We start from the raw sequence: 56784 nt of genomic DNA on the forward strand, positions 1-56784 counted from the left end.
GCTTGCCGGCCGCCGGCCGGCGAGCACCGCGCCGCCAGCCGGCGGCAGGCAGCGGCAAGCAGCGCACCGCCGCGAATTTCGACGCCGGCGCGACGCGCCTTATACTGGCCGCTCGATCCGCGTGCCGGCCCCCGCCGCGCGAAGCATCGCATGGCGTGCGCCGCGCCTGGTCCGGCGCGTCAGGAATCGCATCATGAAGCACTATCCCACCGCTTCCCGTCATCTCTCGGACGACCGCGTCGCCGACGTCCGGCACGTATCGGTCGGCGGCTATCGCACCGAGCCGCACGCGCACGACGAGGAATACATGTTCCTGCTGCCGCGCGCCGGCCAGTTGATCCTCAATGTCGAATCGAACGCGGCGCCGCTGCGCGTCGCGCCGAAATCCTTCGTGGTGGTCCCGCCGCATCGCCTGCACGACACCCACGGCTACCGGCCCCAGCAGGAACACGTGGCGGTCTACGTGGCCCGCGATTTCGTGGCCCATTGCGAGCGCAAGGCGCGGCGCGCGCTGTCCTGCGCGCGGATCTCGGTCTGGTCCGCGCCGCTGCCGCTGCTCGACGCCGTGCGCGTGGCAGCCGGCACCGGCCAGGCCGGCGGCGGCGAGCTGGCCGCCTATCGCGCCGAGCTGGCCGCCCAGATGGCGGCGGCCGCCTGCGTGGAAGCCGGCCTCGCCTCGGCGCCGCTGCCGCCCGGCAGCGCCGACGCGCATCGCGAGCTGGTGCGCGACATCCTTGCCTTCCTCGACGCGACGCTCGACCAGCCGGTCGGGCTCGACCGCATCGCCTACGAGTTCGGACTGTCGCGCCGCACGCTCACGCGCATCTTCCGCGACGCGACCGGCGAATCGGTGGTCGACTACCAGTCGCGCCGACGCGTCGAGCAGGCGCGGGCGCTGCTGCGCGCGCCGAACATGACGGTGGTGGCCGCGGCCGCCGCGGTCGGGCTGGAGTCGCCCTCCTACCTGGCCCGGCTGTTCCGGAAACATGGCTACGCGCCGCCGCGCCGCATCAAGGGCTGAACGCCCGCTTTCCGCTTCCCCGCTTTCCCGCCGCCCTCCCCGTTTCCTTCAGACGAAATCGCCGTCCGGCGCGGCATCCGTCGCCATTAGCCACGTTTATCGATTCGATAATCAGCAGATAGTTTTCATTATGACGACCGCCCTTTAGACTCCGTGAAAACCCTGATCCGCGCGCCGTTCGATCCGGCGCGCTTCGTTTGGACGTGTCCCGCGGTTTCGGCGCGACGCCTCGGCATACCGATGGCAAAGCAGGCCGCGCGAACCGTCACCTGACCGAGAGGCAAGAGCATGACCGCTTTGTTTACCCCGTTCCGCCTGAAGGACGTCGAGCTGCGCAACCGCATCGCGGTGCCGCCGATGTGCCAGTACAGCGCCGTCGACGGCTTCGTCAACGACTGGCACCTGGCGCACTACACGAGTCTGGCGCGCGGCGGCGCCGGCCTGGTGATCGTCGAGGCCACCGCGGTGTCGCCGGAAGGCCGCATCACGCCGGGCTGCACGGGCCTCTGGGACGACGCGCAGATCACCGGGCTGGCGCGCATCGCCGCCGCGATCAAGGCGGCCGGCGCGGTGCCGGGCATCCAGATCGCGCATGCGGGCCGCAAGGCGAGCGCGAACCGTCCCTGGGAAGGCGACGACCATATCGCCAACGACGCGCCGGGCGGCTGGCAGACCATTTCGCCGTCGGCCTCGGCCTTCGGCAAGCACCTGCCGAAGGTGCCGCAGGCCATGACGCACGAGGACATCGCGCGCGTGCGCGGCGATTTCGCGGCCGCGGCGCGCCGGGCTCGCGAGGCGGGTTTCGAATGGCTGGAGCTGCACTTCGCGCACGGCTACCTGGCGCAGAGCTTCTTCTCGCCGCATGCGAACCAGCGCAGCGACGAATACGGCGGCGACTGGACGCGACGCAGCCGCTTCCTGCTGGAAACGCTGGCCGACGTGCGCGCGGCATGGCCGGAGAACCTGCCGCTGACGGCACGCTTCGGCGTGATCGAATACGACGGCGACGATGCGGCCACGCTCGATGCATCGATTCGCCTGGCGGGCGACCTGAAGCGCGGCGGGCTCGACATGCTGAGCGTCAGCGTGGGCTTCTCGACACCCGACGCGCAGATTCCCTGGGGCCCGGGCTTCCTCGCGCCGATCGCGGCACAGGTCAAGCAGGCAACCGGGTTGCCGGTCGCCTCGGCCTGGGGCATCGACGATCCGAAGGTGGCCAATCGCACCGTCGAACAAGGCCAGCTCGACCTGGTGATGGTCGGGCGCGCGCACCTGGCCGATCCGCACTGGCCGTATTTCGCGGCCAAGAAGCTGGGCGTGGAGCGGCCCTCGTGGGTGCTGCCGGCGCCGTATGCGCATTGGCTGGAGCGTTACGCGGTGGCGACGGGGGATTGAGCGGGCGCCTTCGGCCGGCATGAGCAGCACCGGCATTGCCGCGACGCGATCGTGGCAATGCCGCCCGCGCCGGGCTCAATGGGACGGCGCGTCGTCCTCGAAACGAATATCGCCTCGCATATGCACGGTCTGCCCGTTCGCATGCACGATGTTCGTATAGACCACATGCCTTTCGTAGTCCTCGACATGCACGACGTTGTCGCCGGTGTGCAGCTCGTGCCAATACACCAGGTAGACGTTCGGCCGTATCTCCGCGGCATGGTAGTCGACCGTATCCGTCACGCCCTTGTAGGGCCCGGTGAGGCCGACGAAGCTCATTTGCGCGGACGTCGTGAAATCGAGGCGGAACGTGTTGTCGCCGAAACGCACCAGCACCTTCCGGCCGACGGCCACGAAGCCGCCGTCGGCGGGCGCCACCGGGTTCGCGACGGGAATGCCGGAATCCGGCGCCTTGCCCGCGGCGGCGCCCGGCATGGCGAAGGCCACCACGAACCCCAGCGCGCCCATGCATTGCACAAGCCTGCGCATTCCGTTTTTCATGAGCTCTCTCGTAGTCGAAGGGGGGAGACAAGGTGCGTCGGCAACGATGCCTTCAGTGCGGCAGGCGTGTCCTGTAGACACCGTAGGGAAGCGTAGCCCGGCTGACGCCGTTGTTCCACTGCGCGCCGCGATTGAGTTGCGAGCTCGAGACATACAGGTAGCCATTCGTGCCGATGCCGAGCGAATCCGGCCAGATCAGGCGTGAATCCGTCACCAGCGTGTGGACGGTGAAATCGGGCGACAGGTACTTGATCGAATAATCGAGCGAGCTCGTCAGGATGATGTTGCCCGAGCTGTCCGCCTCCAGGCCGTGGGTAATGCCGACCTCCTTCACGAATTGCACCTTGGACAGCAGCGTGCCGGCATCGAGATTCGGATCGGCGAGATACTGCGTCTCGATCCGATAGAGATTGACGTTGGTGACCGGCTTGAAATACAGGAAGCGGTTATCGCGAGTCAGGGCGATCCCGTTGACGTTGGAGGCATAGGGCTTGCCCGTCGCGTCGCGCATCTCCACCCCGCCGTAGGACAGGACGATGTCCGGATCGGCCAGCGTGGGCGTGGTATTGGCCAGCACGACCCGCGACTTCCCATTGGATAGGTCGAGCACCACGATTGCCGCCAGCCCGGGATCGGACAGATAGGCGAGATTGCGCTGGGTGTCGACGCGCACGTCGTTCAGCGCGGAACGATGCTTGTCGAGATCGTCGAAATGATAGATCCGCAGCGCGCGGCCGGTGGCGATATCGAATTTGACCAGCTTGAAATAGCCTTCGGTGCTGCTGCCGTCCGGGTTTTGCGTGGCCGGCTGGGAGTCGAGCACCCAGAGGAAGTCGTCGGCATCGACATAGAGGTCCTGCACGCTGGCGAAATGGTGGTCGTCGCGGGCCGTCGCGGCGTTCCAGCTCGCATCGGGATAGGGAAGCTCGCTGCCGCCGACCACCTCGGTGAGCCCGTAGCGATACGGGCCGCCCAGCTTGGGGAACGAGACGAACAGGCGGTTGGTGGAGGACACGCCCACGCCGATCGCCTGGTACGGGCCGGACGAGGCGGCCAGGCCCAGGCGCTGCTGGCTCGGCGCGACGGCGGGCGTGTCCTCGAGCACGACCACCTCGGCCTGGGCGGCAGCGGCGAAGGCCGAGCCTCCCAGTGCGATAAACAGGCTGATTGCCAGCGCGGACTGTTTCATGATGACCTCGTTGCAGGTTGCTCACCAAGGACCCGCGGCCGCCGATCGGCCCCGGGGAGTCGCCTGTCTCGACGAAGGCCGGATCAGGACGTGCGAAGCTCGCGGTCGCAGGCCGCGTTCGGCGGCGCATCGATCGAACGCTCGGGATGGATCCTCAGCGTCATCAACGCGCCCATCACGAGAAACAGCAGCGAGCCCGCGAAAGGCAGGTTCCAGTTTCCCGTCCTGTCGATCACCGCACCGAACACCACCGGCGAGACGATGGTGGCGAGCGCCGCGCCGGTATTCAGCATGCCGCTCGCCGTGCCCGCATAGCGCGGCGCGACGTCCATCGGCACCGCCCAGATCGGCCCGATCGTCAGTTCCAGCATGAAGAACGCGCCGGACAACGCCGTCGTGACGATCGTCAGGTCGCGACTCAGCATCACCGGAACCATGCAGGCCGCGGCACCGAGCAGGCTGAACGCGATCACGCCCTGGCGCGCCAGGCGCAGGCTGCCGGTCCAGGCCAGCACGCGATCGCTCAGCACGCCGCCCAGGATGTCGCCGACCACGCCGGCCAGGAACACGCCGGATGAAAAGATCGCGGAGGCCTTCAGGTCCAGCCCGTAGCCGTGCAGGAAATAAAGCGGTACCCAGCTGAAGAACAAGGTGTTGCTCCATACCTGGCAGAAGTACACGAAGATCGACGGCGACATCCGCCCGGCAATGCGTCGCCACGGCGTCGGCGGTCTCGCGTGGGCGCCGGTGCCGCCGCGCAACGGCAATTGCGCGAGTTCCGCCTGGTTCACGCGCGGATGAGCGCGCGGATCGTCCCGGTAATACCAGACCCAGACCACGATCCACAGCGCCGTCAGCACGCCCACCGCGACGAAGGAGAGGCGCCATGAATACATCGTCGCGAGCAAGGCGACCAGCATCGGGGCGATCGCGTTGCCCAGGCGCGACGAGGAATGCGTGATGCCCTGCACGAAGCCGCGCTCCTTCGCGTGGAACCAGTTGGCGATCGCCCTCGACTGCGCCGGCAAGGCCGCCCCTTCACCGACGCCGAGCAGCAGGCGCGCCGCGCACAGCGATGCCAAGCCGCCGACCATGCCCGTCGCGATCGTCGCCACCACCCAGATGGCGCCGCAGATGAACAGGGTGCGACGCGCCTCGATGCGATCCGCCAGCCAGCCGCCGATGATCTGGAAGATCGCGTACGTATAGCCGAAGGCGGAAAAGGCGAGGCCCAAAGTCGTGTTGGACAGGCCGAGTTCCGCCTTGATCGGGCCCGCGGCGGCGGCCAGGTTGACCCGATCGAGATACAGGATGAACGACATCGCGCACAGCAGCGCGAGGACCGCCCGTTGGACGTGTGTACGCCCGGATTGCCGCAACTGCGAATTCATGTCTCCTCCGACTGCGAGGTCCGCGGCGTCACGCGAGTGCGCCGTCGGCCCCTGTTCGATCTGGATACGGGACGATCGCCGCCGCCCGTTCACGCCACCGGGATCGTCCTCGTGCTCGCCATGCGGCAGGCCAGGTCGAAGGCATGCGCCATCGCCGTGGCGCTGGCGCGCCCCTGCCCGACGATGTCGTAGGCGGTGCCGTGCGCGGGCGTCGTGACCGGAATCGGCAGGCCGCCCTCGACCGTCACGCCGATCTCGAAACCGAGCAGCTTGGTGGCGATCTGCCCTTGGTCGTGGTACATCGTCACGATGCCGTCGAGCTGGCCCGCGCGAGCGCGCAGGAAGATCGTGTCGGCCGGATAGGGGCCGCTCGCCTCGAAACCCCGGGTCGCGGCGAGCGCCATGCCGGGCTCGATCACGTCGCGCTCCTCGCTGCCGTAGTTGCCGTGATCGCCGTTGTGCGGATTGAGGCCGCACACGCCGATGCGCGGCGCGGCGACGCCGGAGGCACGCAAGGCGACGCTCAGCATGCCGATCGCATCCGCGACCGCCTCGGGCGACAGATGCGCGGACACCTCCCTGAGCGGAATGTGCGAGGTAACGCGAGCCGTCCACAAGGATCCCAGCACGTTCAGCTCGCCGCATACGCCGCGATGCCCGAGCTGGCTGGCGAACCAGCGCATCTCGTCCTCCTCGCGCATGCCGCCCAGGCGCAGCGCGCCTTTATTGAGCGGTCCGAAACATACGGCATCCGCCGATCCTTCCTGCACATGCCGCACCGCCAGGCGCAGCGAATCCAGCATGAAACGCCCGCTCGCCTCGCTGACCACGCCGGCTTCGAACACGGCGTCGCTGCCCGCCCAATGCGGTATCTCGAGCCATCGCGCGGCCTGGGGAAGCGGCACGCCAGCGGCGGCCGCGCCGCGCGCGAGCGCCTCGCGATTGCCGATCAGGAGGATCTCGGCTTTCCTTGCGGTATCGGGATCGGCCAGCAGCCTGGCGATGATTTCCGCGCCGATGCCGGCAGGGTCGCCGATGCTGAGCGCGATTCGAATGGGTGATGGGGACATGGGGTTCCGGCGGCGAGGGTGGTGGGTGCCGCCATGCGGGGTCAGGCGGCTCGATCCCAAGATAATGACGATCGGGCCGCCACGCCATCGCTGATTGGGCTAGGCAGGTTTCGCATCTCGCGAAACCGGCCGGGCCAGGATGTCGAGCACGGCCAGCGTGGAGGACGACAGGCTGTCGACCGGGCGATGGCAGAGCAGGAACTGGCGCGCGGCCCACTCGCCCTCGACCGGCAGGATTCGAAACCGCGGGCCGGCGGCCAGCACCCGCGCCACGCCTTCCGGCATCACGCCGATGCCGACGCGCGCGGCGATCATGGCCGTCATGCTGTCGAAGCTGCCGACGCGGATCCGCATGCGCAGGGCGCGATCCGCGGCATCCGCGAGCCGCGCCAGCGAGATGGAGATGGCCGAGCCTTCGGTCAGCCCGATCACGTCGCAGCCGAGGATGTCGTCGAGCGAGACGCGCTCGCGCTCGGCCAGCGCATGATCCGCGGTGGTCACGACCACCAGCCGGTCCTCGCGGTATTCGCGCGTCGGGAAGTCGAGCCGCCCGAGCGAGGCCTCGTAGATGCCGAGGTCGACCACGCCGCGCGAGAGCGCCTGCATCACGCCGTGGCTGTTGAGTTCCTGGAGATCGATGTCGATACCGGCATGCAGGTCGTGGCAGCGCTGGACGTCCTCGGCGAGAAACTGCAGGACGGCCGAGGTGCAGGCCGCGATCTTGACGATGCCTCGGCCGCCCTGCCGAAAGGCCGAGGCGTCGTCGGCCATGCGCGCCGCCGAATGCAGCATGCTGCGCGCGTGGGCCAGCAAGGCACGGCCCGCATCGGTCAGCGCCATGCCGTGAGGCCGTCGCTCGAACAGCGCGACGCCGAACTGCGCCTCCAGGTCGGCGATGCGCCGCGAGGCGGCCGCGGGCGCCAGCGCGAGACGCTCGGCGGCCTTGGTGACCGCACCCGATTCGGCGGTCGCCTCGAACAGCCGCAATGTCGTCAGATCGAAATGGACACGGTTGGCGCGACGAATCATGGCGACGGGAATTGGCGTGGACGATGCGCCGGATTGTATCCGCCCGCCCGGGCCGGCAGGGGCGCGCCCCGCGCCGGCCGCGAGCGCGCCCGGCCGACTAGGAGCCCACCACCACCGGCGCCGGCAACTGATCGACCGCCGGCGCCTCGATGTCGCGCGCGTGGATCAGCTCGCTATCCTGCTCGGTGATCGCCGGATAGGCCTTGCGCGAGTGGAACAGCTCGACGCGTCGCGGATGGCGCTGCAGATCGAGGTTCAGCGAGAAGGTGTCGAGCTGCGTCGTGCCGGTGATTTCCTTGTCGGGAATCAGCGCATAGTCGACCGAACCATCGGCATAGCTGATCTTCACGAAATAGCGCGCGTCGGCATAAAGCGCCGGCAGGCCGCTGCCGAACGGGCTCGGCAGCGCGAACACATTGCCGCTCTTCGCGAACAGCGGCGGATAGACCTGCGAGGTGCCGTCGGTCGAGCTGGCCGTCAGCGTACCGATCAGCGTCGCCACCGGCGTGTCGATCTTCACCGGCGCGAGCGCGCCGTCGGCCACGCTCGTCGCGTCGTAGCGCAGCGTCGTGCCGTTCCAGCGATACACGCCCGGCGTGGCGGTCTGGTCAGCGAGCGTCGGCGTCGTGTCGAGCCAGTTCTGCATCTTCATCGCCTGGTAGGCCGTGAACTGTGGATAGCAGGCGACGGCATTGCCGTCCTCGCCGCCATTCATCGGATCGTGCTTGCCGACCGATTGCCCGGTCGCCTTGTCGATCACCGGCCCATCCGCGTTGACGCGATACCAGGTGCGGAACTGGTTGTGCACGGTATCGAACCCCCAGGGATTGTTCGGCCCGTTGATGCCGTCGTTCGGATATTCGTCCGCGATTCCCCACTGCTTCGCGGTCCCCTCCGTGAAATGCGACAACCCCAGGGAATGCCCGAGCTCATGGGCGAAAAGGTTGCCGCATTGTCCGCTCGCGTAGTTCCAGGTGGCGGCCCAACCGGTCCAGCCGCCCGAGTAGCCGAAGGTATTGGCATCCTGGTACTTGCCCTTCGCCGCGTCGTAGTACCAGCCGATCCCGATATACGAGCCGAAGCTGTAGGGCGAGGAATCGCCATAGACCGTCGCGCCCTTCGCGTCGCGAATCAGCAGGCCGCGCCCGGTATTGGCCAGGCTGGCGCGAATCGCGAACGGCTTGAGCAATTTGCCATAGAGATCATTGGCGCCATCGGCCGTGACGTCGGCGAATCGGGTGTATTTGCGCGGAGCATGATTACCGCCCTGAAGCACCGCATAATCGAGCTTGAGTGTCGTGTAATCGAAATAATTCAGGGTGCTGACCGGAATCGAGCCGTAATAGTCGCGCGCCAGTTTCGAAATCGGCACTTCCGAGGTAGTGGGATCCTGTGCCGTCGGCCACAGCACCAGCGACAGCCTGCCGATCGTGAAGCGAGCCGGTCGCGCCCACTTGACGGGCGTCGCATCGAGGCTCGCGCCGTTGCCATAGCGGATGCCGAGCGAATACTGCGGCACCACGTCCGCGGCCGGCACCACGGCGCTCCACGCCGCCGTGCTGTAGGGCTGCAGCTTCGCCTGCGTCAGCCCGCTTTCCAGGATGCCGGGCAGGCCGGCTGGCGGCGTCAGGGGCACGCTGTATAAGGTCGTCGCGCCCTGCCTGACATCCAGATAAGGCTGCACGCCAGCCGGGACCGGCGTATCCGGGGTGAACAACAACAGGGCCTGGCGATGGATGATCGGCACGGGCGCCAATCGCGTGCCGCCGCTGCGCGGCACGACGTGAGTCTGCGCGAATTCGATTTTCCCGCTCGGTGCCGACTGGGCAAAGGCGTCGTGTTCCTGTGCAAGCACCAACAGGCCAGCCAATGCCAGCAGGCGTGTCAATTCGGACGATCGATTCATTGGAAAATCCTCTCAGAATATTCGGTTATTAATTTCCCATCACTGTCTCCTGAAAGCGGGTAATTATTTTTTTATCTTCACGATTGCCGAATATTACATCATCGATTTTTCACCAAACAGCATTTCGGATAATAGAAACGCCCATTAATCAAATGGGTCGACAAAGGAAGCCAATTCTTCCCGGCAGGAAACGACACCCCTCGAAACACGCCGGCGCCACCCCGCCCCGCCACCCGCCCCATTCCCCCCGGGAATGACTCCTATCACCGCCACCCGTCTTCTTCGCCCACCCCCGCGCTCGCATCATTCGCTCACCAACCCACCCAACAGGAGCGAACCATGAGCCACTTCCCCGCCTACACCATCGACACCGCCCCGGCCGCATCCAGGGCCACGCTCGAAGCCACGAAAAAGGCCTTCGGCTTCCTGCCGAACCTGCAGGCGCACATGGCCGAATCCCCCGAACTGCTGGCCGGCTATTCCGCGCTCTGGGACCTGTTCTCGAAGAGCACGCTGACGCCGCAGGAGCAGCAGGTGGTCTACCTCAGCGCGAACTTCGAGAACGACTGCCACTACTGCATGGCGGGCCACAGCACGCTGGCGAAGATGGTCGGCATGACGCCCGAATCGATCGCCGCGCTGCGTGCCGGCACCGCCCTGCCCGAGGCGAAGCTGGAGGCGCTGCACCGCTTCGCCACGCTGGTGGTGCGCGAGCGCGGCTTCGTGCCCGAGGCCGACATCGAAGCCTTCCTGGCCGCCGGCTACACGCGCCAGAACGTGCTCGAGGTGATCCTCGGCGTGGCCACCAAGGTGATGAGCAACTACACCAACCACGTGGTGCACACCGAATACGACGCCTTCATGAAGGGCAACGAGTGGACCAAGCCCGCCCAAGCCGTCGCCGCCTGAGCCGCGAAAAACCATGCAGCAGCCGGCGCACGCAACAGGCAGGCCGCGCCGGCCGACGCTCTCTTTCGATCATTCCCCAGGAGTCCATCATGTCCCTGCAACAGAAACTCGACGCCTTCAAGGCAGACTTCCGAGCCGGCAAGCCGCCCTACAATGCGCCCGCGGAAATCCACCCGATCATGGAGCGCGCCACCGCCGAGCTGATCGCCAGCGGCCAGGCCGGCCGCGCGGTCCAGGCCGGCGATCGCGCGCCGCAATTCACGCTGAGCGACCAGGACGGCAAGCTGGTGTCCTCGGCCGACCTGCTGGCCCAGGGCCCGCTGGTCATCACCTTCTATCGCGGCGTCTGGTGCCCTTACTGCAACCTCGAGCTGCAGGCGCTCGACGCGGCGCTGCCGCAACTGCGCGAATACGGCGCGCGGCTGGTCGCGATCTCGCCGCAGACGCCGGTCAACAGCCGCAAGTCGGTACGCGACAACCAGCTCGATTTCCCGGTGCTGAGCGATGCGAAGGGCGAGGTCGGCGCCGCCTTCGGCCTGCGCTTCGCGCTGCCCGACTATCTCGTCGAGCTCTACAGGAAGCTGAAGAACGACCTGCCGGTGACCAACGACGATCCGTCGTGGACGCTGCCGATGCCGGCGCGCTACGTGATCGGCCAGGACGGCGTGGTGCTCTACTCGGAGGTCAATCCCGACTACACGCGTCGCCCCGAGCCGGAAGACCTGTTCCCGGTGCTGGAACGCGCCCGCGTCGCGCGCTGAGCGCCTCGCCTGCCTTCTCTCTCGCCACTGGAGCCGATTCATGTCACAACGCAGCTTCCTCGTCACCGGCGCCTCGAAGGGCATCGGCCTCGCGCTGAGCCGGCGCCTCGCGCGGGCCGGCCATCGCGTGGTCGGGCTGGCGCGCGGCCAGGCGGCCGATTTCCCCGGCGAACTGGTCAGCGTCGATCTCGGCGACGCCGGCGCGACCGATGCCGCGCTGCGCGCGCTGCTCGCGCGCCAGGCCTTCGACGGCGTGGTCAACAACGTCGGGCTGGTGAAGCCGCAGCGGCTCGGCGCGGTCGAGCTCGCGACGCTCGACGAGGTGTTCTCGGTCAACCTGCACCCCGCCGTGCAGACGGTGCAGGCGCTGCTGCCGGGCATGCGCGAGCGCGGCTGGGGGCGGGTGGTCAACGTGTCGAGCCTGACGATCCTCGGCATCGCCGAACGCACCGCCTACGCGGCGGCCAAGGCGGCCCTGGTCAGCTTCGCGCGCTCCTGGGCGCTCGAATTGGCCGATACCGGCATCACCGTGAACGCGGTGGCGCCGGGGCCGACCGAGACGGAACTGTTCCGCGCCAACAACCCGCCCGGCAGCGAGGGCGAGCGCCGCTACCTGTCGGGCGTGCCGATGGGCCGATTCGGCCAAGCCGACGAGATCGCGGCGGCGATCGCCTTCCTGCTGTCCGAGGATGCCGGCTTCATCACCGGCCAGACGCTGTTCGTCGACGGCGGCGCCTCGATCGGCCGGCGCGCGTTCTAGGCGGCGCAGCGGGCGGTGCGACGGGTGGTGCGGCCGGCCGCGCCGCCGTTCAGCGCGGCGCGACCGGCTCGCCGGCCAGCACTTCCTCGACGAAGGCCACGAAGGCCCGCGCCTTCGAGGTCACCAGCCGGCCCGAGGGAAACACCGCCCAGAGGTCCACCGGCGGCAGCGACCAATCCGTCAGCACCGCGCGCACGGTGCCGTTCGCCAGTTCGGGCCCGAACATCCATTCCGACGCCACCGCCAGCCCCATGTCGGCGAGCACGGCGGTGCGCATGCCCTCGGCCGCGCTGACCCGCACGCGCCCCGACACGGCCACCGTCACCTCGGTGCCGTCGCGCCGGAACGACCAGGATTCGCCGCCGCCGCGCTGCGAGTAGATGATCGCCTGGTGACGGCTCAGCTCGGCCGGCGTGAGCGGCGTGCCGGCCTCGGCCAGGTACTCGGGCGTGGCCACCACCAGCCGCCGGCTGCTGGCGATCGGATGCGCCGTCATCGAGGAATCGTCGAGCCGCCCCATGCGCAGCGCCACGTCCACGCCTTCTTCCAGCAGGTCGATCGCGCGGTCGTCGAGGATAATGTCGAGCTGCAGGTCGGGATGGCGGTCGACGAAGGTCTTGAGCGCGGGCAGCACATGCAGCCGCGCGAAGGTCACGGCGGCGCCCACCCGCAGCCGGCCCGACAGCCCCGCCGACGATTCGCGCACCGCCTGCTCGGCCTGGTCGGCCTCCTCGATGGCGAGCCGCGCATGTTCGTAGAAACGCTGGCCGGCGTCGGTCGGCGTCAGGCCGCGCGTCGAGCGCAGCAACAGCCTCGCGCCCAGATGGGCCTCGAGCTGGGCGACGGACTTCGAGACGGCGGGCTGCCCGAGCTTCAGGCGCCGCGCGGCGGCCGAGAACGAGCCCGCCTCGACCACCGCCACAAAGGTTTCCATCGCTGCCATGCGGTCCATCGTCCCCTCCCCCAGTGATTCGAGCCGGTGCATCGGCGCCGGGCAGCAGTCTAGCGCGCATGGCACGGTGGAAGATATCGGCCGCCTCCCGGCCCACGCGATCGCATGCCGTCGCGCCCCGGCATTGCCGAGCGCGCGGCGGCCGGCTTATGCCGATTTCGTCAGCGAGACAGTTCCAGCCAGGACGATGCCGCGCCGCATGGATCAATCATCACAACGCACCGTCCAATTCATTTCATCATCCGTTGAATTAAAGGAAAATCACCTATGCAATTGGAATCAAAATCAAATAAATCGAAGGAAAGTCCATCCGCTTAAATCGCGCGCACGCCCGCCGGGCGCGCTCGCGCGGATTGCCGGCAAGCCGCGGCGAAGGCCGCCGGGCCGGGAACGGTTCCTGAGCCAGACTCATTCCAGCCCCTTTTCAACCTGCTATTCCTGACAGTGCCGGGACAGCGGGATACCCGACTGATCTCATCAAGTCAGCTATCAAATTGATGTAGATACTGCAATTGGTGTTTATAATCCCGGAATAATTTTTCATTTAGTTGAGCAATTGCCGGAATTGCACCGAGATTTATTCATACAACGTCAACAAAGCGGCCGTTAGACTCGTCTGCGCATGTCGAGCGACATGCATGCATGAGGCGCAGTCATCCCGCAGGCGAGTCTTCGGATCCGAAGCCGCCGCGCGATTTTCGAACCAACGGCCGCGTTTGCTGACTTAAATGTATGGACGGATGGCGTTCGCGCCGCGGGCTTCGGCGGGGTTCCGAAGCCGGGCCGGGCGGCGTCGGCGGGTCGGGAGAGCGGCTCGCGAGGCGCCAGGCAGGATGCCCGGGCCGGATTCGGCCCGGCGGCGGCCGTGACGAAACCGGTGCATCATCGTTGTCAGATTAGTAAGCCGGCGGCCCGAGCGCGCCGGCACGAGGCGAGAGCAATCAACTTACGTCAGAGTCAGAGCCACATGTCGAGCCCGAACAAATACTCCGCGCTGCCGTCCTTGCGGGCCCTACGCTACTTCGTGAGCGTGGGCCGGCACCGCAGCATCAAGACGGCCGCCGAGGAAATCCACGTCACGCCCTCGGCGATCAGCCAGCAGATCGTCAAGCTCGAGGAAGAACTGGGCGTCAGCCTGCTGCAACGTTCGCCGCGCGGCATCGACATCACCCCGCACGGCATCCGCTACCTGCAGGAGCTGCAGCAGGTGTTCGACCTGATCCTGCGCGCCACGGACCGCCTGCGCAGCAATGCCAACCATACCGATATCGTCACGGTCAGCTGCGCGCACAGCTTCGCGATGCAATGGCTGGTGCCGCGCCTGTCGGAGCTCTCGCGCGTGGCGCCCGGCGTCGACCTGCGCATCAGCACCACCAACCGCTACGCGGCCTTCGTCGACGACCAGATCGATTTCGCGGTGCGCCACGGCGCGGGCCGCTACCAGGGGCTCAAGTCCGAGCTGCTGCTCGACGATCCGCTCTACCCGATCTGCAACCCGCGCCTGATCGAGCAGGCCGGGCCGTTCCAGTCCTTCCAGGACCTCGGCCGCGTCACCCTGCTGCACGACGAGCGGCACAAGGAATGGCTCGCCTGGCTCGACCGCTACCAGGTGGGCGGCGTGCGCGGCGATCGCGGCACCATGTTCATCGACTCGAACGGCGTGATCCACGCGGCGCTGGCCTGCCACGGCGTGGCGCTGGCCCGCAAGTCGATCATCGCCTCGGAGCTGGCCGACGGGCGCCTGACGATCCTGTTCGACGCGCCGATCACCCCCGAATACGCCTACTACCTGGTCTACCCGGAGCAGACGCTCGACAACCCGAGCGCGCGCGTGTTCCGCCAATGGCTAATGGAAGCGGTGAAGAATCCGCGCCCCGCCGAGCAGCCGGTGGTCCAGCTCAGCGCTGCGGCCGACTGAGGCCGCCGGCAGCCGGCCTCGCCGGGACGCCGTGCCAGGCCGGACATCGGGCCGGACCTCAGACCGAACACCAGGCCGCACATCAAGCCGAGCGCTTGCCGGTCAGCACCGACAGCTTGAGCACGCCGCTCGCCAGCATGGTGCCGAGGATCACCACCGCGCAGCCGAGGAACATGGTGGGCGTGATCGCCTCGCCGAGGAACAGCGAGCCCCACACCAGGCCGAAGATCGGCACCAGGAAGGTGACCGAGACCGCGCGCGCCGGGCCGGCGGTCGAGATCAGGTAGAAGTAGATGATGTAGGCGATGCCGGTGCAGGCCACGCCGAGCGCGATCACCGAGCCCCAGGCCAGCGCCGAGACGGGATGGGCGGGCCAGTACAGGAACATGAAGGGCAGCAGCACGATGGCCGCGCCGATCATGCTGCCGGTGGCGATCGCCAGCGAATCGACGCCGACCAGGAATTTCTTGGTGGCGTTGGCCGAGATGCCGTACAACAGGGTCGCGCCGAGCACGGCGAGCGGCGCGATCGCGCCGGCGCCGAACGAGCCGCCGCCCGTCAGGTCCTTCCAGACCAGGATCAGCACTCCCGCGAAACCGATGAACAGGCCCGCCACGCGCAGCCCGCTCAGGCGGTCGCCGATCCACAGGAAGGCGACGATGGCGGCCCACAGCGGCGTGGTCGCGTTGATCACCGAGGTGATCCCGGCCGGCAGCGTCAGCTCGGCGTAGGCGAACAGGCAGAACGGCAGCGCCTGGTTCAGCACCCCGATCACGAACAGCGGCAGCAGCTTGCCGGACATGCGGTGGAAACCGCGCCGGGAAGCCAGCACGATCGCGAGGAACACCGCCGCGATCAGGATCCGCACCGCCATCAGCGGCACCGGCCCGAACTCGGGCGCGCCGACGCGAATGAACAGGAAGGAGGCGCCCCAGAGGGCGGCGAGCGTCAACAGCAGCGTGAAATTACGGGCGTTCATGTCTTGGCTTGGGGAGGGTGGCCGGCAAACGTTTGTGTAGGAAGGGAAATCAGGGCCGTGCCTCGGCGGGTTCGCCGCGAACCCTGGCGGGATCGGTGTTCGCGCCGCAGACGATGACGGCGACGCGCTCGTCGCGCGCCGGCACGTAGCGTCCCGACAGCAACGCGGCGAAGGCGGTCGCGCCGCCCGGCTCAGCCACCAGCCGCAGCTCGCGCCAGAAGGCGCGCTGCGCGGCGACGATCTCGGCATCCTCGACCGTCAGCATGCGCGCCACGCGCGGCGCGATCACATTGAAGGTATGGCGACCGGCGCGGCGCGCGCCGAGCGAATCGGCGGCCACGCCGCCGACCGTCACGTCCACCGGCTCGCCCGCCTCGAGCGCGGCACCCACCGCACGCGCCGTGACCGGCTCGACGCCGATCACGCGGGTGGCCGTGCCGGCATACCAGGCGCATACGCCGGCCAGCAGGCTGCCGCCGCCCGCGGCGACCAGCACCGTGTCGGGCGCGCCGGCCTGCTGGTCGAGTTCGAGCGCGACCGTGCCCTGCCCCTCGATCAGCTCGGGTTCGTCGAAGGCGTGGATGGCCAGCGCGCCGGTCTCGCGCGCATGCCGCTCGCTGGCGGCCAGCGCCTCGCCGTAGTTGGCACCGCTCACCATCACCTCGCCGCCGAGCTCGCGGATCTGCCGCAGCTTTTCCGGCGGCGTCAGCGTCGGCACGAACACCTGGGCGGCAAAGCCGAGCGTGCTGGCCGCATGCGCGACCGCGATGCCGTGGTTGCCGCCCGAGGCCGCCACCACGGTGCGCGCGCCGTTCACGTCGCCGCGCGCGAGCAGGCGGTTGAACACGCCGCGCGGCTTGTAGGAGCCGGTGTGCTGGCAGGTCTCGAGCTTCAGCGCGAGGTCGAAATCGAAGCCGAAGCTGCCGGCGGCCAACTGCAGCACCGGCGTGCGCCGCACGCGCGCGGCGATGCGCGCATGGGCGGCCACGATGCGCGCGCGCCAGTCGTCGAGCGCTGCCTGCGCCGCCGGATCGTAGAGGGCGAGACCTTGGTCCCGCCCGGCGCCACGCTTCATGTCCATCGCCTGCTTCTCCTTGCCCTCAGGCACTTTCGTCGGCCAGCACGCGGCCGGTCACGCCGGCCAGCGCCGCGCGCAGCACGCGCAGGCCGCCGCTCAGCACGGACTCGCGCCAATCGTCGCGCGGCACGTCGAAGAATGCGCGCAGGGCCGCACGCGCCCGCGCGGCGGCCGGCGAATCGCCATAGGGATCGTTGCGCCAGGCCACCGCCTCGGCGCGCAGCGCGGCCACCGCGTCCGGCACCGGGTGGGTGCCGAACTCGAGCGCGATCGAGGTCAGCGAGCGGCCGAACAGCCAGCGCCGCCAGGCATCGTAGAGCGTGCCGTCGAGGTCGTTCGAGACCGCGCCGCCGGCGCGCGGCGCGCCGAGCGCCGGCCCGAACCAGGCCTGGGCGCGCGCCAGCGCGGCCGAGCCCGGCAGGTCGAACGATACCGGCTGCCCCTCGCCGTAAGGCCCGAGCCCGGTGTGCAGGTCGACCAGCGCGATATCGGCGGCATGGCCGAGGTTCTCGCGCACCAGCTCGCCGATCAGCCGCGCGCTCCAGGTCGTCTCGTTGCCGCCGTAGAACAGCCCGTCCGGATGTCGATACTGGCCGCGCGAGAGCGCTTCCTGGAACGCGGCGATGCCGTGGCGCCCGGTGAAGTCGCGCAGCGACGCGTCGGCGCGCACGCGCGCCACCGGATCGTCGTCGCCGGTCAGCAGGGCGTCGTGCAGCGCGTCGTAGCCGTCGTTGCTTGGGCGCGCCGTGTTCCAGTCGATGAAGTTGCGGTTCAGGTCGACGTTGTCCTCGTTGACGCGCCGATGCCAGGCGAAGCCGAACGGATTGAGCGCATGCACCAGCATCACCGCCGCGTCGCAAGGCAGCTCGCCCGCGTCCTCGCCGGCCAGCCAGGCGCACTGGATCGCCGAACCCGCGTAACCCTCCACGCCATGCGTGCCCGATACCACCACCAGCACGCGCGAGGCGGCGGCCGGCCCGAGCCAGGCCACGTCGGTGGTCAGCGTGACACCGTCCGGACCGCGCGCGGGGTTGCGCACCTGGGCGAGCCGCGCGCCACGCCGCGCCGCCGCCTCGCGAAAGCGCGCGCGCGCCGCCTCGTAGCTGTCGGAGAACATCTCGCCGGCCTTCATCACGCCGCCAGTTCGATGCCCGTGGCGCGATGCCAGTCGACCGTCAGGCCGAGCGAGCTCATCTCGCTGTCGAAGCGCGCCACCGCGCGCTCGCGGAAGTCGGGATAGAGCACGCCGTGACGGATGCCGGTGTCGAGCAGCCCGGAGATGTCGCGCCAGAGGTAGGGGTGGATATGGTCGCGATACCAGTCGCAATGGACCTGGGCGCGCACGCGCTCCTCCGGGTTCTCCTCGAACATGCGCTCCAGCACCTTCTTGCCGAAGGCGAGATGGGTCGCTTCCTCGCGCGCGATCTGGCGGAACGAGGGGAAGATGTCGGGACGCGTCTCGCTCATCTCGGCCAGTTCCTCCATCGCGAGCACGCCCTCGGCATACACGTTCAGGCCGATCAGCACCTCGAGCTCGTCATCGCTCTCGAACAGCTTGTCGAAGCGGTTGTCGATGTCCTTCAGGCGATAGCGCTCGATCAGCGCGTCGTCCCATTGCAGGCCCAGGTGGCGCACGCCTTCCTTGAAGAAGTTCGAGTGGGAGACCTCGTCGTGCGCGTGATGCACCAGGTAGAACTTCTCGCGCAGGTCGTCGCGGCGCGGAATCCACTTCGCGCACAGATCGATGATCTCGAGCTCGGAGAAGTAGAAGTTGACGTTGACCGTCAGGATCAGGTCGAGCAGTTCCTGGCCGCCCTGGTCGAGAATCTTCTTGTAGAGTTCCATGCGTCAATCTCCTTGGCCGCGCTTGAGCAGGTAGCGGGCGAAGCGTGACTTGTCGGCACGCAGCGCCTGGGTGGTGATGTCGAGCAGCGAGCAGAGCAGCGCCACGCTGGGCGTCTCGCTGGCAAGTTCGCTGTCGTGAAACGATGCGCCGAGCCGCTGGGCGCCCATCTGCAGGAAGGCGTGCAGGGGGCTTTCGCGGCTGTCGGAAAAGGCGTCGATGACCAGCGTGGTGTTGAAGCCGCCGACCAGGTAGCGCTTGACCACGGCCTTGAACAACAGTCCCGACAGGCCATACGGCGCGCTGTCGAAACGACGCCGGCGCCAGGCGGGATCGACGATCAGCCGCTGCGGCTCGACCAGTTGCGTATAGCGCTTGAGCGGGCCGAGCGGGAAGAACCGCTCGATCGGCAGGCCGACGCGCGAATCGCCCACCACGCGCACCGTCGCGATCATGATTTCCGCCGCGCCGGCGTGCGGCCGGACGAACACCGCCAGATAGTCGCCGCTGGCGTGATAGTCGTCCTCCACGGCATGCACTTCGTCCTCGACCTCGAGCAAGCCGCGCTCGGCGCCGTAGACGCGTTGCCACAAACCACCCACTTCGCGCATCGACTGCGGATCGTCGCGATCCAGCGTGCGTACCGTGAACTGCGGGAAGGCATCGGATGGCGCCAGCCCGGGGGGAGCCCAGGCTGGCGCAAGCGCTTCCACGACGGTCGATTCATCTTCCGGCATAGGCAGTACTCTCGTTTTCCGAGGGCTGGCGCCGCTCGGGTTCTCTCAGGTTCGGAGGCTGGTGCCCCTCGCTCTTGCCGCGGGTTTTGCCCGTCGGCGCTCTCTCAGGTTCAGGGGCTTTTCGCCCTCTCGGGGGCTTTTCGCCCCTCGTTGCTGTCGCGTCGGGATCGTGATCCCTCGGCTTCCTCGGAATGCGGGAGTCATGGCTCCCTGGCTGTTATTCGGTACCACGCAATGGATGCACGGCGATCGCATGTGCTCGCGCTGGGGCCGGCGGCACGTGCCGGCCCGGGTGCCGCGCCGCGATCAGCGGTATTCGACGTAGTGGAGCGAGTCGTCCCACATGCGCTTGTAGAAGGTTCCCGCCACGTAGGAGGCATGTGCCATCCAGCGCACCTCCTCCTCGTTGAGCGGCGAACGATCGATGATGTCCCACAGCTCGACCACGTGTTCCTTGTCGGTCTCGCCGTGCGAGAAGAAGAAGCTCAGGTTCTCGTGCTTGAGCGGCGTCTTTTCCAGCACCAGCTTGCCGAACCAGGCGCCGTAGCGCTGGCCGATCCCTTCCAGCACGATCGAGCTGGCCAGGCGCGTGCCCGGCATATGCAGCGCGTTGTGCACGTTGAAGGCCACGTAGGCCATCGCCGAGGGTTGCGGCAGCAGCGTCTTCGGATCCGGGCCCTGGTAGCCGGTGGAATAGAGATCGTCGAGGATCCACTTGTAATGCGGGATTTCCTCGTGCGCATGCGCCACCAGGTATTCGCGCAGCTCGGTCAGGCGCGTCGGGCAATTGGCGGCGGCCGCCGCGAACGACATCGAGCCCTGGTAGATCTGGTAGAACAGCGTCAGCAGCAGGTGCTGGTAATCGGTCACGCTCCACTTGCCCGCGTCGAGCGCGCTGAACACACGGTTGCCGGCGAATTCCTCGATCGCCTGGTTCGCCGCCTGGCGAACCGCCTTGTAATCGACTGACACCAATCGCGACTCCGCTTGCTTGAAGGTTCATCCACCGGCGGGCTGGGGCCCGCGCCGGGCGGCTTTCATTTCGTCTCGATTGTCAATCGTCTCGCGAATCGAAAAGAATCGGAAGGTCGATTAATAAATCGATATAAATCTGACGTCGGAGGGCAGATTACCAATGCGAAACAAAGGGAACAAGCTAGATTTTTTTCGGCAGCTTTAGATTGGCTAAAGCTCGATTGCCGCGTGCCGGCGCGGCGCCGGGCCGGCACGATACGCCGGAGATGTCCGCCTGGCGGGGCGCGGCGGCCGGCGCACCGGTCAATGGCACCGGTACCGGCGATGGATGCGAAGAATCGGCCTCGAATCCGATTTAATCAATGAATAAGCCGCTTGTTTCAATTTTGAAAGCTGCGATCACAGAGAAAGACAAGCGCTGGAATTGGTTTCAAGCCCGATATCATTAAAATGTTTTCCGGCATTATGCAAAGAATCGCTTTGATGGCGCAAGTGGCGATCCGCGATTGCCGCGCGGCGAGCATCGACGCCGGCCGGCGTTCAATACTTCGAACTGCTGACCAAGCATGCGGGCCGCTTGGCAGCGCTCGATATCGAGGATCGCGGGATGCCGGGCCGGCACGATCGACACCGATCGATCGGCAAGCGCTCGCGAACGAGACGGCGGGCGGGTGGGAAAAATCCGCGCGGGCAGGACGAGGACGACCCGGCAGCCTCGCCTCGTCCATCGCCCCGCCGCTACCGCGATCGGCGTGATCCGTGCCGCAACCGGCAGGCGCCAGCCCCGAACGTAATCGTCCGTAATCTGATTCTTTGCTTTTCTCGCGAAAAATTACAGGCTCGATTTGATTCGCGCCCTGACCCAAAAAACTTTCAATAATCGCACGTCAATCATTAACAACAGCTTTCCATTTCGACATCTTTCCTCATACTTCACGCCGCGCTCGATCGCCCTGCCCGGCGCCCGTCGAAGCGATCGTCGCGCGCGACGGTCCCCGGCAATCCGACAAAAACCCTGAAAATTCAGCATCACCGATGCGTTTCCCGCGCCCACCACGGTCCCCGCAGCCGCCTTCCTCGATACCGGAAGCCTCATCGCCACAATGGAAAGCACTTCGTAATAAGTCGCATCTTCACATCATTTCAAACCTTACGATCCACATGATCGTTTTATTTCTTTTTTATTAAAAAATGACCGAATAGTCAGAATTCCCCGGCGATCCCTGTCACGAAAACGTAAATAGCCCGCTCCAATAATTCGCCCCGACAAAAAGTTCACGGATCGGCTTTCGTGAGAACGCAAGAAGAACTCATCAACCCACAGGGACCCCAAAATGTCGGTTAGTTCAAAGCTACGCATTCCCCTCCTGCTGACCTCGATCGCGGCAGCCAGCATGCTGGTTGCCTGCGGCGGCGACGATGATTCGTCCTCCGCATCGAACGGCAACGGCGGCACCACCACCTCGACCAAGACGCTCACCGGCACCGTGGCCGCCTCGGCCCTCGTGCCGGGCGGCACCAACGGCGACCCGGTCATCAAGGCCGGCTACTACGCCGGCGCGACGGTGTGCCTCGACGTCAACGGCAACGGCAAGTGCGATGGCAGCGACCCGGTCGCCACCACCGACGCCAAGGGCCAGTTCACGCTGAAGGTGGCCTCGAACGCCACCGGCCAACTGCTCGCCGACATCAGCACCAAGGCCACCAACACGGCCGCCGGCAGCGCCGTGGCCAGCCACCTGGTGCTGCGCGCCTCCGCCGCCCAGGTCGCCGACCAGGGCGCGAACATCGTGATCAGCCCGATGTCGAGCGAAGTGCAGCGCCTGGTCGAAGCGAACAACAGCAGCTACGCCACCGAGAAGGCCAATCTCGCCACGCGCCTGAGCGGCGCCGGCGTGGCCAACGCGGCCTCGTCCGTCACGGTCCCGGCCGGCGACGTGCTCGCCGATGCCGGCAAGCTCTCGGGCGCCGAGCAGGCCGCGATCCTCTACGAGGACAACGCGCTGAGCAACCGCTACACCTACGCGACCACCAAGCTCGATCGCGGCGACCTGTACCCGGACAACCTCGCGGTCACCGGCGGCGATCCCTCGCTGGCGAAGCTGCAGGGCATCAGCAGCAACACGATGGTGACGCCGACCCAGACGCAGGCGCCGATCACCTTCGCGCAGGCCCAGCAAGCCGCCTTCAACGTGGAAGGCATCCCGCGCTACGACGCGGTGTTCATCCTGATGCTCGAGAACCGCTCGATCGGGACCACCACGGGCGGCACGATCGGTATCGAAGGCTCGGGCGACGCGCCGTACATCGCCGGCAACCTCGACTTCACCACCGGCAAGTGGAACCAGGCGACCACCTACTACTCGACCGGCAACCCGTCGGAGCCGAACTACACGGCACTGGGCGGCGCGGACGACTGGGGCATCACCGACGACAACTGGTGGGGCTGCAACGTCGATGCCTCGTCGCTGACGGACGCCGCGTTCAAGGGCGGCACGGCATCGGACGGCCAGCCGCTGGTCTCGACGTCGGCCGTTCCGGCCAACGCCAACGGCGACCTGTCCGGCTTCGGCAACTGCCCGACCGGCTCGAACGCCGCGCATAACATCACCGCGCCGAACCTGTTCACCCTGCTGACGAACTCGGGCCTGAACTGGCGTACCTACAGCGAGTCGATGAACCCGGGCCAGGACGTGCGTACCGACAGCATCGCCGACGCGGCGGTGGTGGCCGGCTACAACGGCGCGGCAGGCACCACGACGGCCGGCATCACCAGCCCGGCGATCGCGATGCCGAGCGCGCTGTACAAGACCAAGCACCACCCGGGCATGGCCTACCAGACCGCGCGTTCGCTGCCGGACTTCTTCGCCAGCAACCGCACGATCTTCGGCACGCAGTACGCCGACGCGATCAAGAGCACCTCGGTGTACCCGGTCCCGCAGAACTACAACTTCGACCAGTTCAGCACCGACCTGGCGAACGGCGACGTGGGCGCGATCAACTTCGTGGTGCCGGACCAGTGTGACGACATGCACGGCACGGGCAACGATCCGACCTGCAAGAACGACAACCTGGTCAAGCGCGGCGACTCGTACGTCCAGCAGGTGGTGAGCAAGATCCAGGCATCGCCGATCTGGAACAACCCGAAGCGCCACGTGGCGATCGTCGTGATGTTCGACGAAGGCGAAGGCAGCTCGACCTCGTGCTGCGGCTGGAACCCGTCGCAGACCAGCAAGGCCGAGCCGCTCACGTTCGCCAACGGCACGTACACGCCGACGGTGACCACGGTCTACAACCACGGCAACCACGGCCACGGCAACTCGATCTTCGGCGTGATCACCAACCATGGTCCGCAGGGTATCCAGGATAGCGACGCGTACAGCCACTTCTCGCTGGTCCGCACGATGCAGGACATGTTCCAGCTCGCCGACCCGGCACCGGGCCAGGAGTTCACCTACCTCGCCCGCGCGAAGTACACGGAGAGCTTCATCTCGCAGAACATCCTGAACCTGCCGGAACTGGCAAGCAGCGCCGATACGCACTTCGACTCGGTCCGTCCGATGAACCATGCGTACATCACGCCTGCCGGCTACACGCAGAAGCTCAATCCTGCCGACATCATCAACACGCAGGAAGCGAATCGCCAGCCGGGTCCGGACAAGACCCAGACCAACATCTGGGCGATCCAGTAAGTCCCGCGTCCGCGGGGAGGCGCCAGCCCGGACGGGCCGGCCCCTCCCCGCTCCGAACGCTTGCGTAGTGAAGCCGGGCAGGCCCTTGAGCACGCCCGGCGATTTCGTTGATGACCCTGTCCGGCCACCCGGCACCGCGCCTCGCGCGACCGGCCGCGCCGAACGACAAACCGAATGCCTGACCAGAAGAAGATAACCGCCATGCGCACGCTATCTCTTGCATTGATCTGTGTACTTACCGCGCTGCTGGCTGCCTGCGGCGACGACTCGTCCGGCGGCGGCGCCTCCGGCTCGTCGGGCGCCTCCGCGCCGGCCGGCGGCAGCAGCACCGCGGCCTCGACGCTGAGCCCCAAGGCGCAGCTCGGCGAGAAGATCTTCTTCGACAAGACCCTGTCGGGCAACAAGAACATGGCCTGCGCGAGCTGCCACGACCCGGCCTATGCCTACGGGCCGCCGAACAGCCTGTCGGTGCAGCTCGGCTCCGATCCGTCGCAGGCCGGCGTGCGCGCGGTGCCCTCGCTGCGCTACAAGTCGATGACGCCGCCCTACAACGACAACGCCGACAACCCCGACGGCGTCACGCAGAACGCGCCCGGCGGCGGCTTCATGTGGGACGGCCGCGCCACCTCGCTGGCGACCCAGCCGGCCCTGCCCCTGCTGAACCCGATCGAGATGAACAACAGCTCGCCGGACGCGGTGGTGAAGGCCGTGCAGAACGGCGCCTATGCCGCGCTGTTCCAGCAGGTCTACGGCAACGCGGTGTTCGGCAACACCACCAGCGCCTTCAACGCGATCGGCGACGCGCTGCAGCAGTACCAGAACGAGGACGAATCCTTCGCGCCCTACTCGAGCAAGTTCGACCTCTACATCGGCAACAAGATCGGCGGCACGCTGACCGCCGCCGAGACGCACGGCCTGCAACTGTTCAACGACACCAGCAAGGGCGCCGGCTGCGCGGCCTGCCACTACGTGGGCGCGAACTTCAACGGCTCGACCGGCCTGATGACGGACTTCACCTACCAGGCGATCGGCGCGCCGCGCAACGACACCTCGATCCCCGGCAACCCGAACCCGATCCCGGCCGACGCGGACGCGAGCTTCTTCGACATGGGCCTGTGCGGCCCCTACGCGACGCTGCACGTGCCCGGCACGGCATCGAGCGGCGCCGGCCCCGATTCGTTCACCGGCGTGAACGTGCCGGACCCGTATTGCGGCCGCTTCAAGGTGCCGACGCTGCGCAACGTGGCCACCCGCAACGCGTTCTTCCACAACGGCGTGTTCCACTCGCTGGTGCAGGTGGTGAACTTCTACAACACGCGCGATACCAACCCCGAGTACTGGTACCCGGCCACCGGCGGCACCGGCGCGCCCACCAGCAACCCGAGCTTCGCGCTGCAGCCGACCTACCTCGCCGGCGCCACCGTCAACCGCTTCAACGACCTGCCGGCCGACTATCGCGGCAACATCGACGAGGAGCTGCCGATGGGCCAGGGCCAGACCGACGCGGGCGGCACCACCGCCGCCGACGGCGCCCAGGCGCGTAGCTTCCACTCGGCGCCGCAGCTCTCGCAGAAGGACATCGCCGACCTGGTCTGCTTCATGAAGACGCTCAGCGACGGCTACCAGGCGCCGGCCACCGCGCCGAGCTCCGGCGACTGCGTGAACTGAGCACCTCCTGTCGCCCGGCCCGCCCGCTCGATGCGCGGCGGGCCGGGCCGTTTTTCCCGACTTTCCGAACCGCTTGCCACTCATGATCCAACGTCTTTCCGCCGCCCTGCTCGCCGTGATGCTGTCCACCGCCGTCCACGCCAGCCCCAGCCCCCAGGACGCCAGCCGCGAGAACTTCACGGCCGCCGTCAACGACTTCCTCGCCAAGCGCGGCCACCTCTGCCTGGGCAAGTACGACTGGCCGATCTACGTGACCGACGAGGACAAGGCCGGCCACAGCGCCGATTCGCTGCAGTTGCCGGTGCTCGAGAAGCTCGGCATCGTGACGGGCAAGGACATGCTGGTGGACGGCCACGACCAGGGCAAGAAGCTGGTCGCGCATGCACGCCAGTACCAGTTGACGGCCGAAGGCCAGAAGTACTACCTGCACATTCCGGAAGTGACCGCGACCGCGATGACGCGCGTCACGCACCCGGCCGATTTCTGCGTGGCCACGCTCACGCTCGACAAGGTGGTGGGTTGGGAGAAGCCGGTGCAGCGCAACGGCGAGACCATGACCTCGGTGCTCTACACCTACAGGATCGATCCGGCGCCGTTCGCGAAGAACCCGGATTTCCTGCGCGTCTACCCGATGGTGCAGCGCGTGATCGAGGGCCAGGGCACGCAGCAGTTGCGTGAAGGCATGCATCTCACGCCGAAGGGCTGGGTCGCCGACGAGATCTTCCAGCGCTGAAGCCGGCCCGGCGGCGGCAAGGCGGGCCGGCGCGCCCGCCTCCCGCTCCTGCCCGCGCGGCCCGAGCCGGCCGCGCGAGGCTGGCGGCGCAGGCGCTGCCTTACTTCATGCCCGGCTCGGCCGCGTCGATGCGCGGCACGAAGCGCTGAGTGCGGATCCACTTGGTGGCCACCCACTTGTCGCCCGAGCCGATCGGCGCACTCGCATGCAGCGAGGCCGGGTCGGAACGCCCGCTGCCGTTGCCGTACTCGAAATAGAAGGCCTGGCCGCGCCGCGGCACCACCGAGCAGCCGACCTGCGGAAACAGCGTCTCGCCGCCGCTCTCGACATCGTTCAGGTACATCAGCAGGGTGCCGACGCGCTGCCCGCTGCGCGCGATCGATTCGGCATTGGCCGGGTTGCCCGGCACGAGGTAGTCGACGTGCGGCGTCGATTCGGCGCCGGCCTCGTAATGCAGCATCTGCAGGCCCTCGCCGTTCTCGACCGGGAAGCCGGTCAGCGCGGCGATGCGCTGCTCGATGCGCGAGATCAGCGGGGTTTCGCCGAGGCGGAAGAACATGCCGTCGCTGCTGCGATGGCCGGCCACGATGTTGCGGCCGGTGACCGGATCGACCACCGTCGAGCGGTTCAGGCGCGGGCGCGCCAGCTCGATCAACTGCCTGCATTCGCCGGCGCTGAGGAAACCGTCGAGCAGCACCGCGGCGGGCCGTTGCAGGCGCAGCAGCACGCGTGTCTCGTGCTGGCCGAGCCGGATCAGCGGCCCGGCCGGCACCCGCAGCGCGGCGGGCTCGTAGCCGGCCCGCGCGCCGCCCACCTCCAGCTTGTCCGCGGGCAGCGGCGTGCCGTACATCAGCGCGGCGGTGACCGCCTCGACCATCGCCGCCGCCACCTCGGGCGCGCTCTGGTGCCCGACCAGCTCCTTGACGAGCGCCTGCGCGTCGACACCGCGCGTCAGGTTCTGCAGGATCCAGTCGCGCACCGGCGCGGGAAAATCAACCGTGATCGACATCGTCGGAAGGGGCGAGGGCTCGCCCGTAAAAAGTGTCGAGATTACGACAGCTTGTTGTCACGACGATGACGGCGGCACGGCCCGGGCCGCTCAGGCGAAGCGCTTCACTTCCTCGCGCCATTGATGCTGCTGGCGCCAGCCCAGCAGGCGCTTGAGCTTGTCGTTGCTCAGCAGCGTCTGGAACTCGCCGATCGGCTTGTTGACCGGCACGCCCGGGTAATAGCGCTCCAGCAGCACGCGGCTCGGCAGGTCCGAGGACACGTCGTCGGCCGCCACGTTCATGATCTCGAAGCCGAGCCCGTCGGTCTCGATCGCGAGCCGGCAGGCCTCGGCCAGGTCGCGCCCGTCGATATAGCTCCAGGCGATGCGCTTGCGCAGGGCCGGGTCCTTCAGCCAGCCCGGGAATTTCGCGTAGTCCTCGGGGTCGAGCACGTTGCCGATCCGAAAGCAGTAGATGTCGGCGCCGGTGCGTGCCTGGAAGGCCTTGGCGGTCACCTCGTTGACCACCTTCGAGGTCGCGTAGCTGTCCATCGGATCGACGGGGTAGTCCTCGTCCAGCGGGAAATAGGCCGGATCGCGGTGGCGATGGGCGAACACCACGCCGTAGGTGGTCTCGCTGGAGGCCAGGATCACCTTGCGGATCCCCAGCTTCGCGGCCGCGTCGAGGATGTTGTAGGTGCCCATCACGTTGATGCGGTACACCTCGTTGTCGGGGGTCACCATGATGCGGGGGATCGCGGCGAAGTGGACGATCGCGTCGATCGGCTTCGGCTCCAGGTCATCGGCGAACTCCACCGGCGCCGTGCTCGAGGCCAGCGCGTTGAACACCTGGCCGGCATCGGTGATGTCGGTGATCAGCGTGCGCGCGGTGCGCTTGGGCATCGGCACGCGATCCAGGTTCATCACCTCATGGCCGTGCTCGACCAGGTTCTCGACCACCCATTTCCCGGCCAGGCCGCTGCCGCCGGTCACTATCACGCGCTTCGTCATCTGCTGCTCTCCTTCAGATCGGGGTCACATGGCGAGCGCCCACGCGTTCGCCGCTTCGCAGAGCTTAGCGAGGGAAGCCGCCGCAAATCTGTGACGTCCGTCATAGCCCGGCCCGGCTTGTCGGGATCGCGCGCGGCCCGGCCCGCGCCTGGCGCCCCTCGCCTCCGGGACAACCCCGATCCGCTTGTATGACGGGCGTCACAGTTTCCCGTTCGGACCTGCTCGTATGCTTGCCGCATCGACGAACGACAGCCGTGCACGATCCAGGAGACCCGCGTTGAAAGCCATTCCCAGCCACCTCGACACCCATCGCGAAGCGCGCCTGCCGGCCCTGCTGCGCGCCTGCCTCGGGGTGCGCGAATTCAACATCCTCGCGGTGCTGATCGCGGTCGGCGTGCTGATCAGCCTGTTCTCGCCGTACTTCCTCACCACCAACAACCTGATGGGCGTGTTCCGCTCCTTCTCGCTCACGGCCATCATGGCGATCGGCATGATGCTGGTGATCGTGACGGGCGGCATCGACCTGTCGGTCGGCTCGGTGATGGGGCTGTCCTCGCTGGTCACCGCGCTGGCCTTCCAGCACGGCCTGGGCAGCCTCGCGGCGGTGGCGGCGGGGCTGGTGACGGGCATGCTGGCCGGTGCCGTGAACGGCCTGCTGGTGACGCGCATCGAGCTGCCGCCCTTCATCGCCACGCTCGGCACGCTCAGCATCGGCCGCGGCCTGATGTACATCATCACCAAGGGCGTGCCGGTCACGCCGGACGTGCCCGACGGCTTCACCTTCCTCGGCCAGGGCTACCTCGGCTTCATCCCGTTCCCGGTGATCGTGATGGCCGCGCTGGCCGCCTGCTTCGCCGTGATCATGCGCCGGACCCGCTTCGGCCGGCACGTCTACGCCACCGGCGGCAACGAGACGGCCGCCCACCTGAGCGGCGTGCGCACGCGGCGCGTCAAGTTCCTGGTCTACCTGCTGTCGGGCACCATCGCGGCGCTGGCCGGCGTGATCAGCTTCTCGCGCTTCGTGTCGGCCGAGCCGGCCGCCGGCTTCGGCGCCGAGCTCGACGTGATCGCGGCCGCCGCGATCGGCGGCGCCAGCCTGTCGGGCGGCATCGGCAGCGTGGAAGGCGCGGTGATCGGCGCCGCGCTGGCCGGCATCATCGCCAACGGCGTGGTGCTGCTCAACATCGATACCTACGCACAACAAACCATCACCGGCTGCGTGATCCTGATCGCGGTCAGCATCGATATCTGGCGGCTGCGCCGCAAGGCGCGATGAATTCGGTCGCGCATCCCTGAACGTCCCTTCCCTCCTTCTCGACACACCATGAGCAAATCCGGTCTGCTTCGCACCACCCTGGCCAAGGGCCTGGGCATCCTCCTCGCGGCTTCCGCGCTGGGCGGCCTGGCCGCGCAGGCGGCCGCGGCCAAGGATGCGAAATCCATCTCGATCGCCGTGATCCCGAAGGTCGCCGTGCCCTTCTTCGACGACTGCAACACCGGCGCCAAGGGCGCGGCCGACAAGCTCGGCGTGCAGTACCAGTGGGTGGTGCCGCAGAACACCCAGGGCTCGACCCAGGTGCGCATCATCGAGGACCTGATGGCGCGGCACGTCGACGGCATCGCGATCTCGGTGAACGAGCCGAAGTCGGTGGAGAGCGTGATCCGGCAGGCGCAGCGCAACGGCATCAAGGTGCTGACCTACGATTCGGATTCGCCCAACAGCGGGCGCTCGATGTACATCGGCACCAGCAACGTCGCGGCCGGCGCGACCATGGCGGCCACCATGGCGCGCGCGATCGGCAGCAGCGGCGAGGTGGCGATCATCACCGGCCAGCTCGGCGCCGTGAACCTCAACGAGCGCATCGCCGGCATCAAGCAGGAGCTGGCCAAGTATCCCGGCATCAGGATCGTCGAGACGCAGGGCACCGACGACGATCTCGCACGCGGCGTCTCGGTGGTCGAGACCACGCTGCGCGCCCATCCGCAACTGAAGGGCATCTTCGGCGTCAGCCAGGTGGGCGGCCCGGCCGTCGCCAAGGTGCTGGCCACGCGCGAGTTCGGCGCGCAGAAGGGCAAGCTCGAGGTACTGGCCTTCGACGACCTGCCCGATACCGTCAAGGGCGTGAAGGATGGCCTGATCCAGGGGATCATCGTGCAGCGGCCGGTGACCATGGGCCGCCTCGCGGTCGAGCACCTGTATGCGCAGATACAAGGCACCGAGGCCGGCGCCAAGGACATCGACACGGGCGTGACGGTGGTGACCAGGGACAACCTCGGCAGCTACAGCAAATGAGCCCGCCGCGAGCGCCGGGCGCGAGGCAGCCGATGACACCCTACCTCGAAGTCAGCCGGATCTCGAAGACCTTCCCCGGCGTGCGCGCGCTCGACCAGGTGAGCCTGCACGTCTCGCGCGGCGAGGTGCTGGCGCTGGCCGGGGAGAACGGCGCCGGCAAGAGCACCCTGATGAAGATCCTGACCGGCGTGCTGCAGCCCGACGCGGGCGGCACGATCGCCGTCGAGGGCCGCCCGGTGGTGCTGGCCGACAGCCATCATGCGCGCGCGCTGGGCATCGGCATCATCTACCAGGAGCTGTCGGTGGTCGACAACCTGAGCATCGCCGAGAACATCTTCCTCGCCCGCGAACCGCTCAACCGCCTCGGCTTCGTCGATCGCGCGCGCATGAATCGCGAGGCGCGCGAACTGCTGGCCGGCATCGGCATGACGATCGACCCGCGCCGGCTGGTGGGCGAGCTCAGCGTGGGCCAGAAGCAGATGGTGGAGATCGCCAAGGCCGTGTCCTGCCAGCCCCGCATCCTGATCATGGACGAGCCCACCGCCTCGCTGAGCCATCACGAGACGCGCCTGCTGCTCGAGCTGATCGCCAGGCTGCGCGCGCGGGAGATCGGCGTCGTCTATATCTCGCACCGGCTCGAGGAACTGTTCGAGCTGGCCGATCGCGTCACCGTGCTGCGCGACGGCAGCACGGTGGCCGACGCGCCGATGGCCGCGGTGGACCGGGCCTGGCTGGTGCGCAAGATGGTGGATCGCGAGCTGGACGAGCTCTACGCGAAATCGGCCTCGCACGCGACGCGCGAGGTGGTGCTCGAGGTCGAAGGCCTGTCGATGCGCTCGCGCCAGGGCGCGCCCGGCTGGGTGCGCGACGTGTCGTTTCGCGTGCATCGCGGCGAGATCCTCGGCATCGCCGGGCTGGTGGGTGCCGGGCGCACCGAGATCATGGAGATGATCTTCGGCATGCGCCCCGCCTCGGGCGAGGTTCGCGTGGCGGGCAGGCCCGTCGCGATCCGCGGCCCGCACGACGCGATCGCGCACGGCATCGGCTTCGCCACCGAGGATCGCAAGGGCCAGGGCCTGGTGGCCGGCATGAGCATCCGCGAGAACTTCAGCCTCACGCATCTCGAATCCTATTCGCCCTGGCAGTTCGTCAGGCATGCCGAGGAAGCGCGGCGATGCCGCGAGTTCGTGCGCGAGCTCGGCGTGAAGACGCCGTCGATCGAGCAGAAGGTGGTCAACCTGAGCGGCGGCAACCAGCAGAAGGTGGTGCTGGCGAAATGGCTGGCGCGCCGGCCGCGCCTGCTGATCGTCGACGAGCCCACGCGCGGCATCGACATCGGCGCCAAGGCCGAGGTGCATGCGCTGCTGGCGCGCCTCGCCGAACAGGGGGTGGCGATCATCGCGATCTCCTCGGACCTGCAGGAAGTGCTGGCCATCAGCGACCGGATCCTGGTGGTGCGCGAAGGCCGCGTGACCGGCGATTTCGCGCGCGACGAGGCCAGCCAGGAACGGGTGATGGCGGCCGCCACGGCCTGAGCCACGCACCCGGCATATCGATCATTCAAGGGAATCGCAGACAACATGACCACCATCGTCGTCATCCATACCGGCCCCGTCACGGTGCAGCCGCTCAAGGACCAGTTCAGGCAGCAGCTTCCCGACGCGCGCATGATCAACATCGTCGACGACAGCCTGCTCAACGACGTGCGCGCCGCCGGCCACCTGACGCCGGCCGTCACCGCGCGCCTCTATACCTACATGGCGAACGCCCAGGCCATGGGCGCGGACTACATCCTGAACGCCTGCTCCTCGGTGGGCGAGGCGGTGGACGTGCTGCGCGGCATGATCGACACGCCGATCGCGAAGATCGACGAGGCGATGGCCGACGAGGCCAGCCGCATCGGGCCGCGCATCGGCGTGCTGGCTACCGTGCCGACCACGCTCGAGCCGACCGTGCGCCTGATCCGCAAGAAGGCGCAGCAGGCCGCGCGCGAGGCGCGGGTGGTGGAGCGCGTCGCGGAAGCCGCCTTCGAGGCGCTGCTGGCCGGCGACACCGTGGGCCACGACGCGATCCTCAAGCAGACCATCCTGGAACTGGCCGAGCAGGTGGACGTGATCGTGCTCGCGCAGGTGTCGATGGCGCGGCTGCAGCCCTCGCTCGGCACGCTGCGCGTGCCGGTGCTGTCCAGCGCCGCGAGCGGCGTGGCAGCGCTCAGGCAGGCGCTGGCCGGGCGCGAACGCGTCTCAAGCGTTGGCTGAGCTGGGCTTGATCTCGTCGCGATAGGCCGGCTTCGCCAGCGCGGCGCCGGCCGCGACCGGCGGCATGGCCGGCAGGTCCAGCTCGGGCAGGTGGCGCGAGACGAACAGCGGCGTGAGCACGATCTTGCGCTGGTGCGTGTCGACCAGGCCCTCGGCCTTCAGGTCGCTCAGGTGCCGGTTGACCGACTCGCGCGAGGTGCCGATGAAGTCCGCCAGCTTGTCCTGCGCGATCGGCAGGTCGATCAGCAGCGCGCCGCCGCCGCCCTCGTGGGCGAAGGGGCTGCCGATCTGGCCGGCGAACATCGACAGGATATTGACCAGGCGCTTGCGCACGTCGTGCAGCGAGAGGTTCTCGATCAGGCGCTGCGCCTCCTGCCAGCGCTGGTGGTGGCTGCGCAGCACGAAGCGGCTGATCACCGGGTAGCGATCGAGCAGGTCGCGGAAATTCGCCTTGTTGATGTAGCAGATGCGGCAGTCGGTGAGCGTCTGCGCGTAGTGCGAGTAGCCGGCTTCGTTGAGCACGTCGCCGTCGCCGAAGATCATGCCGGCCTTGATGAAGGACAGCGTGATCTCCTGGCCGTCCTCGGTGATGCGGTAGAGCCGCAGGTGGCCGACCTTGAGCAGGTAGACATAGTCGCTGCGTTCGTCGGGACGATAGACCACGGCGTTCTTGCGCAGCGCCCGATGATCGCTGAACGCGGGCATCACGTCTTCCAGGCAATTCTTTTCAATCAGCGAGAGAAGCTCGCTCTTTCCGACGAACCACATCGCATGTCTCCTTTCATGAGCGTCGTGTTCCCGACGCATGTCCTCATCGAATCCGGCGCGGCCCCGGCAGGCGTTGGGGGGGCGGATCGGCGCGCCTCGCACCGGCCGGGCCAGCGGGGCTAGCGTAGCAAGAACAACCGCCCGCGCGCCAGCTTCGCATGAGATCGCAGTCCCGCGCGGCGCGGACGGCGAACTGACAGCCTGTAAGTGTCGGACCACGCTGCCGGGCCATGACGCATCATGCGCCAGGCCGCGAATTCCGGCAGGCTCGCCGGATCGCCGCCATGCGGCGCCGCCGGTTCAGGCCGTGCCGCGCGCGTAGCGGCCCAGGCCCTCGGCCAGCGCCGTGAACACCGCCATGCAGCGCGCGCTGCGCCGCAGGTCCTCGTGCATCGCCACCCAGGTGTCCAGCGTCAGCGAGATCGCGCGCGGCAGCAGGCGCACCAGCTCGGGATCGCGCGCGCCCAGCGCCACCTGACACAGGCCGATGCCGAAGCCGGCGCGGATCGCCGCCAGTTGCGCGAGATCGCTGTCGGTGCGCAGCGCGAAATCCTCGCGCGTGAGCGGCGCGATGCGGTGGCTCAGGGAACGCACGAAGGCCGTCTCGCGATCGAAGCCGATCAGCGTGTGACGCGACAGCTCGGCCATCGTGCGCGGCGTGCCATGCCGCGCGAGGTAGGCCCGGTGCGCATGCAGGCCGATCTCGATGCTGCCGGCGCGGCGCACCAGCAGCGCGGCCTGCTCCGGCCGGAACATGCGCACGGCGATGTCGGCCTCGCGGTGCAGCAGGTCGTCGACGCGGTTCGACAGCATCAGCTCGATGCGCAGCGCCGGATGCGCCTCGCGCAGCGCGGCCAGCATCGGCGGCAGCACCTCGACGCTCACCACCTCGCTGGCGGTGATCCGCACCGTGCCGCGCACGCCGTCGCCATGGCCGCTCGCGGCGCGCCGCAGCGCGGCGGCCGAGGCGGCGATGGCCGCCGCGTGCGGCTGCAGCTCGCGCGCGGCGTCGGTGGGCGCGTAGCCGTCCACCGAGCGCGTGAACAGCGTGAGGCCCAGCGCGGCCTCCAGGCTCTCGACATGGCGGCCGACGGTGGGCTGGGCGAGGCCCATCGCGCGCCCCGCCGCCGACAGCGAGCCGGTGTCGAGCACCTGCAGGAAGCTGCGGTACCACTCCCAGTTGGGCTCGCGGCTTGCCGCCTGGCCCGCTTCAGCGTCGCTCATGGTATGCATTTATGTATGGATGAGCCACGATATTAGCCAATTTTCATTCAGGCGCGGGAAGACCACACTGCAGGGCATCGAAGGCGGCACCGGGCCGCCGACAACAAGGAGCCTCGATATGTCGAAAATCGCCCTGTTCGGCGCCGCCGGTGCCATCGGCCAGAGCATCGCCGCCGCGCTGCGCGCCTCGCAGCGTCCCTATCGCGTGGTCGGCCGCAACGCCGCGGCCCTGCAAGCCGGCTTCGGCGACGATCCGCTCGCCGAGATCGCCACCTGGGATCCGGATGCGCCGGGCTCGATCGAGGCCGCCGCGGCGGGCATCGACACCCTGGTCTACCTGGTCGGCGTCAATTATTGGCAGTTCGAACTGCATCCCGCCCTGATGCGCAAGACCATCGACGGCGCGGTGGCGGCCGGCGTCAAGCGCATCGTGCTGATCGGCACCGTCTACCCCTATGGACGGGCGCAGGCCAACCCGGTGCGCGAGGATCATCCACGCGAGCCGCACACGTTCAAGGGCAGGATGCGCAAGGCGCAGGAGGACCTGCTGATGGAGGCGCACGCCGAGGGCCGCATCGAGGCGACCGTGCTGCGTCTGCCGGACTTCTACGGCCCGGGCGTGACAGCCAGCATGCTGCACGGCGCGATCCGCGCGGCTGTCGAGGGCAGCACCGCCGAGCTGCTGGGCCCGCTCGATCGCGACCACGAATTCGTGTTCGTGCCCGACGTGGGGCCGGTGGTGGAACGGCTGCTCGACACGCCCGCCGCCTATGGCCGGATCTGGCACCTGGCCGGCGCGGGCACCACCAGCCAGCGCGTCCTGCTCAACGAGATCGAGCGGCAGACCGGCCGCAAGCTGAAGCTGCGCGTGGCGAACAAGACCATGCTGCGCGTGCTGGGGCTGTTCAGCCCGATGATGCGCGAGCTGGTGGAGATGAACTACCTGATGACGGAGCCGTTGATCCTCGACGACACGGCCCTGCAGAAGCTGATCGGGCCGATCCGCAAGACGCCGTATGCCGAGGGGATCCGGCTTTCGCTGGCGGCGCAGGCCGCGCGCGTGGCGGCCTGAAGCCCGCAAGCGCGTGCCTGGAACGGCCGGCGCGGGCGCCGGCCGCCGGCGCGCTCACATCTTGCCGATACCGGCCAGGATCGCCCCGCGTACCTGCTGCAGCGCGGAACGCGCGTTCGCGATCTCGGTATCGCGCGGCTTGTCGCCAGCGCCCTGGGTGATCTGCTTGAGCACCTCGGGATCGATCGCGGCATCGAACATCCGCTTGACGGCCAGTTCCGCGTACAGCTTGGCGTCGGCCACCAGCCTGGCGGCCTGCATCACCAGCTCGTTGCGCTTGGCCTGGTCCTTCTCCGAGCCCAGATCGCGCCGGTGCTCGAGGACGAACACCAGGCTGCTCATCGACTGGGTGAAATCGCGGCTGGCACGGCCGAAGGCGACCGAATGCGGATCGGAGCCGGTCACGATCCGGCCCCGGTTGACGGTGGTATCGAAGGCGCCGCCCGTCAGGCTGCGCTGCAGGGAGGCGACGCTGGCATGCAGCACGCGCCCCTCGCTGGTATCGCCGATCTTCGAGCGGATCATCATGTCCGCCACGTCCCGGATTGCCTTCAGCAATCCGGCGGCGAACAGGTGGTCGCCACGCTTGCTGGTATTCATCGCCTCTGCTCTCTCTTCGTTGTTGTCGATGTTGCGGGCTCCCCCGGCGCGCGGTCGCCGGGGCCACGATACTGTAGGAGAAAATCGAGCAGGGCGAAAGCGCCGGGCGTCCCGGCTTCAGTCCTTGAGCGTGTCGAGGAAGGCCAGCGTCAGCTGGGCGATCCGGTCGACCTGCTCGTCGGTCGCGAAATGGCCCGCGTCGAGCACGTGGATCTGCGCATCGGGCAGGTCGCGCCGATAGGCCAGCGCGCCCGGCACCAGGAACGAGGGATCGTAGCGGCCCCACATCACCAGGGCAGGCGGCCGGTGCTCGCGCAGCCAGGCCTGCCAGCGCGGGTAGGCGGCGACATTGTTGCGGTAGTCGTAGATCAGGTCGCCCTGGATCTCGCGCTCGCCCGGCTTCGACAGGAAGGCGTATTCGTCGAGCCAGGCCTGCGGATCGTAGCGCTCGGGATGCGGGCTGGCGATGATGTGACGGTTGCGGGTCAGCACGAAGGAGGTGAAGTTGTCGAGCACCTCGGGATGCGCGTCGCGATCGGCCCAGTAGCCGGCGATCGCCTGCCAGTTCTTGCCGAGCCCTTCCTGGTAGGCATTCGCGTTCTGGATCACCAGGGCACGCACGCGCTCGGGATGCGCCTCGGCGATGCGAAAGCCCACCGGGCCGCCATAGTCCTGCATCAGCAGCGTGTAGCGGCCGAGCTTGAGTTGTTCGAGCAGGGCATTGGTGGTTTCGGCCAGGTGATCGAATGTATAGGTATAGCGCGACGGCGGCGGTGCATCGCTTTCGCCGAAGCCGGGGTAGTCCGGCGCGATCACGTGGTAGCGCGTCGCCAGCAGCGGGATCAGCGATGCGTACTGCTTCGACGACGACGGATAGCCGTGCAGCATCACGACCACCGGCGCATCCTTCGGCCCCGCCTCGCGATAGAACACGCCGACGCCGTCCAACTCGACGCGGTGGTAGGTGGTGGTCGAGGCATCCGAGGGCGTCGTGGCGGGCTCGGCCGAGGCAGCCGAGGTACCGAGCACGCCGGCCAGTGCGCCGGCCGCCAGCATTGCGCCGAGCCGGGCCAGCAGCTTCAGCGGCGTTCGATTCTTGTTCATCCATACTCCTAAGCAAATAGATTGCAATCCAGCGGTCCCGATCGTGTCGATCGGATCAGATGCGTGCGTCGGCCACGGCCTTGGTGTCGATGTACTGGCGGAAACGCGCGATCCGGCCGCTCCGCACCGTCCAGACATGCGCGTAACCCGCGTCGGCGGTCTTGCCGGTCGCGCCATGCGTGCCGACAAAGCGCCCGATCGATACCACCGTCTCGCCCTCGCTCACGAATTCGGTGGGCGCGATCCGGAAGCTCGACCACTCGGCCATCAGCGGCGCGAGCAAGCCCTCGGCCACCGCCTGCGGCCCGCGCTCCTTCACCTGGTAATGCCACATCGTGGTCCATTCGATGTCGTCGGCCATCAGCGCGAGCGCCTGGGGCGCGTCGCCGCGCTCCAGCGCCGCGTAGAAGTTCTGGACGATTTCGACCGCGGTAGTCATGGTGATGTCTGCCTTCTGAAAGTGAGGAAACGAGGGGCGCCCAGCCCGATGCGGGGCGCTTCCCGGGTCATGTCGATCAACCGTGGGCGTAACGTAGCATCGCCATTGGTAACCTGTCAAAGTATATTTTTACGGTTACCAAATCGAAGCGAACGAAGTGGCGACGCGGCCTGGGCAGGCCGGTGATATCGATGGGGAAGGTGATGAAGCGAACAAGCGCCGGCATGCCGGCGCTTGCAGGTGAAGCGAGGAAGGATGGGGAGCAGGCGCCTTGTCGTGGCGCGCGGGCCTATTGGATCGCGTCGGGCTTCACCTCGATCCAGTTGCGATCGGCCGTCACGCGCTGCCCGAGCGCCTTCTGCCGCGCCGCCGCTTCCGTCCGCCAGCGACGCATCTCCTTCAGGTTCTTGTCCTTCTTGTCGACCCAGACGCGCACGCCGCCATGTTCGACGTCGGTGGCATTGAGCAGCATGTAGCCATCGGATATCGGCGTATCGCCGGCCACCAGCACCGGCTTCTTCCATTGGTCGATATAACCGACGATCGAGCCGAGCTTGCCCTCGTACCAGGTCATCGGGTTCATCAGGTAGGGGGTGATCACCAGCGAGCGGTTGCGCATCTCGTCGTAGTCGCCCTTGCGGATCTGGATCCGCGAGGTGGTCAGCGCCTGCGTTTGCGGATCGCGCAGCAGCGTGGTCACGCCGATCACGTTCTGCGGCTTGACGTTGTAGCCGTATTTCGGATCCGCCACCACCATGCGCGTGAGTTCCTCGTGCGCGGCCGTCATCACGTAGACGGTGATGCCGTTCTCGCGCAGCTTGTTGTACAGCTCCTGCATGCCGGTGAAGAAGCGCGGCGGCTCGACCGTGCCCTCCTCCACCTTGTCGCCGCTCCAGTAGCGGATCGGGATCGGCTTGCGCGTGGCCAGCATGGCGTCGATCTGCGTCTTCAGCTCGGCCAGCGACAGCCCCGAGAAGGCCTGGGCGATCCAGGGATAGCAGACCAGGTCGTCGATCTCGCAGAGCCGGTAGTAGTAGCTGGTCAGCGATTCGCGGTAGTCGGGCGTGTCCTTGAAGGGGATCAGCTTCAGCGAGGGATCGAGCGTCTCGCGCGTGAGCCGCCCGTTCTGCTCCAGGTAGGGGAGCAGCGATTCCTCCAGGTCGTAGCGGTAGGTGGTGTTGTCGGCGTCGAATACCGCGTAGTCGCCGCGATTGGCGTGGGCGGCGATCATCGCGTCGAGCTTGCGCGCCGCCTCGGGCGGCCAGTGCGCCAAGTCGGTGGCGCCCGCCGAGGCGGCGAAGGCGAACAGGGCGAGGCTGGCGGCGGCAAGGCGCCGGACGGATTTCGGCATGGAGGGCTCCTGGGGATCGCTGCGGCAGCGTCGATTGTGCAGACGCTTCGCGATCCGAAGCGTCACGAAAACGTCACACACTTGTCTACCCGCGCCATGCCGCCGGCAGGCAGCGGCCCGGAGGCCGCGCCGCCGCCTGCCTCAGCGTTTCGCCACCGCCGCGCCGTCGCCCAGGTCCACCGCATAGGCCAGCGCCAGCTTGCCGAACTTCAGCGCGTGGTTCGCCTGCCGGTCCGAGTTCGCCAGCGTGTCGTTGACGGTATGGATATACGGGCTGTCGTTCTGGTCGGCCTCGAACGGGAACGAGGCGCGATAGCCCTGCGCGGTCCACGAGGCATGATCCGAGCACGCATAGCCGCACACCGAGGTTCCCACCGAGAGCTCCGGCAGGTAGGTCTTCGCGAGCGTCTGCAGATAGCTGTTCTGCGCGGCGTTCGTGTAGTCGGTGATCAGGTAGATATCCTTGGCGTCGCCCTTGTAGTTCGTCATGTCGAGCTGCAACACGCCCACCACGTTGACGTTCTGCGCGCGGAACTGCTTCGCGATCTCGTTCGAGCCCAGCAGGCCGGCTTCCTCGGCCGAGTAGCCAATGAACTTGATGGTGCGCTTCGGCTTGTAGTTGTTGGCCAGCATCACGCGCAGCGCCTCGGTCAGGCTGGCGATGCCGGAAGCATCGTCGTCGGCGCCCGGCGCGCGCGTGTTCTCCGAGGTCCGGCCGACCGTCGAATCGAGGTGGCCGCCCAGCACCACCGTGCCCGCCGACGGGTCGCTACCCTGGATGGTCAGGATCACCGACTTCTGCGCCCACTTGCTGTGCGTGAACTGCTCGACCGTGATGTCCCCGCGCGAGCCGGCCAGTTGCTTCCATTGCTGGGCCAGCCAGTTCGAGGCGGCCACGCCATGCGAGGTGGTGTAGTAGCGATTGGTGAAGTTGGTCGAGAGCGCCGTGATGGTGCTGACGATGTTGCTGGCCTGCAGTTGCTGGACCCATACCGCGATCGGCTGGGCGCTGGCGAGCGCGAAGTCGGCGTCGGCGGCGGCCTCGGCCTGCTTGGCCTGCGGCGCCGGCTGCAGCGCGCGCCGCGCCGCGTCGAAGGAATCGTGCACGATGAAGCCGGGCCCGTGGCCGCGCCCGTGATGCACGGCGTAGGCGAGCTCGCCGAGCACGGCGTCGTCGACGCGCGCGATATGCACGGTCTCCTCGTGCGCGGCGCCGTCGGCGGTCTTGCCGGCGGAAAGCGTGGTGCTGTAGAGCGAGGCCGCGCCGGCATCGAGCTGCCGGAGCTGCTGGAAGGCCGGATCGCCGAGCGTGATCCAGACCGGCGCCGCGTGCGCCGCGGCCGCGAACAGCGCGCCGCACAGCGCGAGCGCCAGGTGTTTCGGTTTCGGTAGAGGCATGGTCGTCCCGTCAAGGGTCATGATGTCGAGAAATCGGCGCGCGCCGCGGGTCGCGCGGCACGCGCCGGCCAGGCGATCCTCAGGATTTCTGCGGCACCGTCACGGCGTAGGTGCAGCTCTTGTTGTAGGCGTTCGCGATCGCGTTGATCTGCGTGCTGCTGTAGCCGAGCGCCGAGGCCGCCGTGATCACGGCCTGCGCGGCCGCCTTCTGGTTGGTCGAGCCGTTGGTCATCGACAGGCCCTTCAGGAAGGCCTTGTCCATCGCCTGGCCGCCGATCGCGTCGCGCGCCACCAGATTGCACGAGGCCCAGTACTGGCCGGCCGTGTGGATCTCGGAGCTGCGGATCTGCGCATAGGTGCGGCCGACGTTGTAGTTGGTCACGCGGCCCGGCCAGAATTCGTTGTGGCCGTCCCAGTTGTAGACCCAGTTGTACTGCGCGTCGGACGGGCTCCACTGGTTGAAGTCGCGGCTGTAGCCGGCCGCCAGGTAGTCGCCCACGCCTTCCGACAGGCCTTCCGATTGCGACAGCCCGCCGTTGGTGATCCAGTCGTGGATGCCGTGGCCCAGTTCGTGGATCACCACGTCGGCGTCCTCGGCGTCGTCCACGCCGCCCTGGCCGAAGGTCAGCTGGCCGCTGCCCGACGAATAGGCCGAGTTGTCGTCGCCCGATTCGCCATGCGGATCGAACTGCACGCCGCCCGTGTACTGGTAGGGCAGCGCCTTGATGCCCAGCGTCTGGTTCACGTAGCGCAGGAAGGTATCGATGTGGTAATAGGCGTTGACGGCCTCGAAATAGAGGTTGCCGCGCGTGAACTCGAAGGCCGGCGAGGACTGCACCGGGCAGGCGTTGTCGCGCGGCGCATCGAAGTCGACACAGGAGGCGAACGGTCCCGACAGCGAATAGCTCGCGCCCGATTGCTTCAGGTCCTTCAGCGTCACGCGCACGCGCGCGGCGGTCAACTGGGTGGAATCGGCGTTGTTGTTGTCCTTGTAGCCGGTGCTGCCGTAGCTGCTCTTGGTGGAGGACAGCGGATCGGGGCGGAACACGTAACCCGAGCCGTCGACGGCGTAGAAAGCCTTGTCCTCGGCGCGCAGCACCTCGCCGCTGGTCGCGTCGATCAGCAGTTCCCAATCGCCCTTCGGGCCGCCGTCGGGCCGGCCGCGCACCTTCCAGGCCGTGTGCGTGCCGGCCGCGTCGCGGAACGCCACCAGTTGCGCCTCGGCGTTGCGCAGCTCGCCGATGCCGAGATAGCTGCGCGCGCGATCGAGCGCCTGCTGCTGGTCCACCGCCTGCGTCTTGGACGCCTTGGGCGCCACGCCGCCGATCGCATTGCTGGCGACGTACAGCACGCTGCCGTCCTTGCCGATCGTCACGGCGATCTCGCTGCCGTAGACGGGCAGCCCCGCCGCCACCTGCCGCAGCCGCACCACCGTGAAATCCGGGTCCTGGCGCTGGGACACCAGCTCGAGGCCGGCCAGCGCGGTCGCGTCCAGGCCGAGCTGCCCGGCCTGCGTGGCCAGGAAATCGCGGGCGGTCGCCTCGGGCGTCGAGGCGGTCTTCTTCACGCGGTAAGCCGGGTTCGCGAGCGTGACCGACACCGCGCCGGTGCTGCTCGGCGCGGCCTCGCCGCCGGCGGCGGGCTTGGCCACGCCGCGCGTCAGGCTCTCGCGCAGGTTCTCGGCCTGCGGGTTGCCGGGCTTCGACTGTGCCGCGACGCCATGCACCATGCCGAGACCCAGTGCGATGCTCAATGCGAGCGGCAATGCCTTGCGTGCTGTCTGCATGTGTTCACCTCTTGCTACGGTTAGGTTGGAACCGCGCCCGGGGCGGGTCGCGGGTACGGCAGGTACAACCAGGCGCCGCGCGTCGGCACGACGATGCCGTCACGCAGTGCGAGACTGCGATGCCTTGGTTAGTGAAACTAAGTATCTTGCGCGGACCGGGCGCGCGAAGCGGGCGCGCTGGCTACGAGGTGCCGGAAGGCGGCGGGCGGACGGAGGAAACCGGGGATTGGCCGCTTGCTTGCATCGTCATCTGATACCCCTCGATGGATCGAAACGTCGATGGTGCCGCGGCAGCGATGCGTACCGATTGTGTCGGCCGGATTCTCGTGCAGCCCGCGGAAGTGTCGGACATATTACAGAATATTTTCTTGGAGATTGCGAATTATTTTCGATACTTCTTTCGTTGAAATCCTGCATTAACAAAATGACCGCCGCATGCCGCCGAAGCGGCATGAAATACCGGCCGCATCGCCTTGTCGCTTATGGCGCGGCAGGAACGAATCCATTCCATTTCGCGTCGATTGCGCTGCCAATGCGGATTCTTTTATTTATGGCAATTGATCACGATTCGATTAAAGATAAACGCGATCATCGACGGCAGGCTGAATGGCGCCGGTAAAGCGGCATCCATCGCGATAGCCGGGCGAACCGGTTCCGGTCGCGGCCCGCGCGAACCCGCGCGTCAGCACTGGCACCGATGGAAGCGGTTCCGCCCCGCCCCTACAATGCGCCATGGACATTCGTTACGTGCAGAGCTTCGTCGCGGTGCTGGAATGCGGTTCGATCGCCGAGGCCGCGCGCCGGCTCGACCTGACCGCAACGGCGGTGTCGGCGCGCATCCATTCGCTGGAGGAAGCGCTCGGCGCGCAACTGGTGCGCCGCTCGGGCCGGCGCGTGGTGCCGACCGCCGAGGGCCTGAAGATCCTCGACAGCGCGCATGCGGTGCTGCGCTCGGTGCGCGACATGCAGGCGGTCGCGCAGGACGGCCGCACCGAGCTCGGCGAACTGCGCGTGGGCGTGTTCGTCTCGGCGATGGTCAGCCTGCTGCCTTCGCTGCTGCAGCGTGTCTACGCGGCTTATCCGGGCTTCCGGATCTTCGTCGAACCCGGCGCCTCGGTGGAGTTGTGCAGGAAGGTGGGCACGGGGGAGCTGGATATCGCGATCGTCGTCGAGCCGCAGTTCACCATCCCCAAGACCTGCGAATGGCGCATCCTCACCGAGGAACCGCTGGTGGTGGTTGCGCCCGCAAGCATGGCGGGGCGCGACGCGCACGAGCTGCTGCGCGCCGAGCCCTTCATCCGCTACGACCGCAGCGTGCTCGGCGGCCAACTGGTCGAGCGCTACCTGCGCGACCACGACCTGCATCCGAGGCAGCGCCTGGAGATCGACGGCCTGCTGGCAATCGCGGCGCTGGTCGACAAGGGGCTCGGCGTATCGCTGCTGCCGGACTGGCCCTCGCTGTGGACCAGCGGCCTGGCGATCGCGCGGATCGCCCTGCCCGATCGCGCGCCGGTCAGGCGCATCGGCATGATCATCGCGCGACACACGCCGCGCCTGCCGCTCGCGCAGGCCTTCGCGCACGAAGCGGCCGAGTTGTTCAGTCCCGGACGCGACGGCGGTGACTGAGCCGTCGACATCGACACGCGCGCATCACACCGGCGTCAACGGCGCCTCCCCCGCCAGCACGCGATGCACGTTGTCGAGCATCAGCCGCAGCATGGTGCGGCGCGTCTCGTGCGTGGCCGAACCCGCATGCGGCGCCAGCACCACGTTGGGCATCGACATCAGCGGCGAATCCGCCAGCGGCTCGGCCTCGAACACGTCGAGCGCCGCGCCGCGTATCGTGCCGCGCGCCAGGGCACGGGCCAGCGCGGCCTCGTCGACCACCGAGCCGCGCGAGACGTTGACGAGATAACCCGCGGGGCCGAGGCTCTCCAGCACGTCGGCATCGATCATGCGATGCGTGGCCGCGCCGCCGGGGCAACTGACGATCAGGATCTCGGCGTGCCGCGCCAGCGCCGCCGCCTCGCGAAAGTGGAGATAAGGCACCGGCTTCGGCTCGCGGCCGCAATAGGCGAGTTCGACGCCGAACGGCGCGAGCCGCTTCGCGATCTCGGCGCCGATGCGCCCGAGCCCGACGATGCCGACGCGCTTGCCGGCCAGCCCCGTGGTCAGGGGATAGGCCGCGCGGGTCCAGTCGGAGGAGCGCACGTGGCGGTCCATCGCCGGAATCTCGCGCAGCAGCGCCAGCAGCAGGCCGACCGCCAGCTCCGCGACGGCCGCGTCGAGCACGCCCGGCGTATTGCTGACCACCACGCCATGCTCGCGCGCCGCCGCCAGCGGAATCGCGTCGTAGCCGACGCCCGAGGTGGCGATGATGCGCAGCGCCGGCAGACGCTCGAGCCAGGCCGGCGCGACGGGATACTGGCTGCGCGTGACGATCGCGCGGATCCGGCCGGCGAGCGCCGCGTCGCGCGCCAGGTCCGCCTCGACGTGGCATTGCAGCTCCGCGTCGATCGCCTGCTGCAGCTCGGCCGGGAATTCGCCGATCCGCAGCACATGGGGACGTTCCGGCCGGCTCATCGCGGGTCGCGCTCCTTGGCCCCGGCCTGCAGGCTCGCGGCGCGCAGGAAATCGAAATCGACGCCTTCGTCGGCCTGCGTGACCGTCTGCAGGAACAGCTTGCGATAACCGCGCTCGGCGCTCGGCCGCTCGATCGGCGTCTCGGCCGCGCGCCGCGCGAGTTCCTGGTCGGACACCAGCACCGACACTTCGCGCCGCGCCACGCTCAGGCGGATCCGGTCGCCGTCGCGCACATGGGCCAGCGGGCCGCCGATCGCCGATTCGGGCGTCACGTGCAGCACGATGGTGCCGAACGCGGTGCCGCTCATGCGGCCGTCCGAGATCCGCACCATGTCCTTCACGCCGGCCCGCGCGAGCTTGCGCGGGATCGGGATGTAGCCGGCCTCGGGCATGCCCGGCGCGCCCAGCGGCCCGATCCGCTTGAGCACCAGCACGTCGTCGGCGCTCACGTCGAGCGCCTCGTCGTCGATCCGCGCCACCAGGTCCTCGATGCTCTCGAACACCACCGCGCGCCCTTCGTGCTCCATCAGCCGCGGATCGGCGGCCGACTGCTTGATGATCGCGCCGCCCGGCGCGAGGTTGCCGCGCAGCACCGCCAGCCCGCCCTGCGGATAGATCGGCCGCGCGAAGGGGCGCACCACCTCCTGCTCGAAGCCGGCGCCGCTCGCCTTGATCCGCTCGCCGAGCGTCTCGCCGGTCACCGTCAGCGCATCGAGGTGCAGCAGCGGCTTGAGCTCGCGCAGCAGGGTGGCCACGCCGCCGGCCTTGTGGAAGTCCTCCATGTAGTGCTGCCCGGTGGGCTTGAGGTCGAGCAGCACCGGCGTCTCGCGGCCCATGCCGTCGAGCGCGTCCAGGTCGATGCGATGGCCGAGGCGCCCGGCGATCGCGGCCAGGTGCACGATCGCATTGGTCGAGCCGCCGATCGCCAGCAGCACGCGCAGCGCGTTGTCGAAGGCCTTCGGCGTCAGCACGCGGTCGATGGTGAGCCGCTCGGCCGCCAGCTTCACGGCCGCCGTACCGGTTTCCTCGGCCGCGCGGATCCGGTCGGCGGTGACCGCGGGCGGCGTGGCCGCGCCGGGCACCGTCATGCCGAGCGCCTCGGCGATGCAGGCCATGGTGCTGGCGGTGCCCATCACCGAGCAGGTGCCCACGCTCGCCACCAACTGGTTGTTGACGTCGGCCACCTCCGGCTCGTCGATCTCGCTGGCGCGGAACTTCGCCCAGTAGCGACGGCAATCGGTGCAGGCGCCCACCCGCTCGCCGCGATGCGAGCCGGTCAGCATCGCGCCCGTCACCAGCTGGATCGCCGGGATGCCGGCCGAGGCGGCGCCCATCAGCTGCGCGGGCACGGTCTTGTCGCAGCCGCCGATCAGCACCACCGCGTCCATCGGCTGCGCGCGGATCATCTCCTCGGTGTCCATCGACATCAGGTTGCGCAGGTACATTGAGGTCGGCGAGGCGAAGCTCTCGTGGATCGAGATGGTCGGGAAGTCGACCGGCAGGCCGCCGGCCAGCATCACGCCGCGCTTCACCGCCTCGATCAGCTGGGGCATGTTGCCGTGGCAGGCATTGAAGCCGCTGCCGGTGTTGACGATGCCGATCACGGGACGGTCGAGCGCCTGGTCGGTATAGCCCGCGCCCTTGATGAAGGCCTTGCGCAGGAACAGCGAAAAACCGGCGTCGCCGTATGAGGTGAGGCCGCGCTTCATGCCGGTGGCTTCGTCGTCGCCTGGGTTGCGCTTCGTCTGCTCGGAGGATCGATCGTCCATCATGTGTTCCTTGCTGGTGTCGCTGGTGTTGCCTGTGGCGCGGGCCTCGAAGGGCTCGCGCCTCCTTTGGAGTGCTGCGTGTTTCGTCTCGCGCGCTCAGGCCCGCTGCGCGGGCGCCACGCCCGGCATCGCGAAGCCGGCCGCGTCGAGCTCGGCCTGCAACTGCGCGGCGGCCGCTGCGTCGAGGGCCGTCAGGGGCGGGCGCACGATGCGCCAGCGCTCGGCGCCGCGCCGGTGCGCGAGCGTGGCCTTCATCGCCGGAATCATCGGCCGCGACTGGAAGATCTGGCGGATCGCCGTCACCGCCTGTTGCTGCGCCTGCGCCTCGGCACCGCCATCGCCGCCCAGTGCGCAGAGCCGCGCGATGGCGGCCGGATTCAGGTTGGCGGTCGCGCTGATGCAGCCCGCGCCGCCGATCGGCAGCGCCGCGCCGAGCAGGGCCTCGCTGGCCGGGAAGATATCCAGGCCGTCGGCCGCGAAGCGCTCGATCATCGCGCGCGTGTTGTCCCAGTCGCCCGAGGAATCCTTCACGCCGGCGATCGTGTTGGGGTAGCGGCGCAGCAGCCGCTCGATCAGCGCCAGCGTGATCGGCACGCCCGACAGCGCGGGGATGTGATAGAGGTACAGCGCGAGCCGCGCGTCGCCTACCCGCTCGATCACCTCCGAGTAGTAGGCGAACAGGCCGTCCTCGCCGAGCGGCTTGTAGAAGAACGGCGGCAGCATCAGCACGCCGGCCGCGCCGGCCCGCACAGCGTGCCGCGTGAGCCGCACCGTGTCGGGCAACGCCGAGGTGCCGGTGCCCGGCATCATCCGCGCGGCGGGCACGCCGGCCGCGAGCAGCGCCTCGGTCAGCTCGATGCGCTCTCCCACCGACAGCGAGTTCGCCTCCGAATTGGTGCCGAAGATCGCCAGGCCCGCGCCGCTCGCGACGAGCCAGCGGCAGTGTTCGACGAAGGCCTCGGCGTCGGGCGCGAGATCCTCGCGAAACGGCGTGAGCACGGGCGCGAGGACGCCGCGCAGGCGAGGGAGGGAAGAAGCGTTCATGCCTGGATTTCCTGGAGATCGGGAGCGGGGCCGGCGCGGCGCGGCTGGCGCGATGCTTTCATCGGTTGACGATCCGCGCGGGCAGGAAGACGACGATCAGCAGCGCGGACAGCGTCAGCGTGCCGGCCACCAGATAGAGGCCCGAGGACAGCGTGTGGGTCTGCGTCTTGAGCCAGCCGATCGCGGCGGGGCTGACGAAGCCGGCCAGGTTGCCGGTCGAGTTGATCAGCGCGATGCCGGCGGCCGCGCCCGTGCCGCCGAGGAACGAGGTGGGCAGCGCCCAGAACATCGGCAGCGCGCAGATCACGCCGACCGTGGCCAGCGTCAGGCCGATCATCGCCAGCATCAGCGAGTTGCCGCCGAACGCGCACAGGCAGAAGCCGGCAGCGGCCAGCAGGGCCGGCGCGCCGACGTGCCAGCGGCGCTCGCGGGTGCGATCGGCGTGGCGGCCCACCAGCAGCATCGCCACCAGCGCGCAGGCATAGGGGATCACGGTCAGCAGCCCGACCATGAACGGGTCGGCCACGCCCGAGTTGCGGATGATGGTGGGCTGCCAGAAGCCGATCGCGTAGGAGCCCATCACGATCCCGAACAGGATCAGGCACAGCAGCCAGACGCGCGCCGAGCCGAATACCGCGCCTACCGAGCCGTGCGTGCGCACGGCGGCATCGCTGCCCACCTCGTCGGCGATCACGGCCTTCTCGTGCTCGCTGAGCCACTTGGCCTGCTCGACGCGATCGTCGAGGAAGAAATAGATCACCACGCCCAGCACGATCGCCGGCAGCGCCTCGACCACGAACAGCCACTGCCAGCCGGCATGGCCGGCCGCGCCGTTGAAGGCATGCATGATGTAGCCCGACAGCGGCCCGCCGACGATGCCCGACACGGGGTTGCCGGCCATCAGCACGGCCACCATCTTGCCGCGCCGGTGCGAGGGGAACCAGTAGGTCAGGTAGAGGATCATGCCGGGGAAGAAGCCGGCCTCGGCCACGCCGAGCAGGAAGCGCACCACGTAGAACATGGTGGGCGTGGTGACCCAGGCCGTCACCAGCGAGAGCACCGCCCAGCTCACCATGATCCGCGCGATCCAGCGGCGCGCGCCGAGCCGGTGCAGCAGCAGGTTGCTGGGCACCTCGAAGAAGAAGTAGCCGACGAAGAACAGGCCCGCGCCGAAGCCGTACACCGCCTCGCTGAAATGCAGGTCGCCGAGCATCTGCAGCTTCGCGAAACCGACGTTGACGCGATCGAGGTAGGCGACCACGTAGCAGATGAACAGCAGCGGCATGAAGCGCCAGGCTGCCCGCCGGAAGGTCGCGTCGGCGGACGGCCGGGCCGCCCCCAGGGGTATCGCGGGGTGAGTCGACATTCGCTTGTCTCCGTGTGCCGGCGCGCGCCCGGACGAGGCGCGCCGTCTTGCGAGCGCGTCTCTGGCGGACGCGCTTCGTCGGTACCTGGATCGGCTCAGGTACGGTCCGCCGGAGCGTGCTGCGGGAATCGCTTGGTTTCCGGCGTTGCAGCGAGTATTGCAAGCTTCATCTGGCCGAAAAAGCAGGGATTGCGTCGTTCAGACCTCAAAATTTTTTCTGTTTGGCGTCGAGGCTCGGAACGTGGACTTCGTGGTTTCGAGGGGAAATGGCACGGCTCGCTCGAGTCAATCGGCCAACTTGACGAATCCAGAACAAGCACATCGCAGCTGTCCACTGTCCATGGACCGTGGACAGCTGCGCAACATCGCGATCGGAATCCGGCTCAGCCCTCCGCCCCCATCTCCAACACCTCCCCCAATTCCCTCTCGATCGCGCGGCACCCGCGCTCGCGCCATTGCGCGCTAGAAATCTTCCCCGTCACCGCGCCGACGAAACGCGTGCCGGCCGCCGCCGCGGCCTGCTGGTCGGCCGTGTGATCGCCGACGTAGATCGCCTCGTCGGCCTTCACGCCGAGCAGGTCCAGCGCTTTGAGCAAGCCTTCGGGATCGGGCTTGTGCCGGCCGACATCCTCGTGGCCGACGATCACCGTCACCAGCTGGGCGAGATCGAGATGGTGCAGGATCTGCTCGATCCGGTAGCGGTACTTGGTCGAGACGATCGCGACCGGGATCCGCCGCGCATGCAGCTCGGCCAGCAGCGCGACCGCGTCCGGGTAGAAGCGCGTCATGCCCACCATCACCCGGTCGGCATGCGCGACGAAGCGGCTCCGGTAGCTGGCGGCCAGCGCCGCATCCTGGTTGCCGCTCAGGAATGCGAAGGTCTGTTCGAGCGTCAGCCCGATCGAGTCCTCGATGCGCTCGCGCGGGGGCACCGCCTGCCCCATGTCGGTCAGCGCCGCCGCGGCGCAGAAACAGATCGCATCGCTCGAATCGGCGAGCGTCAGGTCGAAGTCGAACAGGTAGGCGCGGGGAGAAAAGGACATGGTCGGGCCGGGCAAAAAGGGCTTTCGATCATAACGGATCGCGCCGCGCGACGCCGCTTCGCATCGTCCCCGCCAAGCTCGGGCACGGCGCCGACGCGGCGCGCGTTTGTCGCCTACAATGCCCCGAGCTTCGCCGCCTCGCGCCCGCTCCGGGCGCGCCGGTTTCCTCCATCCACGCCCCGTCGCCTCACAGGTATGACCCAGCCCACCCCCGCCCCGCTGTCGCGCAGTACCGATCCCGAATTCTTCGCCCTCCTGGCCGACAGCTATCGCCGCCTGCTCGGCAAGCCGCTGGTGCCCGACAGCGTGCCCGCCGAGGCGCGCGCGGCCTGGCTCTACGAAAGCGCCCCATTCGGCATCCTCGCGCACAACACCGAGGCCGATCCGGTGTTCGTCTACGGCAACCGGCGCGCGCAGGCCATCTTCGGCTACGACTGGCAGGAGCTGACCTCGCTGCCCTCGCGCCTGTCGGCCGAGGCGCCCGAGCGCAGCGAGCGCCAGGCCTTCCTCGACCAGGTGGGCGCGCACGGTTATGTCGACAACTATCGCGGCATCCGCATCGCCAAGTCGGGCGAGCGCTTCTGGATCGAGGGCGTGACGGTCTGGCAACTGAGCGATGCCGACGGCACCTGGCGCGGGCAGGCCGCGCTGCTGCCGAACGTGACGCCGATCGAGGCCGCGCGCTGAACCTCGCCCGGCGCCGCCGGGCCGCCTGTCGATCGACGGAATAAGCACGCCCTGCCGGGCGTTCTGCCTCTGAACGGAGCGTCATCCCCGACGTCTCCCCCGCTTCGGAGCGCAGTTTCATGGACCCTACGCGCAGCACCGCCCGCCGCCGGCTCGCCGGCGCCCTGCTCGGCGCCTGCCTGGCCGGCACGATGGCCCTGCTCGCCAGCCTGCCGGCCGGCGCCGAGCCGGCCCCCCACCTGAGCGACGTCGAGCGCAATTACCGCCGCCTGCTGGAGGTGCTGCAGCACAGCCCCGCGGCGCTGTCCGACCCTGCCCAGCGCACCGAGCTCACGCGCGCCTCGGCGCTGTTCCTCGCCGCGCTCAAGCGCGACGGCAGCGCCCGCGACGCGCTGGTCACCGACACCCGCAACATCGTCGCCTCGCTCGGCGACGGCAGCTTCAGCGCGGCCGGCAGCATTCGCGCGCTGCAACGCGACGCGGCCGCCGGCAACGCGCTGCAATCGGGCCCCTGGGACCCGAGCACGCTGCCCGGCGCGTCGATCGCGGCGCCGATCGGCATCAACCTGGTGCAGAAGCACGAGGGCGACTGCGTCGGCATCTCGGTGGTCAAGGCCTTCTCGACCACGCCGACCGGCAAGGACATCCTGCATCGCGCCGTGCGCCAGCTCGGCCGCGACCGCTACAGCGTCAGCCTGCCCGGCGATCCGTCGCGCACCTACACGCTCGCGGCCGACAGCCTCGACCAATACGGCACCGGCGATCCGGCGGCGGCCGCCATCGTCGGCGCGATGTTCCAGTATTTCCATCTCGACCCGGCCAAGGGCTCGCTGCCGACCAACAAGGTGATGGCGGTGCTGGCCGGCGGCTACGGCACGCATGCGCGCCTGGCCGATCGCGACAGCAGCAGCCAGGACATCGTCGGCTTCCTCGGCCAGCACGCCGACGAGCTCGGCTCGCGCGTGGCGATGGTGTTCGGCGGCAAGCCCGACCGGCACGGCGACTGGTCCAAGGGCGACGGCCATGCCTTCGCGGTGATCCGCGTCGACGTGCCCGGCAACATGGTCTATTACACCAACCCGTGGAACGAGTCGGTGGTCAGGAAGATCGCGCTGTCCGATCTCGCCAGCCAGGCGGCAGGCACCTCGGCCGACTTCGAGTTCGTGCGCTTCTAGGCCGGCGCGACGGCTTCAGACCCAGGCTTCACACAGGCTTCAGAGCGAGCCCGGCCACCGGTCCGGGATTTCAGTGCCGAAGGCGTGCCGCGCCTTCGGCTTTTTTTTCGTCGGCGTCGCAGCGAGATCGAACGTCGAACGTCGAACGCCCGACCTCGCTCAGGCGGCGGCCCGCTCCCGCACGCGATAGACGCAGCGCCGCGCGCCTGCCGGCACATGCTCGACGCGCTCGATCGAGGCCGCGTCGCCGAGCATCTCGCGAAAGATCTCCAGCTCCGAGCGGCAGACCCCCTGGCAGGCGGTGGCCGCCGCGCAGATCGGACAATGGTTTTCGATCAGCAGCCAGCCGTCGCCGTCCTCGGCGCGCGCCCATTCCGCGAAATACCCCTCCCGATCGCGCAGCTCGGCCAGCTTCGCGAGGCGCGCCTCGAGCCCGGTCACGCCCGCCAGCGCGCGCGCATAACTCTCGCGCGTCTCGGCCTCGCGCGCGCGGATCAGCAGGTCGAGCGTGGGCTCGCCCAGCGTGCCGCGGATGATGCGGATCAGGTCGACCGTCATGTCCGCATGCGCGTCGGGGAAATGCGCGTGCCCGAGCGCCGTGAGCCGCCAGACCCGCGCCGGCCGCCCGACGCCCTGCGGCACGTTCTCGGCCGCCACCAGGCCCTCCGCCTCCAGCTTCTTCAACTGCTGACGCGCGGCCTCCGAGGTGGTGCCGAGGCAGGCGCCCAACTCGGCCGATTGCTGCGGGCCGCGGCGTTTCAATACGTTCAGCACGCGCTCGGAAACAGGCAGCGCGGACTGCGGAAAGGATTCGTCCATCGATCGCTTGTCAATCAGGGGGCTTGTTCAAAGCAGGGAAACAATCGGAGCCAGCGCAATATTCACCCGAATAAAACAAGGGAATTCTTGACTAACTGGCCCACCAAGGCAAATCATGTGCGCGATTCTTACAAAATGCCTGGGAGATTGTCATGCCCCGTTCCCTTCTATTTCCGGTTCTCCACCGCCCAGCCCGGCGGGCCGCGCGATGAGCCCGGCCACCACCACCTCCTCCTGGGGCGAGCTGCTGTCCGGCCGCAACGGCCTGCGCTCGATCGCGCTGGCCGGCGGCGTCGCGCTGCACGCGATCAACATCTACCTCGCCACCACCATCCTGCCTTCGGTCGTGCACGAGATCGGCGGCCTCGAGTACTACGCCTGGAACACCACGCTGTTCATGGCGGCCTCGATCGTCGGCGCGCCCTTGTCGACCAACCTGCTGGCCCGGGTCGGGCCGCGCGCCGCCTACCTGGTCGCGCTGGCGGTGTTCTGCGCCGGCACGCTGGCCTGCGCGGCCGCGCGCGACATGCCCTGGATGCTGGCCGGGCGCGTGGCGCAGGGTTTCGGCGGCGGGATCCTGGTCGCGCTCAGCTACGCGCTGATCCGCATCGTGTTTGCGCCGCGGCTCTGGTCGCGCGGCATGGGCATGGTGTCGGGCATGTGGGGCATCGCCACGCTCTGCGGCCCGGCGATCGGCGGCCTGTTCGCCGAATCGGGCCACTGGCGGCTGGCCTTCCTCGCCCTGCTGCCGATCGCGGCCCTGCTGGCCCTGATCGTGATCGCGCAACTGCCGGCACGACAGACGCAACGCGCCCCGGCCGCGCCCGCCGCGCTCGGCCGGATCCTGCTGCTGGCCGCCTCGGTGCTGGTGGTGTCGGTGGCGAGCCTGTCGCGCAGCGCCGCGGCGAACGTGGCCGGCATCGCCGTCGGCGTCGCGCTCACGCTCTGGATCGCGCGCCTGGAGCGCGCCCCGCGCGTGAGACTGCTGCCGAGCGGCGCCTATTCGCTGCGCCAGCCGCTCGGCGCGATCTACGCCTGCATGAGCCTGCTCGGGATCGGCGTGACCACCGAGATCTTCGTGCCGTATTTCCTGCAGACGATCCATGCCCAGCCGCCGCTGCTGGCCGGCTACCTGAGCGCCCTGATGGCGGCCGGCTGGTCGATCGGCTCGCTGGTCGGCTCGGGCCGCGGCCCGCGCTCGGCGCGCGTGCTGATGCGCGGCGGCCCGGTGCTGGTCGCACTGGCCTTGCTCGCGCTCGCGCTGCTGATGCCGGTGCCGGGCCTGCTGGCCGCCGGCGCGGGCTGCGCGTTGGTCGCGCCGATCGCGCACGCGCAGTCGAGCGTGACGCTGTACGGCATCATCGACACGGGCGTGGAATTCGTGTCGCACGCGAACGCGGCCGGCGACCACGTGGTGCGGATGCCGGCCGTGACGGGCGAACTGCCGTCGCGCTGGGGGCTGCGCGGCAGCGAGGATCTCGGCGGCGGATACCAGGCGATCTTCACGCTGGAAAGCGGCTTCAACGTGCGCGGCGGCGATCTCGGCCAGGGCGGCCGGCTGTTCGGGCGGCAGGCCTTCGTCGGGCTGAAGGGCGGCTTCGGCACGCTCGCGTTCGGCCGCCAGTACACGATGACCTATCTCGCGCTGCAGGGCGCGGACATCATCGGCCCCGACATCTACGGGCTCGGTTCGCTCGATGCCTATGTGCCGAACGGACGTGCCGACAATGCCGTGAGCTACATCGGCAGCTATCGCGGCGTGACGCTCGGCGCCGCCTATTCGTTCGGTCGCGACGGCGCGGGCACCGGCAATTCGCCGGGGCAGGGAACCTGCGCCGGGCAGGTGCCCGGCAATACCGTCGAATGCCGAAACATGTCGGTGATGCTGAAGTACGACAGCGCGCACTTTGGCGCGGCGGCTTCGTACGAGGAGCAGCGCGGCGGCACCGGCGCGGCGGCGAACTTCTTCGATGGCGTGGCGCCTGCCGCGCTCGCCAGCAGCGGCGGCAAGGACGCGCGCGTGCAGGTGAGCGCCTATGCGCAGGCGGCGGGCGCGCGTATCGGCGCGGGATGGATCGGGCGGCGCGTGTCGACCGGTTCGCCGAGCGTGGCCGGCGCGCATTCGGATCTTTTCTTCCTCGGTGCCTCGTATGCGGTGAAGCCCGATTTCATCGTCGATGGCGAGGGATATCGGATCGTCAACGCGGCGCACGACACGCGCGCGACGATGGCGACGCTGCGCGCGACCTATCTGCTGTCGAAGCGGACCTCGGTCTATGCGCAGTCCTCGTATCTGTGGAACAGCGCGCACGCGAGCTACGCGGTGAGCGGCGGCGGTGCCGGCACGACGCCCGGCGCGGGAATGAGCCAGCTCGGCGCGATGGTCGGCGTCAAGCACATGTTCTGATCCGGCAGCTTGAGACGAGGGGGATATCTTGAACGGAAAATATGCATTCCTTTGTTTGTCGCCGCTGTTCGTGGTCGGGCTTGCCGGTTGTGGCGGCGATGGCACGACCAACGCCGCGCCCTCGCATCTGGGCGCCGCGACGCCGGCAGCGATGGCGCAGAGCTGCGATGCGCTCGCCGCGAAGCTCGCCTACGCGAATACCACGTTCACGTCCGTGACCACCGCGTCGGCCGGCGCGCTGACCGTGGCCGGCAAGCCGATCGCCGAGCATTGCGTGATCGAGGGGAAGATGAACGAGCGCGTGAGCCCGGTGGATGGACAGACTTATGCGATCGGCTTCGAGATGCGCTTGCCGAAGGCATGGAACGGGCGCTTCTTCTACCAGGCGAACGGCGGGCTGGACGGCAACGTGGTGACCGCGACCGGCGAGATCAGCGGCGGCGGACCGTTGAACGATGCGCTGAACATGGGCTTCGCGGTGATCAGCTCGGATTCGGGGCATGGCGCCGCGCAGAACCCGCTGTTCGGCATCGATCCGCAGGCGCGGCTCGATTACGGCTACGCCGCCGTGGATGCGCTCACGCCGATGGCCAAGCAGGTGATACGGCTGGCTTACGGGAAGGCGCCCGATCGCAGTTATTTCGACGGCTGCTCGAACGGCGGGCGTCATGCGATGGTGACGGCCGTGCGCAATGCGGGCGACTACGACGGGATCATCGCGGGCGATCCGGGTTTTCATTTGCCGAAGGCGGCGATCGGCGAGATGTATGGCGCGCAGCAGTTCGCCAGGATCGCGTCGGCGACAGGGGCGAATGGCTTGCCGGATATTGGCAGCGGGTTCAATGCGGCGGAGCGGCAGTTTGTCGGGGCGAGGATACTCGATCAATGCGATGCGCTGGATGGGGTGGCTGACGGGATGGTGCAGGACGTCAGTGCTTGCCAGGCGCATTTCAGTGTCGAGACGGATATTCCGACCTGCGTTGGCGGTGCGCGGACAGGGGCGTGCCTGACGAGCGAGCAGAAGACGGCGCTCGAGAATGTGTTCGCGGGCGC

Annotated in this window: 49 protein-coding genes (1 of these 49 only partly in view); 20 read left to right on the forward strand and 29 right to left on the reverse strand. The window is 68.3% G+C overall.

Annotation, left to right across the window (positions count from 1 at the left end; genetic code table 11):
- The 3 genes from F3J18_RS37820 to F3J18_RS09440 all read left to right on the forward strand — a co-directional run.
- Window positions 1–197, forward strand: a 197-nt coding sequence (locus F3J18_RS37820) for a hypothetical protein (protein ID WP_205195368.1), incomplete at its 5' end; no start/stop codon positions are given.
- Window positions 194–1021: an AraC family transcriptional regulator gene (locus tag F3J18_RS09435; RefSeq protein WP_166912646.1), complete on the forward strand. Its 828-nt coding sequence runs from the start codon at window positions 194–196 to the stop codon at window positions 1019–1021. The genes F3J18_RS37820 and F3J18_RS09435, both read left to right, overlap by 4 nt.
- Before the next feature lie 288 nt (window positions 1022–1309).
- Window positions 1310–2416 (forward strand): NADH:flavin oxidoreductase/NADH oxidase, encoded by a 1107-nt coding sequence (locus tag F3J18_RS09440; protein ID WP_036055495.1) that lies wholly within the window; start codon window positions 1310–1312, stop codon window positions 2414–2416.
- 75 nt (window positions 2417–2491) lie between these two features.
- Here the strand turns inward: F3J18_RS09440 and F3J18_RS09445 are convergent, their stop codons facing one another.
- The 6 genes from F3J18_RS09445 to F3J18_RS09470 all read right to left on the reverse strand — a co-directional run bounded on the left by F3J18_RS09445 (window position 2492) and on the right by F3J18_RS09470 (window position 9541).
- The gene (locus tag F3J18_RS09445; RefSeq protein ID WP_166912647.1) at window positions 2492–2944 is read right to left on the reverse strand and encodes a hypothetical protein; all 453 of its coding nucleotides are present in this window, start codon (window positions 2942–2944) and stop codon (window positions 2492–2494) included.
- A gap of 64 nt (window positions 2945–3008) precedes the next feature.
- Window positions 3009–4145, reverse strand: coding sequence for an L-dopachrome tautomerase-related protein (locus tag F3J18_RS09450; protein ID WP_166912648.1), 1137 nt, complete (start codon window positions 4143–4145; stop codon window positions 3009–3011).
- 83 nt (window positions 4146–4228) lie between these two features.
- A complete protein-coding gene (locus F3J18_RS09455; protein WP_166912649.1) occupies window positions 4229–5536 on the reverse strand; it encodes an MFS transporter in 1308 nt (435 codons plus the stop codon).
- An 89-nt stretch (window positions 5537–5625) separates the two neighbouring features.
- Complete coding sequence (locus F3J18_RS09460) at window positions 5626–6606, reverse strand: 4-hydroxythreonine-4-phosphate dehydrogenase PdxA (RefSeq protein WP_166912650.1); 981 nt, start codon at window positions 6604–6606, stop codon at window positions 5626–5628.
- A 99-nt stretch (window positions 6607–6705) separates the two neighbouring features.
- Entirely contained in the window at window positions 6706–7635 is a 930-nt protein-coding gene (locus F3J18_RS09465; protein WP_166912651.1) for a LysR family transcriptional regulator, read from the reverse strand.
- 97 nt (window positions 7636–7732) lie between these two features.
- Window positions 7733–9541, reverse strand: coding sequence for a M66 family metalloprotease (locus F3J18_RS09470; protein WP_240154602.1), 1809 nt, complete (start codon window positions 9539–9541; stop codon window positions 7733–7735).
- A 339-nt stretch (window positions 9542–9880) separates the two neighbouring features.
- On the opposite strand from F3J18_RS09470, the gene F3J18_RS09475 reads away from it, so the two are divergent.
- From F3J18_RS09475 to F3J18_RS09485, 3 genes are all read left to right on the forward strand, one after another.
- Entirely contained in the window at window positions 9881–10450 is a 570-nt protein-coding gene (locus tag F3J18_RS09475) for a carboxymuconolactone decarboxylase family protein (RefSeq protein ID WP_096751755.1), read from the forward strand.
- An 89-nt stretch (window positions 10451–10539) separates the two neighbouring features.
- Window positions 10540–11211, forward strand: a complete 672-nt coding sequence (locus F3J18_RS09480) for a peroxiredoxin-like family protein (protein ID WP_166912652.1) — start codon at window positions 10540–10542, stop codon at window positions 11209–11211.
- A gap of 40 nt (window positions 11212–11251) precedes the next feature.
- Window positions 11252–11971 carry an SDR family oxidoreductase gene (locus F3J18_RS09485; RefSeq protein WP_025097815.1) on the forward strand — a complete coding sequence of 240 codons (720 nt, stop codon included), beginning with the start codon at window positions 11252–11254 and terminating at the stop codon, window positions 11969–11971.
- Window positions 11972–12020: 49 nt separating this feature from the next.
- Here the strand turns inward: F3J18_RS09485 and F3J18_RS09490 are convergent, their stop codons facing one another.
- The gene (locus F3J18_RS09490; protein ID WP_166912653.1) at window positions 12021–12923 is read right to left on the reverse strand and encodes a LysR family transcriptional regulator; all 903 of its coding nucleotides are present in this window, start codon (window positions 12921–12923) and stop codon (window positions 12021–12023) included.
- Between the two features lie 967 nt (window positions 12924–13890).
- Between F3J18_RS09490 and gcvA the strand changes: the two genes are divergently transcribed.
- Entirely contained in the window at window positions 13891–14841 is a 951-nt protein-coding gene (gcvA, locus tag F3J18_RS09495) for a transcriptional regulator GcvA (protein WP_013691250.1), read from the forward strand.
- Between the two features lie 82 nt (window positions 14842–14923).
- Here the strand turns inward: gcvA and F3J18_RS09500 are convergent, their stop codons facing one another.
- The 6 genes from F3J18_RS09500 to F3J18_RS09525 form a co-directional block, all read right to left on the reverse strand.
- Window positions 14924–15820 carry a DMT family transporter gene (locus tag F3J18_RS09500; protein ID WP_025097817.1) on the reverse strand — a complete coding sequence of 299 codons (897 nt, stop codon included), beginning with the start codon at window positions 15818–15820 and terminating at the stop codon, window positions 14924–14926.
- 49 nt (window positions 15821–15869) lie between these two features.
- The gene (locus F3J18_RS09505; protein WP_166912654.1) at window positions 15870–16901 is read right to left on the reverse strand and encodes a threonine/serine dehydratase; all 1032 of its coding nucleotides are present in this window, start codon (window positions 16899–16901) and stop codon (window positions 15870–15872) included.
- Between the two features lie 19 nt (window positions 16902–16920).
- Window positions 16921–18030, reverse strand: a complete 1110-nt coding sequence (locus tag F3J18_RS09510) for a DUF2817 domain-containing protein (protein ID WP_240155327.1) — start codon at window positions 18028–18030, stop codon at window positions 16921–16923.
- A complete protein-coding gene (locus tag F3J18_RS09515; protein WP_025097820.1) occupies window positions 18030–18743 on the reverse strand; it encodes a hypothetical protein in 714 nt (237 codons plus the stop codon). The genes F3J18_RS09510 and F3J18_RS09515 overlap by 1 nt, the downstream gene beginning before the upstream one ends.
- 3 nt (window positions 18744–18746) lie before the next feature.
- Window positions 18747–19478, reverse strand: coding sequence for a hypothetical protein (locus F3J18_RS09520; RefSeq protein ID WP_025097821.1), 732 nt, complete (start codon window positions 19476–19478; stop codon window positions 18747–18749).
- Between the two features lie 306 nt (window positions 19479–19784).
- Entirely contained in the window at window positions 19785–20450 is a 666-nt protein-coding gene (locus tag F3J18_RS09525) for an iron-containing redox enzyme family protein (protein WP_223997645.1), read from the reverse strand.
- 1337 nt (window positions 20451–21787) lie between these two features.
- On the opposite strand from F3J18_RS09525, the gene F3J18_RS09530 reads away from it, so the two are divergent.
- From F3J18_RS09530 to F3J18_RS09540, 3 genes are all read left to right on the forward strand, one after another.
- Complete coding sequence (locus F3J18_RS09530; RefSeq protein ID WP_166912655.1) at window positions 21788–24145, forward strand: alkaline phosphatase family protein; 2358 nt, start codon at window positions 21788–21790, stop codon at window positions 24143–24145.
- A 201-nt stretch (window positions 24146–24346) separates the two neighbouring features.
- Window positions 24347–25813 (forward strand): cytochrome c peroxidase, encoded by a 1467-nt coding sequence (locus F3J18_RS09535; protein ID WP_166912656.1) that lies wholly within the window; start codon window positions 24347–24349, stop codon window positions 25811–25813.
- An 82-nt stretch (window positions 25814–25895) separates the two neighbouring features.
- Complete coding sequence (locus F3J18_RS09540) at window positions 25896–26546, forward strand: hypothetical protein (protein WP_013691259.1); 651 nt, start codon at window positions 25896–25898, stop codon at window positions 26544–26546.
- A gap of 100 nt (window positions 26547–26646) precedes the next feature.
- Here the strand turns inward: F3J18_RS09540 and F3J18_RS09545 are convergent, their stop codons facing one another.
- Together F3J18_RS09545 and F3J18_RS09550 are read right to left on the reverse strand one after the other, a co-directional pair.
- Entirely contained in the window at window positions 26647–27555 is a 909-nt protein-coding gene (locus F3J18_RS09545; RefSeq protein ID WP_025097824.1) for a 2OG-Fe(II) oxygenase, read from the reverse strand.
- A 90-nt stretch (window positions 27556–27645) separates the two neighbouring features.
- Window positions 27646–28545 (reverse strand): NAD(P)-dependent oxidoreductase, encoded by a 900-nt coding sequence (locus tag F3J18_RS09550; RefSeq protein ID WP_025097825.1) that lies wholly within the window; start codon window positions 28543–28545, stop codon window positions 27646–27648.
- 277 nt (window positions 28546–28822) lie between these two features.
- Here F3J18_RS09550 and F3J18_RS09555 point away from each other — a divergent pair, with 277 nt between their 5' ends.
- From F3J18_RS09555 to F3J18_RS09570, 4 genes are read left to right on the forward strand one after another with little or no spacing between them, the layout of a single operon-like run.
- Window positions 28823–29821 (forward strand): ABC transporter permease, encoded by a 999-nt coding sequence (locus tag F3J18_RS09555; protein WP_013691262.1) that lies wholly within the window; start codon window positions 28823–28825, stop codon window positions 29819–29821.
- 48 nt (window positions 29822–29869) lie between these two features.
- Window positions 29870–30838, forward strand: a complete 969-nt coding sequence (locus tag F3J18_RS09560) for a sugar-binding protein (RefSeq protein ID WP_172535059.1) — start codon at window positions 29870–29872, stop codon at window positions 30836–30838.
- 32 nt (window positions 30839–30870) lie between these two features.
- Window positions 30871–32373 (forward strand): sugar ABC transporter ATP-binding protein, encoded by a 1503-nt coding sequence (locus F3J18_RS09565; protein WP_166912657.1) that lies wholly within the window; start codon window positions 30871–30873, stop codon window positions 32371–32373.
- Window positions 32374–32418: 45 nt separating this feature from the next.
- On the forward strand, window positions 32419–33096 hold the full coding sequence (locus F3J18_RS09570) for an aspartate/glutamate racemase family protein (protein ID WP_025097828.1): 678 nt from the start codon (window positions 32419–32421) through the stop codon (window positions 33094–33096).
- On the opposite strand, the gene F3J18_RS09575 is transcribed toward F3J18_RS09570, so the two are convergent.
- Complete coding sequence (locus F3J18_RS09575; protein ID WP_166912658.1) at window positions 33082–33864, reverse strand: Crp/Fnr family transcriptional regulator; 783 nt, start codon at window positions 33862–33864, stop codon at window positions 33082–33084. The genes F3J18_RS09570 and F3J18_RS09575 overlap by 15 nt on opposite strands.
- 300 nt (window positions 33865–34164) lie before the next feature.
- The gene (locus F3J18_RS09580) at window positions 34165–35097 is read right to left on the reverse strand and encodes a LysR family transcriptional regulator (RefSeq protein WP_166912659.1); all 933 of its coding nucleotides are present in this window, start codon (window positions 35095–35097) and stop codon (window positions 34165–34167) included.
- 109 nt (window positions 35098–35206) lie between these two features.
- Between F3J18_RS09580 and F3J18_RS09585 the strand changes: the two genes are divergently transcribed.
- The gene (locus F3J18_RS09585) at window positions 35207–36160 is read left to right on the forward strand and encodes an NAD-dependent epimerase/dehydratase family protein (RefSeq protein ID WP_166912660.1); all 954 of its coding nucleotides are present in this window, start codon (window positions 35207–35209) and stop codon (window positions 36158–36160) included.
- Between the two features lie 54 nt (window positions 36161–36214).
- Here the strand turns inward: F3J18_RS09585 and F3J18_RS09590 are convergent, their stop codons facing one another.
- The 6 genes from F3J18_RS09590 to F3J18_RS09615 all read right to left on the reverse strand — a co-directional run bounded on the left by F3J18_RS09590 (window position 36215) and on the right by F3J18_RS09615 (window position 42838).
- Window positions 36215–36760: a hypothetical protein gene (locus F3J18_RS09590; RefSeq protein WP_166912661.1), complete on the reverse strand. Its 546-nt coding sequence runs from the start codon at window positions 36758–36760 to the stop codon at window positions 36215–36217.
- Between the two features lie 117 nt (window positions 36761–36877).
- A complete protein-coding gene (locus tag F3J18_RS09595; protein WP_166912662.1) occupies window positions 36878–37864 on the reverse strand; it encodes an alpha/beta hydrolase in 987 nt (328 codons plus the stop codon).
- A 55-nt stretch (window positions 37865–37919) separates the two neighbouring features.
- Window positions 37920–38303, reverse strand: a complete 384-nt coding sequence (locus tag F3J18_RS09600) for a nuclear transport factor 2 family protein (protein ID WP_166912663.1) — start codon at window positions 38301–38303, stop codon at window positions 37920–37922.
- Between the two features lie 289 nt (window positions 38304–38592).
- Window positions 38593–39654, reverse strand: a complete 1062-nt coding sequence (locus tag F3J18_RS09605; protein WP_025097835.1) for a hypothetical protein — start codon at window positions 39652–39654, stop codon at window positions 38593–38595.
- A 141-nt stretch (window positions 39655–39795) separates the two neighbouring features.
- A complete protein-coding gene (locus F3J18_RS09610) occupies window positions 39796–41052 on the reverse strand; it encodes a M20/M25/M40 family metallo-hydrolase (protein WP_166912664.1) in 1257 nt (418 codons plus the stop codon).
- A 79-nt stretch (window positions 41053–41131) separates the two neighbouring features.
- Window positions 41132–42838, reverse strand: a complete 1707-nt coding sequence (locus F3J18_RS09615; protein WP_166912665.1) for a M36 family metallopeptidase — start codon at window positions 42836–42838, stop codon at window positions 41132–41134.
- Window positions 42839–43570: 732 nt separating this feature from the next.
- Between F3J18_RS09615 and F3J18_RS09620 the strand changes: the two genes are divergently transcribed.
- The gene (locus F3J18_RS09620) at window positions 43571–44464 is read left to right on the forward strand and encodes a LysR family transcriptional regulator (protein ID WP_166912666.1); all 894 of its coding nucleotides are present in this window, start codon (window positions 43571–43573) and stop codon (window positions 44462–44464) included.
- A 24-nt stretch (window positions 44465–44488) separates the two neighbouring features.
- Here F3J18_RS09620 and F3J18_RS09625 read toward each other — a convergent pair whose 3' ends face one another.
- The 5 genes from F3J18_RS09625 to F3J18_RS09645 form a co-directional block, all read right to left on the reverse strand.
- Window positions 44489–45421, reverse strand: coding sequence for a 2-hydroxyacid dehydrogenase (locus F3J18_RS09625; protein ID WP_166912667.1), 933 nt, complete (start codon window positions 45419–45421; stop codon window positions 44489–44491).
- Entirely contained in the window at window positions 45418–47190 is a 1773-nt protein-coding gene (locus F3J18_RS09630) for an IlvD/Edd family dehydratase (RefSeq protein WP_166912668.1), read from the reverse strand. The genes F3J18_RS09625 and F3J18_RS09630 overlap by 4 nt, the downstream gene beginning before the upstream one ends.
- 96 nt (window positions 47191–47286) lie before the next feature.
- Window positions 47287–48234, reverse strand: coding sequence for a dihydrodipicolinate synthase family protein (locus tag F3J18_RS09635; RefSeq protein ID WP_025097840.1), 948 nt, complete (start codon window positions 48232–48234; stop codon window positions 47287–47289).
- Between the two features lie 58 nt (window positions 48235–48292).
- Window positions 48293–49600: an MFS transporter gene (locus F3J18_RS09640; protein ID WP_025097841.1), complete on the reverse strand. Its 1308-nt coding sequence runs from the start codon at window positions 49598–49600 to the stop codon at window positions 48293–48295.
- Between the two features lie 383 nt (window positions 49601–49983).
- Complete coding sequence (locus F3J18_RS09645) at window positions 49984–50643, reverse strand: HAD family hydrolase (protein ID WP_166912669.1); 660 nt, start codon at window positions 50641–50643, stop codon at window positions 49984–49986.
- Window positions 50644–50862: 219 nt separating this feature from the next.
- Here F3J18_RS09645 and F3J18_RS09650 point away from each other — a divergent pair, with 219 nt between their 5' ends.
- Window positions 50863–51330: an MEKHLA domain-containing protein gene (locus F3J18_RS09650; protein ID WP_025097843.1), complete on the forward strand. Its 468-nt coding sequence runs from the start codon at window positions 50863–50865 to the stop codon at window positions 51328–51330.
- A gap of 119 nt (window positions 51331–51449) precedes the next feature.
- Window positions 51450–52505 carry a hypothetical protein gene (locus F3J18_RS09655; protein WP_025097844.1) on the forward strand — a complete coding sequence of 352 codons (1056 nt, stop codon included), beginning with the start codon at window positions 51450–51452 and terminating at the stop codon, window positions 52503–52505.
- Between the two features lie 159 nt (window positions 52506–52664).
- Here F3J18_RS09655 and F3J18_RS09660 read toward each other — a convergent pair whose 3' ends face one another.
- A complete protein-coding gene (locus tag F3J18_RS09660; RefSeq protein WP_166912670.1) occupies window positions 52665–53324 on the reverse strand; it encodes a metalloregulator ArsR/SmtB family transcription factor in 660 nt (219 codons plus the stop codon).
- 208 nt (window positions 53325–53532) lie between these two features.
- On the opposite strand from F3J18_RS09660, the gene F3J18_RS09665 reads away from it, so the two are divergent.
- Window positions 53533–55731 (forward strand): porin, encoded by a 2199-nt coding sequence (locus F3J18_RS09665; protein ID WP_240156376.1) that lies wholly within the window; start codon window positions 53533–53535, stop codon window positions 55729–55731.
- A gap of 28 nt (window positions 55732–55759) precedes the next feature.
- Window positions 55760–56784 carry the 5' portion of a tannase/feruloyl esterase family alpha/beta hydrolase gene (locus F3J18_RS09670; RefSeq protein WP_166912671.1) on the forward strand. Its footprint extends 697 nt past the window's final position, so 1025 of the gene's 1722 nt are visible here — the first part of the coding sequence; it begins with the start codon at window positions 55760–55762; its stop codon lies beyond the right edge, outside the window.

Source organism: Burkholderia sp. Ax-1720, from assembly GCF_011753035.1.
GTDB classification, from domain to species: Bacteria; Pseudomonadota; Gammaproteobacteria; order Burkholderiales; family Burkholderiaceae; genus Burkholderia; species Burkholderia gladioli.

What these genes read in the sequence shown, in the direction of transcription:
- F3J18_RS09520 (WP_025097821.1), bottom strand. Translation starts at nt 19,478, where the DNA reads ATGCCGGAAGATGAATCGACCGTCGTGGAAGCGCTTGCGCCAGCCTGG.
- F3J18_RS09625 (WP_166912667.1), bottom strand. Translation starts at nt 45,421, where the DNA reads ATGAGCCGGCCGGAACGTCCCCATGTGCTGCGGATCGGCGAATTCCCG.
- F3J18_RS09440 (WP_036055495.1), top strand. Translation starts at nt 1,310, where the DNA reads ATGACCGCTTTGTTTACCCCGTTCCGCCTGAAGGACGTCGAGCTGCGC.
- F3J18_RS09580 (WP_166912659.1), bottom strand. Translation starts at nt 35,097, where the DNA reads ATGCATACCATGAGCGACGCTGAAGCGGGCCAGGCGGCAAGCCGCGAG.
- F3J18_RS09640 (WP_025097841.1), bottom strand. Translation starts at nt 49,600, where the DNA reads ATGTCGACTCACCCCGCGATACCCCTGGGGGCGGCCCGGCCGTCCGCC.
- F3J18_RS09515 (WP_025097820.1), bottom strand. Translation starts at nt 18,743, where the DNA reads ATGGAACTCTACAAGAAGATTCTCGACCAGGGCGGCCAGGAACTGCTC.
- F3J18_RS09480 (WP_166912652.1), top strand. Translation starts at nt 10,540, where the DNA reads ATGTCCCTGCAACAGAAACTCGACGCCTTCAAGGCAGACTTCCGAGCC.
- F3J18_RS09560 (WP_172535059.1), top strand. Translation starts at nt 29,870, where the DNA reads ATGAGCAAATCCGGTCTGCTTCGCACCACCCTGGCCAAGGGCCTGGGC.
- F3J18_RS09445 (WP_166912647.1), bottom strand. Translation starts at nt 2,944, where the DNA reads ATGCGCAGGCTTGTGCAATGCATGGGCGCGCTGGGGTTCGTGGTGGCC.
- F3J18_RS09535 (WP_166912656.1), top strand. Translation starts at nt 24,347, where the DNA reads ATGCGCACGCTATCTCTTGCATTGATCTGTGTACTTACCGCGCTGCTG.
- F3J18_RS09475 (WP_096751755.1), top strand. Translation starts at nt 9,881, where the DNA reads ATGAGCCACTTCCCCGCCTACACCATCGACACCGCCCCGGCCGCATCC.
- F3J18_RS09545 (WP_025097824.1), bottom strand. Translation starts at nt 27,555, where the DNA reads ATGTCGATCACGGTTGATTTTCCCGCGCCGGTGCGCGACTGGATCCTG.
- F3J18_RS09540 (WP_013691259.1), top strand. Translation starts at nt 25,896, where the DNA reads ATGATCCAACGTCTTTCCGCCGCCCTGCTCGCCGTGATGCTGTCCACC.
- F3J18_RS09455 (WP_166912649.1), bottom strand. Translation starts at nt 5,536, where the DNA reads ATGAATTCGCAGTTGCGGCAATCCGGGCGTACACACGTCCAACGGGCG.
- F3J18_RS09505 (WP_166912654.1), bottom strand. Translation starts at nt 16,901, where the DNA reads ATGGACATGAAGCGTGGCGCCGGGCGGGACCAAGGTCTCGCCCTCTAC.
- F3J18_RS09460 (WP_166912650.1), bottom strand. Translation starts at nt 6,606, where the DNA reads ATGTCCCCATCACCCATTCGAATCGCGCTCAGCATCGGCGACCCTGCC.
- F3J18_RS09665 (WP_240156376.1), top strand. Translation starts at nt 53,533, where the DNA reads ATGAGCCCGGCCACCACCACCTCCTCCTGGGGCGAGCTGCTGTCCGGC.
- F3J18_RS09630 (WP_166912668.1), bottom strand. Translation starts at nt 47,190, where the DNA reads ATGGACGATCGATCCTCCGAGCAGACGAAGCGCAACCCAGGCGACGAC.
- F3J18_RS09585 (WP_166912660.1), top strand. Translation starts at nt 35,207, where the DNA reads ATGTCGAAAATCGCCCTGTTCGGCGCCGCCGGTGCCATCGGCCAGAGC.
- F3J18_RS09570 (WP_025097828.1), top strand. Translation starts at nt 32,419, where the DNA reads ATGACCACCATCGTCGTCATCCATACCGGCCCCGTCACGGTGCAGCCG.
- F3J18_RS09465 (WP_166912651.1), bottom strand. Translation starts at nt 7,635, where the DNA reads ATGATTCGTCGCGCCAACCGTGTCCATTTCGATCTGACGACATTGCGG.
- F3J18_RS09490 (WP_166912653.1), bottom strand. Translation starts at nt 12,923, where the DNA reads ATGGACCGCATGGCAGCGATGGAAACCTTTGTGGCGGTGGTCGAGGCG.
- gcvA (WP_013691250.1), top strand. Translation starts at nt 13,891, where the DNA reads ATGTCGAGCCCGAACAAATACTCCGCGCTGCCGTCCTTGCGGGCCCTA.
- F3J18_RS09615 (WP_166912665.1), bottom strand. Translation starts at nt 42,838, where the DNA reads ATGCAGACAGCACGCAAGGCATTGCCGCTCGCATTGAGCATCGCACTG.
- F3J18_RS09605 (WP_025097835.1), bottom strand. Translation starts at nt 39,654, where the DNA reads ATGCCGAAATCCGTCCGGCGCCTTGCCGCCGCCAGCCTCGCCCTGTTC.
- F3J18_RS09450 (WP_166912648.1), bottom strand. Translation starts at nt 4,145, where the DNA reads ATGAAACAGTCCGCGCTGGCAATCAGCCTGTTTATCGCACTGGGAGGC.
- F3J18_RS09500 (WP_025097817.1), bottom strand. Translation starts at nt 15,820, where the DNA reads ATGAACGCCCGTAATTTCACGCTGCTGTTGACGCTCGCCGCCCTCTGG.
- F3J18_RS09485 (WP_025097815.1), top strand. Translation starts at nt 11,252, where the DNA reads ATGTCACAACGCAGCTTCCTCGTCACCGGCGCCTCGAAGGGCATCGGC.
- F3J18_RS09530 (WP_166912655.1), top strand. Translation starts at nt 21,788, where the DNA reads ATGTCGGTTAGTTCAAAGCTACGCATTCCCCTCCTGCTGACCTCGATC.
- F3J18_RS09635 (WP_025097840.1), bottom strand. Translation starts at nt 48,234, where the DNA reads ATGAACGCTTCTTCCCTCCCTCGCCTGCGCGGCGTCCTCGCGCCCGTG.
- F3J18_RS09470 (WP_240154602.1), bottom strand. Translation starts at nt 9,541, where the DNA reads ATGAATCGATCGTCCGAATTGACACGCCTGCTGGCATTGGCTGGCCTG.
- F3J18_RS09590 (WP_166912661.1), bottom strand. Translation starts at nt 36,760, where the DNA reads ATGAATACCAGCAAGCGTGGCGACCACCTGTTCGCCGCCGGATTGCTG.
- F3J18_RS09595 (WP_166912662.1), bottom strand. Translation starts at nt 37,864, where the DNA reads ATGAACAAGAATCGAACGCCGCTGAAGCTGCTGGCCCGGCTCGGCGCA.
- F3J18_RS09600 (WP_166912663.1), bottom strand. Translation starts at nt 38,303, where the DNA reads ATGACTACCGCGGTCGAAATCGTCCAGAACTTCTACGCGGCGCTGGAG.
- F3J18_RS09645 (WP_166912669.1), bottom strand. Translation starts at nt 50,643, where the DNA reads ATGTCCTTTTCTCCCCGCGCCTACCTGTTCGACTTCGACCTGACGCTC.
- F3J18_RS09660 (WP_166912670.1), bottom strand. Translation starts at nt 53,324, where the DNA reads ATGGACGAATCCTTTCCGCAGTCCGCGCTGCCTGTTTCCGAGCGCGTG.
- F3J18_RS09435 (WP_166912646.1), top strand. Translation starts at nt 194, where the DNA reads ATGAAGCACTATCCCACCGCTTCCCGTCATCTCTCGGACGACCGCGTC.
- F3J18_RS09610 (WP_166912664.1), bottom strand. Translation starts at nt 41,052, where the DNA reads ATGCCTCTACCGAAACCGAAACACCTGGCGCTCGCGCTGTGCGGCGCG.
- F3J18_RS09575 (WP_166912658.1), bottom strand. Translation starts at nt 33,864, where the DNA reads ATGTGGTTCGTCGGAAAGAGCGAGCTTCTCTCGCTGATTGAAAAGAAT.
- F3J18_RS09550 (WP_025097825.1), bottom strand. Translation starts at nt 28,545, where the DNA reads ATGACGAAGCGCGTGATAGTGACCGGCGGCAGCGGCCTGGCCGGGAAA.
- F3J18_RS09510 (WP_240155327.1), bottom strand. Translation starts at nt 18,030, where the DNA reads ATGAAGGCCGGCGAGATGTTCTCCGACAGCTACGAGGCGGCGCGCGCG.
- F3J18_RS09655 (WP_025097844.1), top strand. Translation starts at nt 51,450, where the DNA reads ATGGACCCTACGCGCAGCACCGCCCGCCGCCGGCTCGCCGGCGCCCTG.
- F3J18_RS09620 (WP_166912666.1), top strand. Translation starts at nt 43,571, where the DNA reads ATGGACATTCGTTACGTGCAGAGCTTCGTCGCGGTGCTGGAATGCGGT.
- F3J18_RS09565 (WP_166912657.1), top strand. Translation starts at nt 30,871, where the DNA reads ATGACACCCTACCTCGAAGTCAGCCGGATCTCGAAGACCTTCCCCGGC.